Here is a 56442-nt window from a genome sequence, read left to right on the forward strand (position 1 = left end):
GCGAGCGCCGTCGCGTTCGCCCGAAGAACGCTCGGGCGTATCGACGCCCGAGCCGGCGGGCCTAGAGGCCGAGCCAGCGGGCCGTGCCGTCGATGTCGGCCAGCACGGTCGCGGTCGCGGCGGTGAGCGCGAAGGCGCCGGCGATGTCGCGCAGCGTCGGCCGGTCGGTCCGTCGGGGCGGACCGGAGGCGCGATCGGCGACCGCCAACGCACCGGCCATCACGACGGCGAGCAGCGCGAAGGCCGACATCACGATGCCGGTCGGCAAGACCCAAGCGAACAGGGCGAGCGGCACCGTGACGGCCGCCGACAACGCGGCGAGCGGCAGGGCCGAACGCGGCAAACCGAGGGCCGGCTCGTGCCAGTCCGGTGCCGTCTTCACAGGAGCCATCTGAGTCTCCGCGACCCGGCCATGATCCGGCGTCTCCGGAGGTCGCCCGCTGCTCGGCGGGGTGGCGAAAGCAAAGTACGGCCCCGGACAGACGCGAAGACTATGGCGCTAGGTCTTTCCATTTAACGAGGATTGTTCCTCGGGGGCAGATCATCCTACCGCGCCCCTGCGACATCCTGTAGCCGTGATGATCGGGGGGTATTTCTACGGTAATGCCGCAGCAGCCCGATCCCGCCGTAAAGCACGCTTGACGCTGGGGTTTCGATCGGGACGCGCCGGGCAGAGAGACCTTGATGCAGTGCAACAAGGTATGGCTCTGCGTAAAGATCGGACTACACATGCGATTTCGAAGTACATCCCCATCGGGCTATGTCGCTTTAAACTTGCGTCGGCCTCGGATCTGTCGTTATCTGGTCGTGGCAATCGGTTTTTGGCCGTTCCGGCCGCGCAGCGTCGAATGACGTCAACGATTCGGATCTCCCCAAAAATCCAGGTTGTTACGTGAAGGCCGGCGACCCCTCGTCGGCATTCGCGTCCATCGCGACGTCAGACTTTGATCAGGAGACCGACGATGCAAAAAGGCACCGTCAAATGGTTCAACCCCACGAAGGGCTATGGGTTCATCCGGCCGTCGACCGGCGATAAGGACGTGTTCGTCCATATCTCGGCTGTCGAGCGGGCCGGCCTCAGCACCCTGAATGAAGGTCAGGTGATCGAGTACGAACTCGTCACCAACCGCGGCAAGACCTCCGCGGAGAACCTCAAGGTCGCGTAAGCGGCCCGGCCGGCTTCGTCCGGCTTGCGGGTGCGTCCCGTAGCCCCCGGTTCTCACCGGGGGTTTTTTTATGCCCGCGGGCGGCCGTCCGGGCTCGCCGCCGGAGGATGCGCGTGGCATGTGGCTTGCGTATCATCTCCGTAGGAATGCGTAGTCCCTCAGGATGGGGCTGCGCCCGAGCGGAGACCCCCGAATGACCCCCGTGAGCTCCTTCCGTCCGACCCGTCGCGGTCTTCTCACGATGCTGGCCGGCGCCGCGGCGCTGCCCTTAGCCGCGCCGCTCGCGCAGGCGACGGGCGTGCCGCCGGGATTCCCGCAACGGCCCATGACGCTCGTCGTGCCGTTCAGCCCCGGCGGCCCTGTCGATGTGCTCGGCCGGCTGCTCGCCGACACCTTCCAGGCCCGCTCCGGCCACGCCGCCATGGTCGAGAATCGCACCGGCGGGGCCGGCAATATCGGCATCGACATGGTGCGCAAGGCGGCCCCCGACGGGGCGACGCTGCTGCTGATCCCGGCCGGCAACCTGACCATCAACCCGACCCTGATGCCGAACCTGCCGTTCAGCGTCGAGAAGGACTTCTCGCCCGTCACGCTGCTCGCCAGCGCGCCGAACATCATCGTCGCCGCGCCGGGGCTCGGCGTGTCGACGATCGCCGATCTGATCGCCAAGGCGAGGACCGAGCGGATCAGCTACGGCTCGCCGGGCGTCGGCAGCCAGCTCCACCTCGCCATGGAGTTGTTCAACGACACGGCCGGCGTCGCGCTCGCCCATGTGCCGTATCGCGGCTCGTCGCAGGCGCTCACCGACGTGATCGGGAATCACATCGGGCTCGTCGCCACCAATCTGACGGCGGCGCTGCCGGCCATCCAGGCGAAGCGCGTCGTGCCGCTGGCGATGACGACCGCGCGCCGCAGCCCGCTCGTCCCCGACGTGCCGACGCTCGCCGAGGCCGGCGTCGCCGGCATCGACGTGACGTCGTGGTACGGCATGCTCGCGCCCAAGGCGGTCCCGGACGCGACCCGCGATGCGCTCGCCGCCGTCACGGCGGACGTGCTGCAGTCGCCGGCCGTGCAGGACAAGCTCGCGGCCCAGGGCGTGACCGTGACGGTCGAGGGGCCGGGCGTCTTCGCGGCAAGAATCCGCCGCGAGACCGCCGTGTGGGCCGAGGTGATCAGGGCGCACCGGATCGTCAGCCAGTAGGGCAAGATTCGACGCCGAGTCATTCCGGGGCGGCGCGCAGCGCCGAACCCGGAGTCCAGCCCGGAACGCCGTGTCTGCGACTGGATTCCGGGTTCGCGAGCCTTCGGCTCGCGCCCCGGAATGACCGGGCTTCGAGGTCAGCTCGTCGCGCCGCCGGTCAGCTCCGGATAGTCGGGGAAATAGCGCTGCGCCATGCGGGCCACGTAGGCCGCGAGGTTGGGGCGGCGCTCCGCCGCGGTGCGCAGCGGCGTGATGAACTGGCGGCACAGCGCGCCGGCCATGAACGGGAACACGGTCGCGTCGACGCTGGTCGGCTGGTCGCCCATGAAGAACGGCTTGTCGCCCAGATGGTCGGCGACCGCGTCGATCGAGCGGGTGCCGATGCGCAGCATGTCCTCGGGCGAATGCCGCGACATCCCTTGCGCGTGCAGGTCGCGGCGCACGCTGCGGCGGACCATGGCGATGACGAGGCCGCGCATCGGGGCCGGGACGGCGCCGAAGAACTGCCGCGCGCCGCGGTCGAAATTGGCGTCGTCCACCCAGCGGGCGTGGAGGAAGGCCCAGTAGAGGTGCTCCTCGATCATCTTCTCGAACGCCCAGGCGACGGCGCGCCGCGCGTCGTCGAGATCCTTGTCGAGGGCGAGGCCATACTTCGTCTCGAGATGCCAGCGGATCAGCGTCGAGTCGGCGATCACGGCGCCGTCGTCGTCGATATAGGGCAGCTTGCCCTTCGGCGCCTTGCGCAGGTTGCCGGTCACGGCCCGGTAGGGCACGGACGCCATCTTCAGGAGCGTCTCGGCCTTGGTGACGAACGGGCTCGGGTCGGGCAGCCCGAAAGCGGGGCCGAAGCCGTACAGCGTGATCATGGAGCTCCTCGGGGGATTCTTGCCGAATGCCATGATGCGGCCGGCTGTGGCGGCCCTGTGACGCCGCGGCTCGAACCGTATCCGCTTGGCCCCGTCGATGGTCATTCCGGGGCGCGCTGAAAGCGCGAACCCGGAATCCAGCCAAGACCGAAGAGTTTGCCGCTGGATTCCGGGTTCGCAGCTCGCTGCGCCCCGGAACGACCGAGGTCGGATCGGCCCGAATCCGTATCACACAGACGGCGCGATCATCGCCCCCTCGGGCGCCGCCGCGCCGGCGATGCGGCAGCGGCCGGCCGCGACCGTGATCCGGCCTTCGGCGAGCCAGCGCAGCGCCAGCGGGTAGATGCGATGCTCGACCGCGAGCACGCGCGCGGCGAGGCTCGCCTCGGTGTCGTCGTCGCCCACCGGAACGGCGCCCTGCACGATGATCGGCCCCGAATCCATCTCCGGCACGACGAGATGCACGGTGGCGCCGTGCAGCCGCACGCCGGCCGCGAGCGCGCGGGCATGCGTGTCGAGCCCCTTGAACGACGGCAGCAGGGCCGGGTGGACGTTGATCATCCGCCCCTCCCAGGCGCCAACAAACCATGGCGTCAGCAGCCGCATGAAGCCGGCGAGGCAGACGATCTCGATGCCGTGGTCGCGCAGCACCGCGTCCATGGCCCGATCGAACGCCTCGCGGTCCTTGCCGAACGGCTTGTGGTCGACGACCTCGGTCGGTATGCCCGCCGCGGCGGCGCGCAGGAGCCCGGCGGCGTCGGGGCGGTTGGAGAGGACGAGCGCGATCTCGGCCGGGAAGGTCGGGTCGGCGGCCGCCTCGATCAGCGCCGCCATGTTGGAGCCGCGCCCCGAGATCAGGATCGCCACTCTTGCGCGGCCCGCCGCGGCGCGATGCGCCCCGGTGCGCGTCTCGTCGGCGCTCGTCATCGGGTGTCGCTTCCGGTCAGGCGTCGAGCGAGAGGCGGCCCGTATAGGTCACCCGCGGCGCGTCCGGCGCGGCGTCGACCACGGTGCCGATGCGGGCGACGCTCTCGCCGGCCCGGGTCAGCGCCGCCGCGACCGCGTCGGCCTCCTCGGGGGCCGTGACGGCGATCATGCCGACGCCGCAGTTGAAGGTGCGCAGCATCTCCAGCATCTCGACCCCGCCCGTCTTCGCGAGCCAGCCGAACACCGGCGGCACCGGCACGGCGTCGAGGTCGATGCGCACGCCCTGGCCCTTGCCGAGCACGCGCGGGATGTTGTCCGGGAAGCCGCCGCCCGTGATGTGGGCGAAGGCCTTGACGGCGCGGGTCTCGCGCATCGCGGCCAGGCACCCTGCGACATAGATGCGGGTGGGCGCGAGCAGCGCCTCGCCGAGCGAGCGGGCCGGGTCGAACGGGGCGGGTGCGTCGAAGGCGAGGCCGGAGCGCGCGACGATCCGGCGCACCAGCGAGTAGCCGTTCGAATGCACGCCCGAGGACGCGAGGCCGAGCACCACGTCACCGGCGGCGACCGGCCGCGGCAGCAGGCCGTCGCGCTCGGCGGCGCCGACCGCGAAGCCCGCGAGGTCGTAGTCGTCGCCCTGGTAGACGCCCGGCATCTCGGCCGTCTCGCCGCCGATCAGGGCGCAGCCGGCCTGCCGGCAGCCCTCGGCGATGCCGCCGACGATCGCGGCCGCGCGCTCCGGGTCGAGCCGGCCGCAGGCGAAATAGTCGAGGAAGAAGAGGGGCTCGGCGCCCTGTACGACGAGGTCGTTGACCGACATGGCGACGAGGTCGATGCCGATGGTGGCATGCCGGCCGGTCTCCACCGCGATCTTCAGCTTGGTGCCGACCCCGTCGGTCGCGGCGACCAGGACCGGGTCCTTGAACCCGGCCGGCTTGAGGTCGAACACCGCCCCGAAGCCGCCGATCTCGGCGTCGGCGCCGGCGCGACGGGTGGCCCGCACCAGCGGCTTGATGAGGTCGACCAGGCGGTTGCCGGCGTCGATGTCGACACCCGCGTCGGCATAGGTCAGGCCCGGTCGGCTAGTCTCGCTCATGATTCGGGCCTCGCAGGTCGGGTGCGTCGAAGATGCCGGGTGGTACGGCGGAATCGGGTCTGGCGCAACGCTGCCGATCACAATAAGAAATTCAGGTTCGCCAAAGGAATAATCGAGGACATCTGTGTGCCGGACCGGGGCCGGGTCCGGGTGAGCCGGGGTCGAGCGTGAATTTTCCGAGCGTCGTTAACAATCTCCCGAATATCGTGACCATCGTCCGCATCCTGATGGTACCGGTGCTGGTGTGGGCGATCGCCGCGGGCGAGATGCGGCTGGCCTTCCTCCTGTTCGTCGCCGCCGGAGTCTCCGACGCGGTCGACGGGTTCCTGGCCAAGCGCTTCGGGATGACCACCGACTTCGGCGCTCACCTCGATCCGCTCGCCGACAAGATGCTGATCGTCGCGATCTTCGTCGGGCTCGGCTGGTTCGGCCGCATCCCGCTGTGGCTGGTCATCCTTGTGGTGTCGCGCGACATCCTCATCGTCGGCGCCGTGACGCTGACGCTGCTGCTCGGCAAGCCGATCAAGGTGCGGCCGCTGGCGATCTCCAAGGTCAACACGGTGGTGCAGATCGTCTTCGCGTCGCTGGTGCTCGGCGCGCTCGGCTTCGGCTTCGACGCGGAGCCGGTGCAGTCGATCATCATGTACATGGTGGCGGCCACGACGCTCCTCTCGATCGGCTTCTACACGCGCGAATGGGTCCGCCATCTGGCGGCCGAGAGCGAGCCCGGCTGATGGCGGTCCGCCCCACCGATCCGGGGCAGCTCGCGCTCGGTCTGGAGCATCCCGAGAGCTTCTCCCGCGACGACTTCCTGGAGAGTCCGTCGAACGCCGCCGCGCTCGGCCTCGTCGACCGCTGGCCCGACTGGCCGGCCCGCGGCCTGGTGGTCGCCGGCCCGGTCGGGACCGGCAAGAGCCATCTCGCGGCGATCTGGGCCGAGCGGGCCGGCGCCCGCGTGCTGCCGGCCGCCGCCCTGACCGAGGCCGGCGTGCCCGAGGCGCTGTCCGCCGGGGCTCTGGCGCTCGACGACGTCGCGCCCGGCGTCGACGAGGTGGCGCTGTTCCACCTCCTCAACCTCGCCCGCGCCCAGGGCACCTTCCTGGTCCTCACCGCCGAGACTCCGCCGGCCGGCTGGACGCTGCGGCTGCCCGACCTGCATTCGCGGCTGCGCGCCATGCCGGTGGTCCAGATCGAGGCGCCGGATGCGACGCTGCTGCGCGCCGTCCTGGTGAAGCTGTTCGCCGACCGCCAGCTCGTCGTCGACGAGGGGCTGCTCACCTATGTGGAGCGCCGGATCGAACGCTCGCTCGCCGCCGCCCGCGCCGTGGTGGCGGCGCTCGACCAGGAAGGGTTGCGCCGCAAGCGACCGGTCACCCGGGCGCTCGCCATCGAGGTTCTGGGCCGGGGCGAAGAAGCCGGCGAGGGCGGCTGGGACGACGAGGACGGCGCCGGCGCGCCGGCAGGGCCGGGCGCCGCCGGCGCCTGAACGTCTGCGTCACCATGCTACCGGATGCCGCCACGGCTCGGGCTGGCCTTGCCGCGCGCGGACGCCCATAGTCGTGACTCGGACGGCGCAACCGGCCGGTTGCGGGACGCCCGGCTGCCGGATGAAACCGGTCGGCCGGAACGGCCCGAACAGGACAGCACGGCCCAGGACAGCATGGCCCAGGACAGCATGGCCCAGGACAGCATGGCCCAGGACAGCATGGCCCAGGACATCGCGGCCCGAAGCAGCATCGAGGCCCAAAACAGCATGGTCGACCAGCAAGACATCGATCCGACGGTCGTGGTTCCCGGCGCGTCGGGGATCGCGCCGGTCGCCCCCAAGCCCGCCAAGCGCAAGCGGCCGCACGACCCGACCCGCTACATCAATCGCGAGCTGTCCTGGCTCCAGTTCAACCGGCGTGTGCTGGAGGAGTCGGCGAACCCCAATCATCCGCTGCTGGAGCGGGTGCGCTTCCTGTCGATCTCGGCCAACAACCTGGACGAGTTCTTCATGGTCCGGGTCGCCGGCCTCAAGGGCCAGGTGCGCGAGGGCATCGCCACCAAGAGCCCGGACGGCCTCACCCCGAGCGAGCAGCTCGCCCGCATCAACGAGAGCGTCCAGACGCTCGGCGAGGAGCAGCAGCGGCTGTGGCGCGCGCTGAAGATCGAGCTCGCCGCGCAGAGGATCGTGTTCGTCGAGGCCGCCGAGCTCCACAAGGGCGAGCGCGCCTGGCTGGAGGATCACTTCCTCACCCACATCTTCCCGATCCTCACGCCGCTCGCCATCGACCCGGCGCATCCGTTCCCGTTCATCCCGAACTTCGGCTTTTCGCTCGCGCTGCAGCTCTCGCGCAGCCGCGACGGGCGCGCCATGAACGCGCTGATCCGGGTGCCGCCCAAGATCGAGCGATTCATCCGGCTCGTCGGCGGCGAGGAGGGCGCGATCCGGCTGATCACGCTGGAGCACGCCATCGCGCTGTTCATCCCGCGGCTGTTCCCGGGCTATGCGCTGAAAGGGCAGGCGGGCTTCCGGGTGCTGCGCGACTCGGAGGTGGAGATCGAGGAGGAGGCCGAGGATCTGGTTCTCCTCTACGAGACGGCGCTCAAGCGCCGCCGCCGCGGCTCGGTGATCCGGCTCGAGCTCGACGCGGCGATGCCGCCCGAGCTGCAGCGTTTCGTCCAGCGGGCGCTCGCCGTCGCCGACGACGAGGTGTTCCGCATCGACGGCGTGCTCGCTTTGTCGGAGTGGTCGCAGCTCACGTCGCTCGACCGACCCGACCTCGAATTCGTGCCCTACAATCCGCGCTTCCCCGAGCGCATCCGCGACCACGCCGGCGACTGCTTCGCGGCGATCCGGCAGAAGGATCTGATCGTCCACCACCCCTACGAGTCGTTCGACGTCGTCGTGCAGTTCCTCGAGCAGGCGGCGCGCGATCCGGACGTCCTCGCGATCAAGCAGACGCTTTATCGCACCTCCAAGGACTCACCGATCGTGCGGGCGCTCGCCGAGGCGGCCGAGCTCGGCAAATCGGTGACGGCCGTCGTCGAGCTGAAGGCACGCTTCGACGAGGAGGCGAACATCCGCTGGGCCCGCGACCTCGAGCGCGCCGGCGCCCAGGTGGTCTACGGCTTCATCGAGCTGAAGACGCACGCCAAGCTGTCGCTGGTGATCCGCCGCGAGAACGGCCAGCCGGTCTCCTACGTGCACACCGGCACCGGCAACTATCATCCGCAGACGGCGCGCATCTACACCGACCTCTCGTACTTCACGGCCGATCCGGCGGTCGCCCGCGACGTCGCGCGGGTGTTCAACTTCATCACCGGCTACGCCGAGCCGGCCGGGCTCGAGCGGCTGGCGGTGTCGCCGCTCGACCTGCGCGAGCGCATGCTGCGCCACATCGGCGAGGAGACCGACAATGCCCGCGCCGGCAAGCCGGCCGCCATCTGGCTGAAGATGAACTCGCTCGTCGATCCCGGCATCATCGACGCGCTCTACGACGCCTCGCAGGCCGGCGTGAAGATCGACCTCGTGGTGCGCGGCATCTGCTGTCTGCGCCCCGGCATCGCCGGCCTCTCCGACAACATCAAGGTGAAGTCGATCATCGGCCGGTTCCTGGAGCACGGCCGCATCTACTGCTTCGGCAACGGCGCCGCGCTGCCGAACCCGAAGGCGCATGTCTACATCTCGTCGGCCGACATGATGCCGCGCAATCTCGATCGCCGCGTCGAGGTGCTGTGCCCGATCCTCAACGCGACCGTGCACGAGCAGGTGCTCGATCAGATCATGATGGCGAACCTGAAAGACAACGAGCAGAGCTGGACGCTCTTGCCCGACGGAAGCTCGACGCGTATCAAGGCGGCATCCGGCGAAGAGCCCTTCAACGCGCATAAATACTTCATGACAAATCCGAGTCTGTCCGGCCGCGGCAAGTCCGTGAAGGAGTCTTCCCCGCGCAGCTTCACCCGGCGGGGAGACCGTGCTTAAGCGCACCAAGACGGCGCCCGCCGTCGCCCCGGGCCGGCTCGACGTCGGGCCGCCCGTCGCGGTCATCGACATCGGCTCCAACTCGATCCGTCTCGTCGCCTACGAAGGCCTCTGCCGGAACCCGACCCCGATCTTCAACGAGAAGGTGCTGGCCGGGCTCGGCCGCGAGGTGCTCACGACCGGCCTCTTGGCGCCCGACGCGGTAGGGCGCGCACTCGCCGCGCTGAAGCGCTTCCGCATGCTGTGCGACGTGATGGGTGTCGAGCGGCTGTGGGTGATCGCCACGGCCGCCTGCCGCGAGGCGAAGAACGGACCGCAGTTCATCCGCGAGGCGAAGGCGGTCTGCGGCGTCGAGATCGACGTGCTGTCGGGCAAGCGCGAGGCGACGCTCTCGGCGCTCGGCGTCGTCTCCGGCATCCACAAGCCGGACGGCATCGTCGGCGATCTCGGCGGCGGCTCGCTGGAGCTCGTCGACGTGAAGGGCACCCGGCTCGCCGGCGGCGCCTCGCTGCCGCTCGGCGGCCTCGCGCTGCAGGATCTCTCGGCGCGCTCGCTCAAGAAGGCCGACAAGATCGTCGACGAGGCGTTGCGCGGCGTGAAGTTCCTCAAGGCCGGGCAGGGGCGCGCCTTCTACGCGGTCGGCGGCACCTGGCGTGCGCTCACCCGCCTGCACATGCGCCAGACCGGCTATCCGCTGCACGTGATGCAGAACTACGTGATCCCGGCCCGGGAGGCGCTGGAGTTCGCCCGGCTGGTGCGGCGCGTCAACGCCGACACGCTGTCGCAGATCGAATCGGTCAACGAGTTCCGCCGGCCGCTGCTCGGCTACGCCGCCGTCGTGCTGGAGCACATCATCCGGGCCGCGAAGCCGCGCGAGATCGTCGTCTCGGCCGCCGGCGTGCGCGAGGGCCTGCTGTTCTCGGCGCTGCCCGAGCGCGAGCGCAAGCGCGACCCGCTGATCGACGCCGCCCAGGAGCTCAACGTGCTGCGGTCGCGCTCGCCCGAGCACGGGCTCGAGCTGATCGATTGGACCGATCGGTTCATGGCGTCGACCGGCATCGAGGAGACGGCCGACGAGAAGCGACTGCGTCATGTCGCCTGCCTGCTCGGCGACATCGCCTGGCGGGCGCATCCGGACTATCGCGGCGAGCAGTCGCTCAACGTGATCTCGCACGCCAATCTGCTCGGCGTCGATCACCCGGGCCGGACCTTCGTGGCGCTTGCCGTCTACTTCCGCCATGTCGGGCTGTTCGAGGGCGAGCTGGGGCCGGGCGTGCGCGAGCTCGTCACCACCCGGATGATCGACCGCGCGCGTATTCTCGGCGGCGCCATGCGGGTCGCCTATCTGCTCTCCGCCGCGATGCCGAACCTGCTGCCGACCGTGCCCCTGGTGGTGCGCCGCGGCCAGCTCCAGCTCGTGCTCGGCGAGGCGCATGCGACGCTCGGCGGCGAGCGCGTCGCCAACCGCCTGCGCCAGCTCGCCCGCCTGATCGGCCGCGAGGCGCTGATCGTCTAGGAGGATGACGGGGGCGCTCCGCCCCTCACATCGCCCGCACGCGGACCAGGAAGTCGTCGACCCGCGAGGCGAGCTCGCCGGCCCGCTCCTGCAGCGACTGCGAGCCGCCCAGCACGTGCGTCGACGAGCGACCCGTCTCCTCGGCCGCCTGCTTGACGCCCGAGATGTTGGCCGAGACCTCGCGGGTCGCGGCCGATTGCTCCTCGACCGCGCCGGAGATCGAGGTGTTGACCTCGCTGATGCGCGAAATCACCCGCGCGAACTCCTGGATGGTCGCCGCCGTGGTCTTGGTCGAGTCCTGGATGCCGCGGATCTGATTCTCGATCTCCTCGGTCGCCTTGCCGGTCTGGCTGGCCAGCGTCTTCACCTCGGAGGCGACGACGCTGAAGCCCTTGCCGGCCTCGCCGGCGCGCGCCGCCTCGATCGTCGCGTTGAGCGCCAGCAGATTGGTCTGCGCGGCGATCTGGGCGATCATCTTGGTCACCTCGCCGACCTTGTCGGCGGCCTGCACCAGCTCGGTCACCAGCTTGTCGGACTTCTGCGCCTCCGTCACGGCGAAGTCGATCATCCGGGTCGCCTCGGTGAGCTGGCGCGCGATCTCGCCGGCCGAGGCGGAAAGCTCCTCGGAGGCCACCGCCATGGTGGTCGACTGGTTGGTGGTCTGCTCGGCCGCGGCGGCGAGCGACTGCGCCTCGTGCTGCATGTCGCCGGCTGCCGACGCGACGGTGCCGACCAGCGACTTGACGGTCTGCTCGAACGTGTCGGCGAGCGCCGCGTTCTCGGCCTTGCGCTTCGACAGGTCGGTTGCGAACTTCACCACCTTGTAGACGCGGCCGTTCATGTCGAAGATCGGGTTGTAGGAGGCCTCGATCCAGACCTCCTTGCCGCCCTTGCCGATGCGGCGATATTGGCGGGCCTGGAACTCGCCGCGATTGAGCGCCTCCCAGAACCGCTTGTACTCGCCGCTCTCCCGCTCGGCCGGATCGACGAACATGCCATGCTTCTTGCCCTGGATCTCGGCGAGCGTGTAGCCGAGCACCGCGAGGAAGTTCTCGTTCGCCGTGATGATGGTGCCGTCGAGTTCGAACTCGATGATGGCTTGCGAGCGGCCGATCGCGTTCACCTTGCCGAGCAGGTCGGCATGTTCGAGCTTCTGCGCCGTGATGTCGGTGGCGTACTTCACCACCTTGAACGGCTTGCCGCGCGCGTCGAGCACCGGATTGTAGGAGGCCTCGATCCAAACCTCCTTGCCGCCCTTGCCGAACCGCTTGAATTGCGCCCGCTCGAACGCGCCGCGGTTCAGCTTCGCCCAGAACTCCCGATAGGCCGAGCTGTCGGCGTACTGCGGCTCGACGAACACGCGGTGATGCTTGCCGCGGATCTCGTCGAGCGAGTAGCCCATCGCGTCGAGAAAGTTCTTGTTGGCCGTGATGATGGTGCCGTCCATGTGGAACTCGATGACGGCCTGGGACCGGTCGAGGGCGGCGAGCGTGGCGGCGGGCGAACGCAAGGACAAGAAGCGGCGCATATGCAGGGGCTCCGGCGGGGCGAGGTCAAGGCGCCGGAGATTGACGGTGCGAACTTACTAAACTTTGAAACAATGTCGCTGTTTTCGGAGCTTTCGCCGATAAATCCGCCAGGTCGGGACGGCGTTCACGCTGGTGTGACTACGAATTGACCTCACTTAGTCCCTAAGGACTAGGCCTTTTCATCCGGAACACTGGCTTTTGCTCTCGGATCGGGCGACCTCACACGCATCGGAGGCGCAACCGAAGCGCGTTCGCGCACGATTCACGCGAGCTCGCTCGCGCTCGGTCTCATTCGCGCTCGATCGCCACCACGCGGCCGCGCTCGACGGCGAGCGACAGCCGGCCGTGCTTGAGGGCGAGCGCCTTCTCGCCGAACAGCTCGCGCCGCCAGCCTTTGAGGGCGCGCACGTCGGCCTCGTCGTCGGCCGCGATGTGCTCGAGGTCGTCGACCGTGGCGATCACCTTGGCTGCGACGCCGTGGCGCTCCGCCGTCATCCGCAGCAGCACCTTCAGAAGCTCCACCGTGGCGCTGCCGTTCGTCATCGGACGATGGCGCTCGATCGGCGGCAGCGTCTTCGGATCGCGGGCGACGCCGGCCTTGATGGCTTCGAGGATGTCCTGGCCCCAGCGCGAGCGCTCGAAGCCCTTCGGCAGCGAGCGCAGCGAGGCGAGCCGCTCGGCCGTCGTCGGTGCCTGCAGGGCGATCTCGCCGATGACGTCGTCCTTGAGCACGCGGCCGCGCGGCACGTCGCGGGCCTGCGCCTCGCGCTCGCGCCAGGCCGCGACCTCGATCAGGACGGCGAGCTCCTTGGGCTTTCGCACCCGGCTCTTCAGCCGCTCCCACGCGGTCTCGGGGTCGGACCTGTAGGTCGACGGCGAGGTGAGGATCTCCATCTCCTCGTCGACCCAGTTGGTCCGGCCGCGCTTGGCGAGGTCGTCCGACAGCGCCAGGTAGACGTCGCGCAGATGAGTGACGTCGGACACGGCGTAGTAGGCCTGGGCGGGTGTCAGGGGGCGCCGCGACCAGTCGGTGAAGCGGTGCGACTTGTCGAGATTGTCGCCGGTGATGCGCTGCACGAGCTGGTCGTAGGAGATCGCGTCGCCGTATCCGAGCACCATGGCGGCGACCTGGGTGTCGAAGATCGGGGTCGGGATCAGCGACGCCTGGTGCCAGACGATCTCGATGTCCTGGCGGGCGGCGTGGAAGACCTTGAGCACCCGGTCGTTCGCCATCAGGGCCCAGAACGGCGCGAGATCGATGCCCTCGGCGAGCGTGTCGATCACCACGGCCTCGTCGCGGCTCGCCATCTGGGCGACGCACAGCAGCGGGTAGTAGGTGCTCTCGCGCAGGAACTCGGTGTCGACCGTCACGAAGGGATGCGCCGCCATGCGGTCGCAAACGGCGGCCAGCGCCTCGGTGGTGGTGATCGGCTCGACGGCCGGAAGGTCGACGGGCTCGGCGGCGGCCCGGACGGTTCGCGTACGCAACGGATCCTCGATCAGCATCGAACGGGGCGGAATCGGACGGCACCATGTCGGACAGGACTGCGTCTGACGCAGGGGCCGCGGCCGCCGAATAGGCGATGAAACAGAAGGGTCATGGGCTGAATGCCATTTTGGCGAATCTTAGCGTGCCACGGCGCGCAGGTCGAGCCGGCACCGGCCGACCCGTCGGAATATCAAGGATTTCTCTCCGCCGGCGGTATCTCGGCCCGGTCCTCCGGACGGGTTATCCACTGCGCCGGGTCCGGTTTGCGACTCAGGCCGCGACGGCATGCTCGTAGATGTCCTCCTCCTGGGCGTTGTGGATGCGCACCAGCGCCTCGATCGATTCGATGACCCGCTGGGCGTCGCGCACCAGGTAGCGGTCGACGTCCGCGGGCGCGAGGCCGTCGGCGAGGCGGGAGAGCAGGCGGGCGAGGTGCTGGATCTCGCGGTGCGCCCGGCTCATTGCCGAGAGGCCGTGGCTGTCGGCGAGGTAGCGGGTGAGGGACGGGTAGACCTCGGTCTCGTCGTCGCGCTCGTGCGCCACCACCTCGGCGGCGACCAGCCGGTCGGCCTCGCGGACCAGCCGCACCGCTTCCTCCGGATCGGCGTCGTCGAGCGCGTCGGCGATGCCGCGCAGCGTGTCGAGGCTGCGCTCCAGCCGGGCGTGGTCCTCGCGCAAATCCTGTGCCGCGCTGGACGACATGGTGCGCTGACCCCGGGCGGCGCCGCGTCCGGGGCCGAGCGCCCGCAGGGCGTTGAGGATCACGGCGACGTCGATGGCCTCCTGGGTCAGGGCGCCGGCGACCGGGGTGAGATAGCCGAAGGCGGCCGCCACCATCGCGACGCCCGACAGCGCCATCCCGACAACGATGCTCTGAACCGCGATCTTGCGGGCGCGGCGCGCCACCCTGACGGCCTGGGCGACGCGATCGAGCCGGTCGACCAGGATCACCACGTCGGCGGCCTCGGAGGAGGCCGAGGCGCCGCGTGCGCCCATGGCGATGCCGACTCCGGCGGCGGCGAGCGCGGGGGCGTCGTTGATGCCGTCGCCGACCATCAGGGTGGGGGCGAGGCGCTGCTCGGTCTTCACCGCGTCGACCTTGTCGGAGGGCGAGCGGTCGGCCAGCACGGCGTCGAGGTCGAGCGCCGCCCCGATCGTCTCGGCGGCGTCGGCGCGGTCGCCCGTCACCATCATGATGCGGCGGATGCCGGCGCCGCGCAGGAGCTGGATGGCGCGCGGCGTCTCCTTGCGCAGCTCGTCGGCGAGCAGGAGCGCGCCCGCCGGCTTGCCGTCGACCGTGACGAACACGGCCAGCGCCGAGCGCCAGGAGGCGCGACGCAGCGCCCGCGTCGCCCAGTCGGGCAGCCGGGTGGTGCCGAACGTCAGCGACGGTGCGCCGACCCGGACGAGCCGGCCGTCGAGCCGCCCTTCGAGGCCCGTGCCCATCGCCTCGCGCACCTCGCTCGGCATCGTGAGCGCGAGACCCTGGGCATTGGCGGCGGCCACGATGGCGCCGGCGACGACGTGGTGCGACGCCTGCTCCAGCGAGGCGGCGAGCCGCAGCACGTCGCCGGCGCTCTCGCCCGGTGCGGTCTCGATCGCCACCAACCGGGCGCCCCCCACCGTCAGCGTGCCGGTCTTGTCGAACAACACCGTCGTCGTCGCGGCCAGCGCCTCCAGGGCGCCGCCGCCTTTGACGAGCACGCCGTGGCGGGCCGCCTGCGACACGCCGGCGATGAAGGCGACCGGGGCGGCGAGGATCAGCGGGCAGGGGGTGGAGGCGACCAGCACGGCGAGCGCCCGGATCGGGTCGCCGGACAGCGCCCAGGCGAGCCCGGCGAGCGCCAGCGTCGCCGGCAGGAGCAGGAGCGCGTAGCGGTCGGCGATGCGGATGAACGGCGCCTTGGCGGTCTGCGCCGCCGTCACGAGGCGGACGATCCCGGCATAGGTGCTCTCGCCGGCGGTCGCCCGGGCCCGCATCTCGAAGGTCTCGCCGACATTGACGGTGCCGCTGCGGACCTCCTCGCCGGCCCGGCGAGTCACGGGGAGCGCCTCGCCGGTCAGCGCGGACTCGTCGATCGAGGCCGCGGCGCCCGTCACGGTGCCGTCGACCGGCACCACCTCGCCGGCCCGCACCACGAGCACGTCGCCGATCGCCACCGCGTCGACCGGCACGTCCTCGACCGTGTCGCCGGCGCGGCGATGGGCGAGGCGCGGAGCGCGGTCGACCAGGGCGCGAAGGTCGCGCTCGGCGCGCGCCACGGCGATGTCCTCCAGCACGTTGCCGCCCGTGTACATGATCGCGACGACGACGCCGGCGAGCGGCTCGCCGAAGACGAGGGCGGCGCTCATCGACACGAAGGCGACGGCGTCCACTCCCATGCGCCCGGCGGCGAGCGCCCGCACGATCGAGATCGCCAGCGCGACCACGACGGGCAGGGTTCCGGCGAACCACGACCAATGGGCGACGTCGGGCGCGCCGGCCGCCCAGGCCGCGAGGCCGACGACGAGCCCGGTCAGGGCGATCGCCACCAGCCCGTATCGTTCGATAGTCTCGCGCATGCGGTCCTCGGCGACGTATCCGGCGTTGGTGTCGGCTTCGCCGAATCCGCTAGCATCGCATGGAAGTATTTGGAAGTACGGTCTTTTCCGGGCTTCGCCCGCGACTGCGAGGCATTCGCGGCGAAGCCGTCAGCCCGCCTCGGACGGGTCCGTGGCGACGTCCGGCGCGCTCGCCTCGCCGGCGGCGAGGCAGCGCGCGACCAGCGCCTTGAGCGCCTTGAGGTCCAGCGGCTTGCGCAACCCCGCCGCGGCGCCGAGGGCGACCGCCATCTCCAGGAAGTCGGGCGAGGGCACGCCGGGCCGCGAGCGCCGCTCCGCCGAGATCGCCACCACGGGCAGGTCGGGCGCGCGGTCCTTCACGGCGCGCAGCGTCTCGAACCCGTCCATGTCGGGCATGAACACGTCGCAGATCACGAGGTCGTAGCGGCCGGTGCCGAGGCTCGCCACCGCGTCGCGGCCGCCGGCGACCGCCGAGACGGTGTGGCCGGCCTCTTCCAGGGCGCGACCGAGCACGACCCGGAGAAGCTCGTCGTCGTCGACCACCAGGATGTGTGCCATGGCGAGGGAGCCTCGCTGGGTCATACCGGTCGTGCAGAGAGTGCCGGATCTGTGGTACACGGCGCGGTGTATACAGTCGGTCAAAATAAAGCCCTGCCCGATGGCGACAAGCTCGCGTCTTTCCGTATGTCCGCGCTAAGACAAGCCCGATGAAGTCCTTCGGCCCACACCATCCCGCCCCGCCGGCGCCGCGCAAGGCGGGGAGCACCCCGCTCGACGGCCTGCTGGCCGACGGGCCCGCCCACGCGCGCGACGCACTGCTGCGCTTGTGCATCGAGGCGGCGCCGGTCGGCATCGCGATGTTCGATCGCGAGATGCGCTGCCTGGCCGCCAGCCGCCGGTTCCAGGAGGACCACGGCGTCGCCGGCGAGGTGCTGGTCGGCCGGTCGCATTACGAGGTCTTCCCGAGCATCCCGCAGCGCTGGCGCGACGTCCATGCGCGCTGCCTCGCCGGCGCCAGCGAGCGCTGCGACGCCGACCGCTACGAGGTGCCGGGGCGTCCGCCCATCTGGGTCCGTTGGGAGATCCGGCCATGGCACGAGCCGGGCGGCGCCATCGGCGGCATCGTGCTGTTCACCGAGGACGTCACCGAGACGGTCATTCGCGAGGCCGAGCTGCGGCGCTGGGCCGACACCTTCGAGAACGCCGCCTTCGGCATCACGGTGACGGACGCGACGACCAACACGATCGCCTTCGCCAACAAGGCCCGCGCCGCGATGGTCGGTCTCGATGTCGCCGAGGTGTGCGGCTCGAACGTGCTCGACGGCTATCCGCAGGAGGAGCGCGCCCGCATCGCCGCCCTGCTGGCCGAGGGCGACCGCACCGGGCGGGTGATCTTCGACACGGTGTTCCTGCGCCGCGACGGGTCGTCGCTGCCGGTCCAGCTCGACATCACCAGCGTGCGCAACGCCGACGGCAGCGTGCGCTACCGCATCGCCACCGCGCTCGACATCACCGACCGGCAGCTCGCCGAGCGCGCCCGCAAGGAGAGCGAGGCGGAGGCGCGTCGCTACGGCGACCTCCTGCGCACCATGATCGACACGATGGCGGAAGCCGTCCTGATGATCGACGCCGAGGGGCGCACCTTGTTCGCCAACACGGCGTGCCGGGCGATGTTCGGCAACCGCGACGAAATCGGCTCCGCCGCCTGGCAGCGGGTCTATATCCGCTTCCGGCCCGACGGCACGACGCCCTATCCGGCCGACGAGACGCCGATCGCCCGCGCCCGCCGCGGCGAGAGCTTCGACGATCTCGAGATCATCTGCCGGCGGGCGACCGGCCAGAGCGACCTGCACATCGTGGCGAGCGGCCGCTCGATCCGCAACGAGGCCGGCCGGCACGAGGCGGCCGTGATCGTCTACCGCGACGTCTCCGAGCTGTTCGAGAAGACGGTCGCGGCGCAGCGCAGCGCCGAGCTGTTCGAGAAGACCATCGCGTCGATCCCCGACGCCTTCCTGGTCACCGACGAGAACCGCAACTTCCTGCACCTCAACCCGGCCTGCAAGACGCTGCTCGGCATTGACGGGACGCAGTCGCTCGACGCCTGGGAGCAGTCCTACGCGATCTTCCAGGCCGACGGCACGACCGAGGTGCCGCACAACGAGCGGCCGCTGCGGCGGGTGCTGCGCGGCGAGCCGATCGATGCGACCGAGCTGGTGCTGCGCCAGGTGGCGACCGGCCGCGACCTCGCGCTGTCGCTGACGGCGCGCCCGATCCTCGACGGCGACGGCGCGGTGCGCGGCGCCGTGCTGCTCTATCACGACCTGTCGAAGTCGAAGCACATCGAGCGGCAGCTTCGCCAGGGCCAGAAGATGGACGCCATCGGCCAGCTCACCGGCGGCGTCGCGCACGACTTCAACAACATCCTCACGGCCATCACCTGCACGATCGAGATCCTCGCCAAGGGCGTCGCCGACCGGCCGCATCTCGCCACCATCGCGCGGATCATCGACCAGGCGGCGCGGCGCGGCGCCGATCTCACCCGCCAGCTCCTCGCCTTCGCGCGCCGGCAGCCGCTCGACCCGCGGCCGACCGACATCAACGGCCTGATGTCCGACACGGCGCGCCTGCTGCGCCCGACGCTCGGCGAGCACATCGAGCTCGCCACCGCGCTCTCCGACGGGCTGTGGCCCGCCATGGTCGATGCCTCGCAGCTCTCCACCGCGGTGATCAACCTCGCCGTCAACGCGCGCGACGCCATGCCGGACGGCGGCAAGCTCACGGTCGAGACCGCCAATGTCAGGCTCGACGAGACCTATGCCGAGACCAACCCGGACGCGCGCCCCGGCGACTTCGTGATGATCGCCGTCTCCGACACCGGCTCGGGCATCCCCAAGGCGATCCGCGACAAGGTGTTCGAGCCGTTCTTCACCACCAAGGATGTCGGCCGTGGAACCGGGCTGGGCCTGAGCATGGTGTACGGCTTCATCCGCCAGTCGGGCGGCCACGTGAAGCTCTACAGCGAGGAGGGGCAGGGCACCTCGATCAAGCTCTATCTGCCGCGCATCGTCGAAAGCGAGGAGGGCGACGAGGACGCCCCGGCGATCGACACCATGACGGGCGGCGACGAGACCATCCTGGTGGTTGAGGACGACGACCTCGTCCGCCGCAACGTGATCACGCTGCTGGAGGATCTCGGCTACACGGCGTTCGCGGCGAGCAGCGGGCCGGAGGCGCTGAAGCTGCTCGACGACGGCACGGTGTTTCAGCTCCTGTTCACCGACGTGATCATGCCGGGCGGCATCAACGGCCGCGAGCTCGCCGCCGAGGTGTTGCGCCGGCGGCCGGACGTCAAGGTGCTGTACACGTCCGGCTACGCCGAGGACGCGATCGTCCACCACGGCCGGCTCGATCCCGACGTGACGCTGCTCAACAAGCCGTACCGCAAGGCCGACCTCGCCCGAAAGGTGCGCGAGGCGCTCGCCGGCCCGGCCGCCCCGGGCGCCGCCGCCCGCAAGAAGCGCCGCCGTACCACCAACGAGCCGCCGGCCGAGTAGGCGCTCTTGCCTCTCGTCTGAATCTCGGGGGATCGGTCTGGTCGTCATTCCGGGGCGGCGCACAGCGCCGAACCCGGAATCCAGCCGCGCGTTTGGTGCTCGCCGCTGGATTCCGGGTTCGCGCCTTCGGCGCGCCCCGGAATGACGGAGTTTGAAACTACCGCCCGCGCACCTTCGGCAGGAAGATGAACGGCCACGGCGACGGCATCGGGCCGACCGGGACCTCGATCACGGTCGGGATGTCGCGCCGGGCGAAGCCGCGCTTCAGCGCGGCGGAAAGCTCCTCCGGCGTGCGGGCGCGCTCGGCCGCGGCGCCGAACGACTCGGCGAACTTGACGAAATCCGGATTGGCGAGGTCGCAGGCGATCAGCCGATTGCCGTAGCTCTCCTCCTGGATGCGCCGGACATTGCCGAAGGCGCCGTCGGCGAACACCACGGCGACCAGCGGGATGCGGTGCCGCATCGCGGTGGCGAGCTCGTTCGCCGTGTACATGAAGCCGCCGTCGCCGTTGATCGACAGCACCGCCCGGTCGCGGCAGGCGTCGGCCGCGCCGAGCGCCGTGGCGAAGCCCCAGCCGAGATTGTCCTGGTAGCCGGGCGAGAGAAACGTGCGCGGCGCGTAGACCGGCATGGCGATCCGGGCCGCGAAGCCGATCTGCGTCACCTCGTCGACGAAGATGCCGTCGTCCGGCAGCGCCGCGCGGATCGCCTCGAGATAGGCGAGCTGCGGCTGCAGCACCGAGAGCTTTTCGCGCAGCCTCGCCTGACGCTCCTCCATCTCGGCGCGCCGCGACGGGCGGGCGCGGTTGTGGCCCGGAACGAGGTCGATCAGCCGGCGCAGGATCGCCGCCGCGTCGCCGACGAGCGCGACGGCGGGGTCGGTGTGGCGGGTGGTCTCGGCCGCCTCGGCGTTGACGTGGATGATCTTGAGATCCTCGTCGACGCCCCAGTCGCGGACCGGGAAGAACAGCCGCGTGCCGACCGCCAGCACCACGTCGGCCTCGGCCCACAGCGCATGGGCGAGCGGGTGCGTGACGCTGAGCGGATCGCGGCTCGTGAGGATGCCGCGGCCGCGGCGGAAGCCGGACCCGACCGGCGCCTGCAGCATCGCCGAGAGCGCCGCGACCTCCGCGGCCGCGCCGTGGGCGCCGCCGCCCACCATGATCAGCGGGTTCTTCGCCGCGCCGAGCAGCTTCGCCGCTGCGCGCAGCGCGTCCTCGTCGAGCTCCGGTTCCGGAAGGGCCGCGGGCGGCGCGACCGGGGGCAGGGCGGCGCGGCGGCCCCAGACGTCCATGGCGCATTCGAGCAGCACCGGGCCGGGGCGCCCGGTCGCCATCGCCCGGATCGCCGCGGCGACGAAGGGGGCCGCCTCCTCGGGCGCGCGCATGCGGGCCGTATGGTCGGCGAGGCGGGCGACGATGCCGCTCTGATCGCGAATCTCGTGCAGATGCCCACGGCAAAGGCCGATCTCGGCCTCGGGGATCTGGCCGATCAGGCCGAGCACCGGCGCGTTCATCGCGTAGGCGGTCAAGATCGCGGCGCCGGCGTTGAGGAGGCCCGGCCCCGGCACCACGGCGAAGGTCTGCGGCCGGCCGGTCGCGAGGGCGGCACCGAGCGCCATGTAGGCGGCGGCCTGCTCGTGGCGGGCATGCACGGTGCGGATGCGCTCGGCGTTGCGGAAGAGGGCGTCGAACAACGGGTCGTTGTGCACGCCGGGCACCGCATAGAGCGTGTCGATGCCGTGCGCCAGCAGCGTCGCGACGGCCGCGTCGGCCGTGGTCGAAAGGTCCATGGTCGCCTCGATGCTCGCGTCCCGGGGATGGCGGCCGTATAGCCGAAGCCGGCGAGGCTGTCGCGGGGCGCGAACGGCGTCGCGCGAGGGCCGGTTTCCGCGGGCGGGCGGGCCACCCCCGCGGCTTGACAAGGCCGCGCGACGCATGCGCTTGTGCGGCCCGAATTCACCGGGCCGGGCGCCTCGCGCCGGCCGTATGCTTCGATGGACCGCCATGCATCGCTATCGGACTCACACCTGCGGCGCGCTGCGCGCCGGCGACGTCGGCGCCACGGCCCGCCTGTCGGGCTGGTGTCACCGCATTCGCGACCACGGCGGCGTGCTGTTCATCGACCTGCGCGATCATTACGGCCTCACCCAGGTGGTGGTCGACCCCGACTCGCCGGGCTTCGCCACGGCCGAGAAGGTGCGCTCCGAATGGGTGATCCGGGTCGACGGACTGGTGCGCAACCGCCCGGCCGGCACCGAGAACCCGGATCTCCCCACCGGCGCCGTCGAGGTCTATGCCCGCGAGATCGAGGTCTTGGGGCCCGCCGCCGAGCTGCCGATGCCGGTGTTCGGCGATCAGGAGTATCCGGAGGACATCCGGCTGCGCTATCGCTTCCTCGATCTGCGCCGCGAGCGGCTGCACGCCAACATCATGCTGCGCGGGCAGATCATCGACTCGCTGCGCCGCCGCATGAAGGAGCAGGGCTTCTTCGAGTTCCAGACGCCGATCCTTACGGCGTCGAGCCCCGAGGGCGCGCGCGACTTCCTGGTGCCGTCCCGTATCCATCCGGGCAAGTTCTACGCGCTCCCGCAGGCGCCGCAGCAGTTCAAGCAGCTCATCATGGTGTCGGGCTTCGATCGCTACTTCCAGATCGCGCCCTGCTTCCGTGATGAGGACGCGCGCGCCGACCGCTCTCCCGGCGAGTTCTACCAGCTCGACCTCGAGATGAGCTTCGTCACCCAGCAGGACGTGTTCGACGCGGTCGAGCCGGTGCTGCGCGGCGTGTTCGAGGAGTTCGGCAAGGGCAAGCGCGTCACCCAAAAGTTCCCGCTGATCCCGTTCGCCGAGGCGATGCGGAAGTACGGCTCCGACAAGCCGGACCTGCGCAACCCGATCGAGATGGCCGACGTCTCCGAGCATTTCCGCGGCTCGGGCTTCAAGGTGTTCGCCAACATCCTGGCGAACGACCCGACCGCCCAGGTGTGGGCGATCCCGGCGCCGACCGGCGGCAACCGCGCCTTCTGCGACCGCATGAACGACTGGGCCAAGGGCGAGGGCCAGCCGGGCCTCGGCTACATTTTTTGGCGCGAGGGTGAGGAGGGCGGCGCCGGTCCGCTCGCCAAGAACATCGGCGTCGAGCGCACCACCGCGATCCGCGACCAGCTCGGCCTGAAGGTCGGCGACGCCGTGTTCTTCGTCGCCGGCAAGCCGAAGGACTTCGCCAAGTTCGCCGGCCTCGCGCGCACCAAGGCGGGCGAGGATCTCGGGCTCGTCGACAAGGACCAGTTCGCCCTGTGCTGGATCGTCGACTTCCCGATGTACGAGTGGAACGAGGAGGAGAAGAAGATCGACTTCTCCCACAACCCGTTCTCGATGCCGAACATGCCCGTGGACGAGTTCCTGGCGCTCGAGCCGGGCGACAGTGACAAAATCCTCGGCATGAAGGCGATCCAGTACGACATCGTGTGCAACGGCATCGAGCTGTCGTCGGGCGCGATCCGGAACCACCGGCCGGACGTGATGAAGAAGGCCTTCGCCATCGCCGGCTACGGCGAGGACGTGCTGGAGGCGAAGTTCGGCGGCATGCTGCGCGCGCTGTCGCTCGGCGCCCCGCCGCACGGCGGCATCGCGCCGGGCGTCGACCGCATCGTCATGCTGCTCGCCGGCGAGGAGAACCTGCGCGAGGTCGTCCTCTTCCCGATGAACCAGCGGGCCGAGGACCTCCTGATGGGCGCCCCCTCCGAGGTGACGCCGAAGCAGCTCCGCGAGCTGCACATCCGGCTGAACCTGCCGCAGAAGTGATGTCTTCACCTCTCCCCGCTGCGCGGGGAGAGGTCGACGTTCGCGCGATCAGCGCGGACGTCGGGTGAGGGGGCGCCGCCGCGAGTCTCGGCGATGCGGAAGCGCCCCCTCACCCGACGCGCCGCTTCGCGTCGCGCCACCCTCTCCCCGCGCAGCGGGGAGAGGGGACAACGGCCCGCCGCCCGTCATCCCGAAAAATCCCTTGATCCCCGGGGGCGGGGTGCTTATGTCACCCCCATGCCGCTGACCCTGGTCCGAGCGACCGATCGGCGGCTTTCGTTTGTTCGCAATCTGCTTGCCCCGCGCCGTTGCGGCGTCAGCGTGCAGCATTTCCCCAAAACACCGTCGAACCCGGGAGGACGACATGCGTCACAGCGCCCTCTTGCGATCGGGGACGGGCCTGGAGCGTCCAGGTGCGGTCCGCGACGTCGCCCAGCACGAGATCCCGACCGCGCCCGCGGCCGACGAGGATCGGGGCAACGCCGCGCGACTCGACCATTTCGTCGTGCGCCACGGCGTGCGCTGCGCCGGCGCCCACCTGATCATCGACATCTACGACGGCGAGCGGCTCGACGAGATCGAGCACATCGAGCACACGCTGCGGCGCTGCATCGACGCCGCCGGGGCGACGCTCCTGCACATCCACCTGCACCACTTCCAGCCGAACGGGGTGTCGGGCGTCGCCGTGCTGGCCGAGAGCCACATCTCGATCCACACCTGGCCGGAGGCCGGCTACGCCGCGCTCGACGTGTTCATGTGCGGCGAGGCGGTGCCCGAGGCCTGCGTGCCGATCCTGCGCGAGGCCTTTTCGGCGAAGCGCGTCGCCGTGAGCGAGCTGTTGCGCGGGCAGGGCGTGTAGCCACCGAGCCGTGAGTTAGCACCGAGCCGTGAGTTAGCACCGAACCGTCATGGCCGGGCTCGTCCCGGCCATCCACGCCGCGCCGCGGCGCAAAGACGTGGATGCCCGGCCCGAGGCCGGGCATGACGACGGAGAGGCCGTCCGTGCCGCGACGGCCGCGGAGCCATTCGACATGTCCGACAAGCGCTGGATCCCCGAGACGCTGTTCGACGATCTCGGCTTCCGCATGACCTACGCGGCCGAGCGGGTGCTGTTCGAGGAGCGCACCGCGCATCAGGATCTCGTGCTGTTCGAGCACAAGACCTTCGGCAAGATGCTGATGCTCGACGGGGCGACGCAGGTCACCACCCGGGACGAGTTCGTCTACCACGAGATGATGAGCCACGTGCCGATCCTGGCGCACGGCGCGGCGACGCGGGTGCTGATCGTCGGCGGCGGCGACTGCGGCATCGCCGAGGAGGTCCTCAAGCACGAGGGCGTCGCGCGGCTCGTCCAGGTCGAGATCGACGCCTCGGTGGTGGAGTTCGCGAAGACCCATTTCCCCGAGTTCACCGGGCCGGTGCTCGCCGACCCGCGCTTCCATCTGGTCATCGCCGACGGCATGAACTTCGTCGCCACCAGCGCGGAGCGCTTCGACGTGATCATCGTCGATTCGACCGACCCGCAGGGTCCGGGCGCCGTCCTGTTCACCCGCGACTTCTACGCCGGCTGCCGGCGCGTGATGACGCCGGGCGCCGTGATGGTGACGCAGAACGGCGTGCCGTTCTTCCAGCCCGAGGAGCTGAAAACCTCGGTCGGCCATTTCCGGTCGCTGTTCGCGGACGGCACCTGCTACGTCGCCGCGATCCCGACCTATGTGGGCGGCCACATGGCCATGGGCTTCGCCACCGACGACCTCGCGCTGCGGCAGACCGAGCCGGCCGAGCTGGAGCGGCGCTGGATCGCGGCGGGGCGGTTCGCCACGCGCTACTGGACCCCGGAGGTGCAGCGCGCCGCCTTCGCGCTGCCCCGCTTCATCGCCGACGTCGTCGCCGCCGCCTGAGCGCCGGACTGGTCGTCGGCGGCCGCGGTTCCGCCGCGTCGATTCCAAAAAAGCCACAAAGATCCGTAGACCACGGAGCACGGGAACCCTCAGGAGGAATGGCGATGCTCAAGACCCTCGGTGCCGCTGCTCTCGTCGCGCTCACGCTCGCTCCGTCCGGCCCGGCGGCCGCGCAGGACGCGCTCACGGGCGGCCTCCTGGGCGGCGCGGCCGGTGCCATCATCGGTGGCGCGGCGACGGGGCGGGCCGGCGGCGCCATCGCCGGCGGCCTGATCGGCGGTGCCGCGGGCGCCATCATCGGCGCGCAGGCCGAGCAGCGCCGCGGCGGCTTCTACTGGTACGAGGGCCGCTGCTACCAGGCGGTGCCGGGCGGCTATCAGCGCGTCCAGCGCCAGTACTGCTACTGATCCTGCTTCTATAGAGTGGCGGCGCGGGCGATCAGAATGGCCCGCGCCGCGATCGCTTGACCGGCACCGGCGAGGTGAGCACCGCGCCGGCGCGCGATTGCACCTCGGCCGGCACCGCGTAGTCGCGGACCAGGGCGCGCGCGTCGCGCAGCCCGCAGGCCTCCCGCTGCACCATCAGCATCCACAAGGCATGCGCGGCCGCGTCGACCAGCACGGCGCGGCTCTGCCGTGTGTCGCCCGCGCCTGCGCCGCCCGGCGCCGCGTCGTGCGCGCGCAGCGCCGCCAGCGCCTGCTCCAGCCCGCGTCCGAGCCGGCCGAGCGCCGAGGCCTTCTCGGCCATCAGCTCGTCGCCGAGCAGGTCGGCCGGAGTCTGGTCGCGCGGTGCCTTCGCCATGCCGTCGATCTGCACTCCGCCGGTGGCGCGAATGCGGCAATGGTCGCTCGCAGGGTCGGCGTGTCCGCCCGCCGTCGGCGATGGGGGATGATAGTCTTCGGTGGCGAATGGTCGGCAGATCGGCAGTATCCGGCAGCAGAGAAGGGACGATGCGAGCGGAAAACACCGTCTGCGGAGTTTCGACAAGGGCATTCTGCATCGTCTGGGCGGCGGGACTGTTAGGGGCTGCCGCCGTGGTTCCCTATGCTTTCACGTTACAGGGTGAGGTGCTCAAAAATGCGCCCTTGCCCCCTCTGTGGCTGGCTTCGATCTCGCTTGCTCAGAACGCTGTCTCGCTCGCGATCGCGACATTCGTCGGCCTCAGACTTCTCCGACCGGCCGGCTACGAACTGGTTCCCACCAAGCCTTATGCGTGGTCCTCCGTCCTCCTCGGGGTCGGCACTGCCGGCGCGATCGTCGCGGCAGAAGCCGCGTTCGTTCACTTCTCGTCATACAGCGGGCTCTCCGACCTCGTGGTGCCGCCCTTGGGGCAAAGGCTTCTCGCATCGCTCTACGGCGGGATCACCGAAGAAGTCCTTTTGAGATTGTTCGTCATGACGCTGCTCGCGTGGGCCATCGGTCGTCTTTTCGGGCGATCCGCCCGCTCGGCACCCGTCGCCGTGGCCGCCATCGTCGTCTCGGCCGTGCTTTTCGGGGTCGGCCATCTGCCGGCGCTGGCGCAATCGGGGGCACTCACCACGATCGTGATCGTCCGCACGATCGCCCTCAATGCCATGGGAGGCGTGGTCTTCGGATGGCTCTACTGGCGGCGCGGATTGGCGGCTGCCATGCTCGCGCATCTGACGGCCGATCTAGTCCTGCACGTCGTCGTGCCGACGGTCGTAAGCCACCTGGAGAGCCGCTAGGAGAACTCGCTTGCGGTGCCGACGGGGCCGCATGGACCCTCTCGTCCGTCCCGACGTTAGCACGCAGGACCCGAGGGCAAGAAGGAGCGCAGGATGGACGAGGCGGGTGGAGTGTTGTGGCTGCTGATGAATGTCGGCTTCGTCGTGGTGCTGGCCGCGGCGCTCATCTGGGGCACGATGCGCTGGCGGCGGCGCCGCACCGACCGCGCCGCCGAGGTCGAGCGCGATCGGGCGACGCTGAAGAGCTATCGCGAGAGCGATCAGAACACCGCCAGGTAGCGCAGCAGCGACAGCACGCCGATGATGATGACGACGATGCGGGCGATCTGCTTCGCCCGGCCGTCGATCGGCAGCATGCCGATCAAGTAGAGCACCAGAAGAATGACCACGAAGGTGATGAGGACGCTGATCAGGGTGGCCATCGGGGCTCCGGCTCGTGCGACGGTTGCGGTCTCGACCGGGCGGGTGCCCGGCACGCGGTGACGCCGCGGGTGCGGCGGCGAGGCGCGGGGCGTCCCGCTCTCGTTACCTCAACGGCGTGCCGGGACGGTAAGTTCCCGGCCCCGAGCGGTCCGGTCCTCCGCACCCGCGCTCGGCCGTGCTCGCCGGGTTGCCGCCGCGATACCGTCTGCTAGAACCTCGGAAAATCCGGGCGGGGCGCGACTCACGGCGCACGACCGCTTCCGGCTGCCGAGGAGCTTCCATGTCGGTCGACGCCGCGACGGTCCGTCGCATCGCCCATCTCGCCCGCATCGCTGTCGAGGACGCCGAGGTCGAGCACCTCCAGGGCGAGCTCAACGCCATCCTGGCCTTCGTCGAGCAGCTCTCCGAGGTCGACGTCGACGGCGTCGCGCCGATGACCTCGGTCACCCCCATGGTGATGAAGAAGCGCGAGGACGTCGTCACCGATGGCGACATCCCCGATCTCGTGGTCAGGAACGCGCCGGAGACGCAGGACCACTTCTTCCTGGTCCCCAAGGTGGTGGAGTGAGCGAGATGACGTCGGCGCACCCCAACACCCTGTCGCTCACCGAAGCCCGCGACGCCCTGAAGCGGCGCGAGATCTCCGCCGTCGAGCTGACGCAGGCGCATCTCGACGCGATCGAGAAGGCGCGCGTCCTCAACGCCTATGTGCTGGAGACGCCCGACAAGGCGCTCGCCATGGCGAAGGCCTCCGACGAGAAGCTCGCCAAGGGCGAGGGCGGGCCGCTCGAGGGCTTGCCGCTCGGCATCAAGGACATGTTCGCCACGAAGGACGTGCGCACCACGGCCTGCGCCGCGATCCTGGAAAACTTCGTGCCGGTCTACGAGTCGACCGTGACGTCGCACCTGTGGCGCGACGGCGCCGTGATGCTCGGCAAGCTCAACAACGACGAGTTCGCCATGGGCTCGTCGAACGAGACCTCGCATTTCGGCCCGGTGATCTCGCCATGGCGGCGCACCGGCTCGGACGCCAGGATCGTGCCCGGCGGCTCGTCGGGCGGCTCGGCGTCGGCGGTCGCGGCGAGCCTGTGCCTCGGCGCCACCGGCACCGACACGGGCGGCTCGATCCGCCAGCCGGCGGCCTTCGCCGGCATCGTCGGCGTGAAGCCGACCTACGGGCGCTGCTCGCGCTGGGGCATCGTCGCCTTCGCCTCGTCGCTCGACCAAGCCGGCCCCTTCGCCCGCACCGTGAAGGACACGGCCGTGCTGCTGCGCTCGATGGCGGGCCACGACCCGAAGGACACCACCTCGGTCGATCTGCCGGTGCCTGACTACGAGGCGGCGGTCGGCCGCTCCGTGAAGGGCATGAAGATCGGTATCCCGAAGGAGTACCGGGTCGCCGGCATGCCGGACGAGATCGAGGCGCTCTGGCGCAAGGGCGCCGAGTGGCTGAAGGCGGCCGGCGCCGAGATCGTCGAGGTGTCGCTGCCGCACACCAAATACGCGCTGCCCGCCTACTACATCGTGGCGCCGGCCGAGGCCTCGTCGAACCTCGCCCGCTACGACGGCGTGCGCTACGGCGTGCGGGTGCCGGGCAACGACATCGTCGACATGTACGAGAAGACCCGCGCGGCCGGCTTCGGCCCGGAGGTGCGGCGCCGGATCATGATCGGCACCTACGTGCTCTCGGCCGGGTACTACGACGCCTATTACCGCCGGGCCCAGCAGGTCCGTACCCTCATCAAGAGGGACTTCGAGGACTGCTTCGCGCAGGGGGTGTCGGCGATCCTGACGCCGGCGACGCCGTCGGCGGCCTTCGGCATCGGCGAGAAGGTGTCGGGCGACCCGGTCGAGATGTACCTGAACGACATCTTCACCGTCACGGTGAACATGGCGGGCCTGCCCGGCATCGCCGTGCCGGCCGGCCTCGACGCGCAAGGGCTGCCGCTCGGCCTGCAGCTCATCGGCCGCCCGTTCGACGAGGAGACGCTGTTCTCCCTCGCCGGCGTGATCGAGCAGGACGCCGGCCGCTTCACGCCGCAGCCGTGGTGGTGAGGGTCGTGGCGCTGTCCGGTGCCGCTGGTCTGGACCGGGTGGGCCGGCGCTGCGCGCCGCGCCGACTTTACGACTTCGTCTCGCGATAGAGGTCGCCGAGTGGGATCGCGAGATCGAAGGCGAGCAGGATGATCTCGGCGTCGCGGCCGAGCAGCCGTTGCGGCTCTGTCGGAAACGCGCCGGCTTCGTCGCGCCGGTACAGCCACGCGACCGGCTCGTCCTGCGACAGCACCAGACAATAGAGCAGGCTCGGCAGGCTGGTGTACTCGCGGAGCTTCGGCCCACTGTCCACCATCATGGTCGACGGCGACAGGACCTCGGCGATCAACAGCGGCCCAATCGCAGCCAGCCCGCTTGCGTCGTCGCTCTGCTGGTCGACGACGACGTCCGGGTAGCGCACCGACCCGCCGACACGGACCGCCAGTTCCGATATCGCGACATGGTATCGGTGTCGGTCCAGGGCACGGAGCAGGATCGCGAACAGCTCCCCCGCCACCTCTCGGTGCGCCTTCGACGCTCCGGTCATCATCACGACACGGCCCTCGCTCAGCTCGCAGCGCTCCCCCTGCAGGTCGGGGTGCCGCAGGAATTCCTCGGGGGTGAGCGGGGGCAGGGTGCGGATGGTCATGGGTGCCTCGTTGGCGCCACTCTAGCAGAAGATGCGGGGCGTCGGCAGGGCGGCGGGACAGGGCGTCGCGGCATGTCGGCCGGGAGAAGACTCGCCGATAGGCGTGAGGCGAAGCTCAATGCTCCGCTCATGCCCGCGCAGGCAGGCATCCAGGGGCGTCTCGTCGTGGCGCCCCTGGGTCCCCCGCCTGCGGGGGGACGAGCGGAAGAGAGGCCCGGCGAGCGGGCTGGTCACATCGTCGACAGCGCCGTCTACTTCGCCTCGTGCACGACCTTGCCGCCCACCATGGTCATCACCGGCTTCAGATCCTTGATCTCGGCGGCCGGCACGGTGAGGTAGTCGCGGTCGAGGACGACGAGGTCGGCGTACTTGCCGGGGGCGAGCGAGCCGAGGTTCCCGTCCTGGAACAGGAAGGCAGCATTGGAGCGGGTGTGGGCGATCAGCGCCTCCTCGCGCGTGATCGTCTCCTTGAGGATCTTGCGGCCGCCGACCATCTCGCCCGTCACGGCCCAGTGCAGGGTGGTGAACGGGCTGGTCGGCGTCACCGCGGTGGCGTCGGAGCCGAGCCCCCACGGGATGCCGCTGTCCTGGACGAGCCGCAGCGGCGGCATCGCATAGGTGCGGTCCCCGTGCACCTTCAGCATCAGGGCGCCCTGGACGGTCGGCCGGCTGTGGAGCTGGACGTGCATGCCGAGCCGCTTCATGCGGGCGATGTCCTGCGGCTCGAGCTGGTCGCCGTGCGACATGGTCCAGCGCAGCCCCTTCACCGGCTTGACCGCGTTGATCGCCTCGATCTCGGTCAGGAACGCCTCGATGGTGCCGCGGAGCTGGGCGTGGACGTTGAGGTGCATGCCCTTGTCGGCGACCGCCTGGGCGATGCGGCGCCACTGCGCCATGTTCTCCGGCGTCGGCGAGGCGCCGCGGGCGAGCAGATTGTCGTGCAGGGGGAAGTAGACGGTCTCGCCGTAGCCGGTGTGGTCGAGCCAGTCGTCGCCCTGGAACGGCTTCAGGCCGGCGATGACGGCGAGCGCCTTGTCGACGCCCTCGGCCGAGGTCGGCTCCTGCCAGATGTTGTAGAAGGCCCGCACCGTCATCTGCTTGCGTTCCCACACGGTGCGGAACGCCTCGAGGTGCCCGGCGTTGAAGGCGCGGCCGCCCATCTCCTGGTAGGCCGTGATGCCCATCCGGTTGAGGTCGCGCATCAGGGCGCGGGCGTTCTCGACGCTTCTCTCTTTAGAGACCTCGCCGAGCCGGCCGAGCGTCCAAGCGACGGCGCCGCCGCCGTTGAGCACGCCGGTCGGCTGGCCGCTGGCGTCCTTCTCGATCTTGCCGTTGCGCGGGTCGGGCGTGTCGCCGGTGATGCCGAGCGCCTTCAGGGCCGCCGAGTTGGCGTAGATGCGGAAGTAGATGACCTGGAGGACCACCGGGTTGTTCGGCGCCGCTTCGTCGAGCTCCGCCTTGGTGAAGCCGCCGGGCTGATCGGTGAACTGCTCCTCCGACCAGCCGCCGAGCGACAGCACCAGCTCGCCCGGCTTCGACGCCTTCGCCTTGGCGGCGATCATCGCCAAGGCTTCCTTGCGCGACGTGATCCCGTCGAGCCGCACCTCGCGGTCCCAGTACTCGGCCGCCCGCATATAATGAGCATGGTTGTCGATCAGGCCGGGGATGACGGTTTTGCCGCCGAGGTCGATGACCCGGGTCTGGGGCGTCTTCAGCGCCTCGATGTCCGCCGCGCTGCCGGCCGCGACGATGCGCTCGCCGGCGATCGCCAGCGCCGGCACGATGGTGAAGCGGTCGTCGACCGTGACGATCTTGCCGTTGGTGAGGATCGTGTCGGCCGTGCGGGCGGCGGCCGAAGCCGGCGCCGCGCTCGGCACTGCGCCCGGCGATGACGCGCCGGGTGTGGCGGTCTGGGCGATCGCCGGGGCGGCGAGCGCGGCGGTTCCGGCCAACAGGCCGGCGGCGAGCACACGGGTAGCGTGACGGGGGTGCATTCGGACGTCCTCCACGATGTTGAACTTTCTTGTTGGGACGGACGATAGCGAGCGCGACCGGGCGCGACAATCCGAACCGCCGCGCGCGACCGGCATGCCTCGGCCGCGTGCGCTGCGGTCGCGATGCTCCGCCGAGCCTTGAAGGGGGCGCCGACACTCTGTAACCGAAAGAGACATCGACCACGCGCCGTCTTCTCGGGCGCGGGGACACCGGGCGGCGCCCGGCCGGGATCCCGGCCGGGCCGCTCCGGCCAGACAGACGAGGCGGACATGAACGCACCGGTGAAGACGACGAAGCTGATCAAGGGCGCCACCGGCGACTTCGAGGTGATCGTCGGCATGGAGGTCCATGCCCAGGTGACCTCGAACGCCAAGCTGTTCTCCGGCGCCTCGGCGGCCTTCGGCGGCGCACCCAACAGCCATGTCTCGCTGGTCGACGCGGCGATGCCCGGCATGCTGCCGGTGATCAACGAGGAGTGCGTCCGCCAGGCGATCCGCACCGGCCTCGGGCTCAAGGCGCAGATCAATCTCGAGTCCGTCTTCGACCGGAAGAACTACTTCTACCCGGACCTCCCGCAGGGCTACCAGATCAGCCAGTACAAGTCGCCGATCGTCGGCGAGGGCGAGGTCGTGGTCGACATGCCGGACGGCGAGACCGTGCGGGTCGGCATCGAGCGGCTGCACCTCGAGCAGGACGCCGGCAAGTCGCTGCACGACCAGCACCCGACCATGTCGTTCGTCGACCTCAACCGCTCCGGCGTCGCCCTGATGGAGATCGTCTCGCGGCCCGACATCCGCTCCGCCGAGGAGGCCAAGGCGTTCGTCGCCAAGCTGCGCACCATCATGCGCTATCTCGGCACCTGCGACGGCAATATGGAGGAGGGGAGCCTGCGCGCCGACGTCAACGTCTCGGTGCGCCGCCCCGGCGAGCCGCTCGGCACCCGCTGCGAGATCAAGAACGTCAACTCGCTGCGCTTCATCGGCCAGGCCATCGAGGTCGAGGCGCGCCGCCAGATCGAGATCATCGAGGACGGCGGCGCGATCGTGCAGGAGACCCGGCTGTTCGATCCCGGTCGCGGCGAGACCCGGTCGATGCGCAACAAGGAGGAGGCGCACGACTATCGGTATTTCCCCGATCCGGATCTGCTGCCGCTCGTCTTCGACCAGGCCTATGTCGACGCGCTCGCCGCCGCGCTGCCGGAGCTGCCCGACGCCAAGAAGGCGCGCTTCATGGCGGACTACGGCCTGTCGGCCTACGACGCCGACGTGCTGGTCGCCGAGCGCGAGACCGCCGCCTTCTTCGAGAGCGTGGTGGAGCGGGGCGCCGGCGCGCGTCGCGATCCGAAACTCGCCGCCAACTGGGTGATCAACGAGCTCGCCGGCCGCCTCAACAAGGAGGGCCACGGCATCGCGGAGTCGCCGGTGTCGGCCGACCAGCTCGGCGCCGTGCTCGACCTGATCGCCGACGGCACCATCTCGGGCAAGATCGCCAAGGACCTGTTCGAGATCGTTTGGAGCGAGGGCGGCGATCCGAAGGCGATCGTCGAGGCGCGCGGCATGAAGCAGGTCACCGACACGGGCGCGATCTCCGCCGCGATCGACGAGGTGATCGCCAAGAACCCCGACAAGGCCGCGCAGGCGAAGGAGAAGCCGGCGATGGTCGGCTGGTTCGTCGGCCAGGTGATGAAGGCCTCGGGCGGCAAGGCCAACCCGCAGGCCGTCAACGCGCTCCTCAAGAGCAAGCTCGGCATCGAGTAGCCGCACCGCGCGAGCCGAGGCCGCGCCGCGCGCCCCTGCGGCACGGCCTCCGCCGCGCCGTCCACGGCGCGGCGTCGCGTCGCCCGCCGCGGTCGTCGCATCTCCTCCTGACTCCTCCTCGTCGCCTCTTCGCCGTCGTCTCGCCGCATCGTCGCCGCTCGCGAACGTCCGCCGACCGTCTTCCGTGCGACGCACGACCGGCGACGACGCTCCCTCTCAGCTCCGGCCGCGATGCTCTCGACGGGTCGTTCCTCGTCCCTCGCGAGGTGTCCGAACGCCCTGTGCGGCAGGCGTTCCGGGACCTCGTCGAATCGGTCGCTGCTCGATTCGAAGCGCGTGACGCGACGCGATGCGGTCCTCGGCGCGCCGTCGCGGAGGAAATCCGCAGAATTTTTTTCGACGTGAACGAAGCGTTAGCGCGCCGTGCCGCGACTGTTCGGCGCTCGCGTGCCGTCGCGCCGACGGACCCGCAGGCGCTCACGAGGACGTGCGAGAAACGCCCATTTCATCGGCACAACTTTCATCGCCATCGGATCCTGCGAACGCATGCTCGCGACGGTGCGCGGCGATGCGAGACGTCGCGCACGCCGTGACGATGCGCGCTGAACACCTGTATCGATCGTCGCGATCGACACGGAACGCCAAGCGGAGCCGCTGATTTTTCCGTTGTGCTGTAGTAATCGAAGTGTAGTGCCCTCGATTCGCGTGGGCACGTTTCTGATAGCCATCCCACCACGGCTAGGAGGGCAGCATGCCGAAGAAAGCGACGACCGCGAAGCCGGCCGCCAAGAAGACGACGACGGCGAAGAAGACCACGACCGCCGCCGCGAAGAAGACCACGACGAAGGCCGCCGCGAAGCCGGCCGCCAAGAAGACGGCGACCGCGAAGAAGACCACCACTGCGGCGAAGAAGCCGGCGGCCAAGAAGGCTCCCGCGAAGAAGAAGTGAAACCGCGGCCTCTCGGAGCCACACGCTCCGGGCAAGCCGTGGCGTTCGTCGGGGACCGGCGACAGCGGCGCGAACGAGCTTCCATCCGACGTCGGCTTCCACCGAAGCTCTCTCAGATGCGAAGCGCGCTTTCCGACCGCCGCCGGTCACGAACGACGAAAGAGGGCGTCGGCGAGACCGAGCCCGGCATCCACTCCACCGGCCGCGATGGCCGGACCGCGGTGGACCGTCGGGTGGACCGTGCAAAGGTCTCGCTCTGCTTCACGAGCGGCTGATCGCCGCCGGAGCAGCCCGATCATCGGACCTCTCGCCGACGCCCCCCTCATCGTGCGACGGCCCGCAGGCCTCGAGGCCGTCGCCGGGTGATCACGGGATCACCCAAAGCTCGGAGCCCACGATCGCGTGGGCGGCCTGACGCGGCGCAGTGCTGCGGTTCCCGTTCCCCGTCTCGACCCGACGTTTGCGTCCGGCGTGCTCGCTCCGGCGTTCGCTTCGCTGGCTTCGAAGCGTCGTCTACGAGGCGTCGTCGTCCAGTCGTTGTCGTCGTCCCGGCGCCGCAGCGATCGACCGACACGGGGCCACGTCCGCGCCCGCTCGATCGACGGCGCGACAAGTCGCGTCTGCGATGCGCCGACCTCGACGCCGATCGCGGCGCCGGCCGCGGCGCCGACAACGCCGCCGGGATCGGGCGCGCGCTCAGCCCTTCAGGCAGCCGCTCATGAAGGTGCGATAGGCGTCGCGGCCTTTGACGTTCTTGGCCGCCTTCTCGTCCTTCCACTTCCCGGCGCAGTCCTTCATGCGCTGCTGCTGCGCGCTCGTCTTCTTCGCGGTCGTGGGCGTCCCGGCCGCCGGTGTCCCGGCCGACGACGTCTCGGCGGCCGGCTTCGCGGCGGCCTTGTCGGCGGCGGGCTTCGCGTCCTGTGCGGTGACCGGCAGCGCGGCGAGCGCGAGCCACCCGGCCGCCAGCACGGCCGTCCAACCACGCTCGGTCCAGCAGCCCTTCGTCATCACGAACCTGCTCATGGTGTCGTCTCCGGTGGAAGCGGAGTGTCAGGATACAAGTGGCTCCGCGGCAGCGCCATCAGGTCGCGCGATCATCTCGACCAGAGACGGCCTTCGCGCTCGCGCGGATCAGATGAGAGAACTGTCGGCGGTCGCCGCATTCGTGCCTTGCGCCGGCGCCCCGCCGACGACATCTCGATCAGGCGTTTCGTCCGACGATCCGATCCGTTCACGACAGGAGAGAACGATGGCCCGAACCCCCGCGAAACAATCCGGCAAGGCGACGCCGCGAAAAGCCGCGGCCGGCAAGCGCGCGTCCGGCAAGAGCGCGTCCGGCAAGAGCGCGTCCGGCAAGAGCGCGTCGGCACCGCGCAAGACCGTGACGGCGACGTCGGCGCCGAAGGCGGCACCCGCGCGGACCGCGACGCGTTCGTCGTCGGCGGCGAAGCCGGCCGCGAAGGGCAGGGCGACTGCCCCGGCACGCAGCGGAGCGCGCGGCGGAGCGAAGCCGGCGCCGATCGAGCTCTTCTACTGGTCGACGCCGAACGGCTGGAAGATCTCCATCATGCTGGAGGAGTGCCGGCTGCCCTACACGGTGCGGCCGATCAACATCGGCAAAGGCGAGCAGTTCGATCCGTCCTTCCTGGCCGTCGCCCCCAACAACCGCATCCCGGCGATCGTCGATCCGGACGGGCCGGGCGGCCGGCCGATCTCGATCTTCGAGTCCGGCGCCATCCTCCAGTATCTCGGCCGCAAGACCGGCAAGCTCTATCCGGCCGACGAGCGCAAGCGCGTCGAGGTCGACCAGTGGCTGATGTGGCAGATGGGCGGGCTCGGGCCGATGGCCGGCCAGGCGCATCACTTCCGGCAGTACGCGCGCGAGGAGGTGCCCTACGCGATCAAGCGCTACACCGACGAGGTGAACCGACTCTACGGCGTGATGAACCGGCGGCTCGCTGACCGGCCGTTCCTGGCCGGCAAGTATTCGATCGCCGATATCGCCTGCGTCGGCTGGACGAGCCGGCACGCGCGCCAGGGCCAGGACCTCGCCGACTTCCCGCACGTGAAGCGTTGGCTCGACACGCTGCTGGCGCGGCCCGCGGTGGCGCGCGGCATGGCGCTCGCCGCCGAGGCGGCGACCGGCGTCGACATGAAGGACCCGGCCGTCCAGGCGCTGCTGTTCGGCCAGCGCGCCCGCTGACCTTTCGCTCCGGATCCGGCGCGGCTCTGCCGCGTCGGATCGTCCGACGAGACCGCCGGTCGGCGACCCATATTACCAAAACCCTATTTCGCGCGGCTTTCCGGCGTGGTGAACACGGGCTTGCGCGATGTGGTTACCGGGATTCCTCGCAATTTCGGAAAGTGCCTGGAAATCCGAGGGTTCCGCGTTGTCGGGCCAGCGATTCCGCGGGCCTGCCGCGGCGCCGTTAAGGGGGGATTCATCGCACCTTTTAAGTGCACTTTCAGACGCCTCCCGGAAGATCGGGGTGTTCGGACGGCGACGATCCGGACGCTGCGATCAAGCAAACGGCCGGCACAGCGGCCACGGCCTGGGGAGGCCAGACATGGGACGGTTCGACACAGCGGCATTGGAGACGGCGGCCCTCGGTGCGGCCACCACGGACGCCGACATGTTCTTCCAGCTCGGCATGATGTACTCGACCGGCGCGAGCGTGGAGGCCGACTACGTGTCGGCGCACAAGTGGTTCAATCTCGCCGCCCTGAACGGCAATCGCGACGCCATAAGGCTGCGCCGCGAGGTCGCCGAGATGATGAGCGAGGTCGAGATCGCGACGGCGCAGCGCGCCGCCCGCGCCTGGCTCGGCCGCTGAGGGCAGGGGACTCCGCCGGGTCGCCGTTCGCTGTTCGCCGTTCATGCGCGGCGCCGCAGAGCGCCGCCGGCGCCGGCGGACCGAAGCGGTCGACGGACCATCGCGCCGGGGCGCCGGCTTGACCGTCCTGACCGAACCGCCTACGACAAACCGCGTCGGAGCTGTGGCCGAGTGGCTGAAGGCGGCGGTTTGCTAAACCGTTATACGGCCTTAAAGCCGTATCGAGGGTTCGAATCCCTCCGGCTCCGCCAGCCCTGCCCGCCCAGATCATCCGCTGTATCTATCGCGCTCGCCGTCTCGCGACAGGTCAACGGCGCTTGACGCCGATGGCTCGGCTGGGATTTCTGCGCGTCGGAGCCGGGCGAAGGTCCCGGCCGTGGCGTCAGAGGGCATCCGTCTCATGGCTCGTTCCGTCGATGACACGTTCCGGCGCGCCGTCGACGCGCTGCAGGCGGGCCGGGTAAGCGATGCCGAGCGTGCCTTCCGGAAAGTCCTGGAGGCGGCGCCCCGCCATCCGGGCGCGCTCAATCTCTTCACGGTGCTGCTGATGCGGCTCGGGCGCTGGGCCGAGGCGGAACCCTATGCCCGCCGGGCGGCGCGCGAGACTGCGGGCTCGGACGTCACGCTCTACAATTTCGGCCTGATCCTGAAGCAGGTCGGCAAGCCGGCCGAGGCGCTGGAGCCGCTCGGTCGCGCGCTCGCCCTGAATCCGCGGGTGCCCGACACGCTGATCACCCGGGCCGGGGTGCTGCGCGATCTCGGCCGGTACGACGAGGCGCTGGCCGACGCCGACGCGGCGCTCGCTCTCGCTCCCGCGAGCATCGATCCGCTCGTCGTTCGGGCCTCGGTCCTCGGCGCGCTGCGCCGTTTCGACGAGGCGCTCGCGGCTTACGAGAAGGCGGCCGCCCAGGCGCCCGACCGTCCCGAGCCATGGCTCGGCTGCGGCAAGACGCTGGCCTCGCTAAATCGTCAGGATGCGGCGCTCGCCGCCTTCGACCGCGCCCTGGCGTTACGGCCCGACTCGGCTGAGGCGCTGCAGGGGCGGGGCATGACGCTCGCCGCCCTCGGCCGCTTCGCCGAGGCGCTCGCCGCCTACGACGAGGTGCTGGCGCGGAACCCGGCGCTGCCCGACGCGTGGATCGGTCTGGGCGATGTCTTCTTCCGGCAGGGCCGGCACGACCGCGCCGTCGCGGCCTACGACCGCGCCATCGCGCTCGACGCGACCGCGGCGCGGGCGTTGCTGCACCGCGCCAAGGCCCGCATGGTGCTCGACCGCCTCGCCGAGGCGGAGGCCGACTGCGCACGCGCCCGGGCCCTGGCGCCGACCGCGGAGGCGTGGCAGCTCGCCGCCGAAATCGCCTATTATCTTAAGCGATACGACGAGAGCCTCAGATTCTACGACAACGCGCTCGCGGCCGGTGCCGGCCCCGATTATCTGGCCGGCGGCCGGCTGCACACCAAGCTGCAGGTGTGCGACTGGGCCGGCCTCGACGAGGACGTCGAGCGGCTGCGCGCCGCCGTCGGCCGCGGCGAGCCGGTGGTGCAGCCCTTCGTCGGGCTGTTCCTGCCGTTCTCGGCGGACGAGCAGCTTCGCTGTGCCGGCATCTTCGTGTCCCGGCTCGAGGCGCCGCGGCTGCCGCCGGTCGATCCGGCGACGCGGCGGCACGACCGCATCCGGCTTGCCTACTTCTCGGCGGATCTGCGCGAGCATCCGACCGCGCATCTGATCTCCGGGCTGTTCGAGCACCACGACCGCACCCGCTTCGAGACGACCGTGATCGTCTGGGGCGAGCGCGCCGGCTCGGCCTTCGCCGCGCGCATCGATGCGGCCGTCGATCACGTCGTCGACGTCTCGGCGATGAGCGACGCCGAGGTTGCCGATCTCGTCCGCGCCCGCGAGATCGACATTCTGGTGGACCTGATGGGGCTCACCCGGAACTGCCGATTCCCGGTGCTGGCGCGGCGGCCGGCACCGATCCAGGTTAACTATCTCGGCTATCCCGGCACCGTCGGCTCGGACTGCGTCGACTACATCCTGGCGGACGGCGTCACGGTGCCGGATGCGCTGCGCGGCGGCTTCGCCGAGCACGTCGTGCGGCTGCCGCACTCCTACCAGGTGAACGACGACCGCCGCGCGGTCGCGGCCGAGGTCCCGACTCGCGCCGCCTGCGGGCTGCCCGACGACGCCTTCGTGTTCTGCTGCTTCAACAACAGCTTCAAGATCCAGCCGGCGGACTTCGCGGTGTGGATGCAGCTGCTCGGGCAGGTGGAGGGCAGCGTCCTCTGGCTGCTCGACGAGAACCCGCTCGCCCGCGCCAATCTCCGGCGCGAGGCACAGGTCCGGGGAATCGATCCCGACCGGCTGGTTTTCGCGCCGCGCTGCCCGCTGCCGGAGCATCTCGCCCGTCACCGGTTGGCCGACCTGTTCGTCGACACGCTGCCCTACAACGCCCACACGACCGCGAGCGATGCCCTCTGGGGAGGCCTGCCGGTGGTCACCTGCGAGGGGGAGACCTTCGCCGGCCGCGTATGTGCCAGCCTCCTGCGGGCGGTCGGGCTGCCCGAGCTGGTGACCGGCTCCCTCGCCGACTACGAGGCGACCGCGCTGGCGCTCGCCCACGACCCGGCGCGGCTGGCCGCGCTGCGGGCGAGACTCGCCGAGAATCGGACGACGGCGCCTCTGTTCGACACCGCACGCTTTGCCCGGGACGTCGAGACGGCCTTCGCGGTGATGTGGCGGCGCTGGAAAGCCGGTGAGAAACCGGCGGAATTTTCAGTAGACGACAATAGACCCGCTGATTGAGGCGGCAGGCGGTGCCACCTGGCCGACGCGGCCGGCGCCGTCCCGCCATCCCGGCCCGGAGCCGAAATCGACTCGATTCGACGGCTTTTCCGCCCCGAGGGCGGCTCAGGCGGCACCGTGGCAGGCGTGCAGCGCCGGTCCGGCGCGAGCCACGGTCGCTCGCGACAAGTCTCTGCGTTCGTTAACGTAATTTCCCTGACCAAACCCCTCGGGTAGGCCCCGATTTCGTGTCCTTTGAGCAACACCGCCCCGGATTCAGAGGCTCGGAGGCGGTTCGGCGGCGGTTCTTTATTGCCTGCAGGGGGCTCTCAGCTAATCTGACCTCGCGACGCAGGGGGGCATTCCCGGGGTCGCCCCGTCTAGGGTTCCAAGTCGGATCGGTGACACGAACGGCTCGGAATACTGGGTGGATCGTCGGGAGTAAGGGGACCTTCCAGGGTGCATGCCACCCGCCGGAGACGGAACCCTCCCAAGGCAAACGAATGGAGGTTTCAGATGAAGATGGTGAAAACCCTTCTCCTCGGCTCCGCGGCTGGTCTCGTGGCGATCGCCGGCGCTCAGGCGGCCGATCTGCCGGTGAAGGCGAAGCCCGTCGAGTACGTGAAGGTCTGCTCGCTGTACGGCGCCGGCTTCTACTACATCCCGGGCACCGACACCTGCGTGAAGATCGGCGGCTACGTCCGCGCCCAGTACTACTATGGCAACGGCTCGCAGGTTGCGGCTGGCGTGATGTTCGGCGCCACCAACGGAGAGCAGAGCCGCTCTTCGCCGGCCGATGCCGTGCTCCGCACCCGCGCCGTCATGACCATGGACTCGCGGACGCAGACCGAGTGGGGCACGCTCCGCACCTACTACCTGCTCGGCTTCACCGACGACAACGGTTCGACCTCGCTCTACGCGACCCGCGGGTTCATCCAGTTCGCCGGCTTCACCTTCGGTAAGGCGCAGTCGTTCTACGACATCTTCTCCAACCCGGCCGTGTCGTACTTCGGTTTCGCCTCGTCGGACACCGGCGACGCCGGCACCAACCTCGCCGCCTACACGGCGCAGCTCGGCAATGGCGTGTCGGCGACGATCGCCGCCGAGGGACCTCGCACCGTCGGCATCTTCAACACCAGCACGCAACTGTCGAACGCCATCACGCTCGGCAACAACCTTGCTAACGATAGCGTTAACGTTCGTTTCCCGGATGTCGTGGCCAACATCCGCGTCGACCAGGCCTGGGGCTCCTTCCAAGTGATGGGTGCTCTGCACGACGCGTCGGCTGCGTACAACTTCCAGGAGATCGGGGCTCTTGGGCTTCCGGCGGGAGCGGGTAATTCGTACTACACGGTCCCCACGTCTGTTCCTCGGACCCTTCAGGGTAACGGTGACGATGCGCTCGGTTGGGCAGTCGGCGTTGGCGCTCGCGTGAAGACCGACTTCATTTCGCGCGGTGATAGCTTCCAGTTCCAGGTGAACTACACCGAGGGGGCCACGCGCTATGCTGTGACTACTCAGCCGAGTGCTGGCTCGCCGCTTCGGTTTAGCGGGAACAGCATTGGGGCCGGTTGGTTCACTGACGGCATCTACACCGATGGCGGCTCCGTTGAACTCGTGAAGGTTCTCGGCATCAATGCGTCGTATGAGCACGTGTGGACTCCGGCCCTGAAGACCTCGGTCTACGGCGCCTACATCGACGTTGATTACGGGAATGCTGCCAATACGGCGGTGTGCAACTATCTGTCCGCTGGCACAACGAACAATCTGCCCCTTGCTGCTGGGTCGCCCTGCGATATGGACTTCTCATTCTGGCAGTTGGGTTCGCGCACTCAGTGGAACGTTCGTCCGGACTTCTACATGGGCGTCGACGTACTCTATACTCGTCTGAATACGGCACTCGAGGGTGCCAATGTTATCGCGGGCGTTAATGGTCCGGGTAGTGCGGTTGGCTCGCAGTCTCCTCGGACTGGCAATATCTTCGGCGATCAGGACGCGCTGGCCGTCACGTTCCGCGTGCATCGCGACATCGTTCCGTGATCGTCTGATCACTGCGATTGTCTGACCCCTCTTCGGGTCGAAGCCCCCGGCGGTCTCCGCCGGGGGTTTTTCGTCGTGGAAAGGGGCCGCGTCGCGCGCCTCGTCATGGCCGGGCTCGTCCCGATCCACATGACGTCAAAGGTGAAGGCACGGCCCCTCGATGGTCGTCGTCCGCGCAGGCGGACGACCCAGTATCCCACCGACCTGCTTTGTTTTGGTCGAGAGACTGCGGAGCACTGGGTGCTCCGCCTTTGCGAGGGCTTTGCAGAATTGGTCATTCCGGGGCGCGCCGAAGGCGCGAACCCGGAATCCAGCGGCAAGCTCGGCATTCTGGGTTGGATTCCGGGTTCGGCGCTGCGCGCCGCCCCGGAATGACTGGCTAATGCAAAGCCCTCGCCTTTGCGGAGCACGACGAAGGAGAGGTGCGAGCGTGGCTTTGCCGGGTGGGGGAGCCGCCGATGTCCGGCCTGCCTCGTCGATCTCAGCCCCGCGCCGCGACGCAGCGCGTCACGAAGTCGGCGATGCGGGCGATGACGTCGTCGCTGGCGAGGTCGGGGGCGTGGCCCTGGCGCGGCACCTCGATCGCCTCGAGGCCGGGATGGTGCTCGCGCATCCTCTCGACCGTCGCGGCCGACAGGAGATCCGACAGGCCGCCGCGGATCACCATCACGGGGACGTTCGCCAGCGCATCGAACTGCGGCCACAGCTCGGGCAGGGGCTTCGAGATGTCGAAGGCGGCGAGCGCCCGCGCGATCGCCTGGTCGTAGGTCGGCACCAGATGGCCGTTCTCCTGCCGCCAGGTCCGGTGCGCCATGGCGAGCCAGTCCTCGTCGGTCCAGTCGGGGAACTCGCCCGCGAACTTGGCCCTGAGGGCGGCGGCGCCCTCGGCGAATCCGGCGGGCGAGCCGGCCCGGCCCACATAGGTCTTGATGCGGGCGATGCCGTCGATCTCGATCACCGGGCCGATGTCGTTGAGCACCGCACCGGAAATCGCGTCCGGCTTTACGGCCGCTATGGCCATCGTGATCAGCCCGCCGCGCGAGGTACCGACGATCACGGCTGGCACGGCGTTCAGGGCGGTCATCACGGTCAGCACGTCGCCGAGCTCGACCGCGACCGAATAGTTGTCGGGATTCGGGTCGTAGTCGGAGAGGCCGCGGCCGCGATAATCGAGCGCGAGCACCCGGCGCGGGTGGAGGGGATCGCGCGCCAGCGCGCTCGCGAGCGGATGGAAGTCGGCCGCCGTGCGGGTCAGCCCCGGCAGGCAGACGACCGGCGGCCCGGGGAGTCTCGGGTCGCCGTACTCGCGGGCATGCAGCTTCAGCCCGTCCGTCGCGGTGACGAAGTGGCTCCGGAATCCGTCGTCGGTCATGGTGTCGCCCCAGCCTTGTTCGCCCGGATTGTTCGGGGGCGGCGCAGCGGGGTCAAGGCGGGAGGGGGACGAACCGCGAGTCGGGGGAGGGCGAGGGGCTCACCCGAATCTCGGCCGCGTGGTCCGGGTGCTGCGTGCCCCGGACAAGGTGCATCGGGCCGCAGGCCGGATGCGCCGCAGATCCGGGGTCCAGGGGCCACGCCGGAATCCCTCGCGGTGTATGTCTCGTTCGAATCGATCCGTGGAGTCGCCCCTGGGTCCCGGCTCGCCGAGCATCGCTCCGCGCTGCCCGGCGTCCGGGACACGGACGCCGTACTATTTCAGTTCACGCTGCCGCCGCGCTTGAGGTCGGCCTCGATCAGCAGGCGCGTGCCGCCGCCGAAGCGGACCCGGTAGGCCTGCACGTTCTCCATGATGCGCTGGACATAGTTGCGCGTCTCGGAGAACGGGATGCGCTCGACCCAGTCGACCGCGTCGACGTTCGGGTCGCGCGGATCGCCGAACCGCTCGATCCACTCCTTCACCCGGCCGCGGCCGGCGTTATAGGCGGCGAAGGCGAGGATATAGGAGCCGTTGTAGGCCGCGATGTTGCCGCCCAGCTCGGCGGCGCCCATCTGCACATTGTAGACCTTGTCGTGCAGCAGCCGCTTTTGATCGAACGGCACGCCGTGCGTCTTGGCGATGAAGCGGCCGGCCGCCGGCGTCACCTGCATCAGGCCGAGCGCGTTGGCGGTCGACACGGTCTTCGGGTTGAAGGCGCTCTCCTGGCGGGCGATCGCGTAGACGATCGCCGGCTCGACCTCCGGGCCGATCGGCGCGTAGCGCGGCAGCCCGATGGTCGGGAAGGCGGCGTGATCGAGCGGCAGGCCGTTGCCGAGCGCGGTCTTGCCGGTGAGCAGCACGGCGCGGGCGTCGTCGTTCCTGGCGGCGATCTCGGCGATCAAGCTGAGGGCGGCGGCGTCGCTCGTGCGGTCGGCGAGGTCGGCGACGAACGGAATCACGAGGTCGCGCTCGCCGATGGCGTAGAGGATCTCGACCGCGCGGACGACCTCGAGCCGCGCCACCGCGGCGCGCTTGTCGGCCGAGAGGGCGGGCGGGTTGCGCAGCGCGATCTCGCCGAGGCCGAGGCGGGCGCGGGCGAGCTGGCCGTAATAGGCCGTGCTCCAGCGCGCCGCCTGCTCGTAATGGGCGCGTGCCTCGGACCGACGGCCGGCCGCCTCGGCGGCGCGGCCGAGCCAGTAGCCGGCGCGCGACAGCGAGATCGGATTCTGCACGCCGGTCGCCGGAATGCGGGCGAAGTGCTTCGAGGCGGTCGCCGGATCGTTGAGGAATCGCAGCGCGATCCAGCCGGCCATGAACTCGTGCTCGACCTGGTAGTTCTCCTTGCCGGGCGGGGTCGCGTCGCGGCACACGATGTAGGCCGACTTGGCATCGCCGAGCTCGATCAGCTTGCGGGCCAGCAGGCGGCGCTCGATCCACCACTCGTCGGCATCGTGCGCGTCGTCGAGCTGGCGCGGGACCGCCAGCATGATGCGCGCCGCCTCCTGATAATGCTCGGCGCGGCGCAGCCACTGGATGCGGCTGAAGGCGAGGCCGATGTCGTTCCTCGCGCCGAGCCCGTCGAGCAGCGCCTTGGCGTTGCCGGCCTTCTGGTTGACGGCGTGGCGCGCCTTGGCGATCGCAGGCTCCGACCCGCCGAGCCGGTTGGCCGCCCGCATGGCGACCTCGAGGTCGTCCGCCTCGTAGAGCCGGCGGTCCATGCGCGCCTTGTCGTCGGCGCGCGTGATCATGCCCGGGAAGGTCTCCTGGATCTCCTCTTCGAGATCGCGGCCGAACGAGTCGGTGCGCCACACCGAGCGGACATAAGCTGCGGCCTTGGCGCGGTCGCCGGCGGCCAGCAAAGCGCGGGCGTAGACGAGCTTGCCGCGGGTGCCGAGCGGCTCGCGGCCGGAGAAGAAGGCCTTGACCGTCGCCGGGTCGGCCTTCTCGGCCCACAGCATGTTCTCGGCGCGCCGGCGCAGCATGCCGTTGCTCGGCCAGGTCGGGTTCGCCTCGACGAAGCGGGCGTAGCGGGCGGACGAGACGCCGTTGTCGTTGGCGCGCAGGATCATCCACTCGACCAGCTTCTGGGCGAGCGGATCGGCAAGGCTCGCTTGCAGCTCGGTCGCGTCGCTGGTGCGGCCGCGCCGCGCGGCGGCGAGCGCCTGCTTGACGATCGACAGATCGCCGCTCGAGGTCGAGCGGGTCGGCGCATAGGCCAGCGGCTCGCCGGCGCTCGGGGCGGGCGTGTAGGAGACGGGCGTGTAGGCGGCGGTCGCGGCCGTCGTCTCGGGCGCCTCGGTCGCGCCGGCGCCGTGCAGCGCCATCGGCGCACTCGGGTCGGCCGAGGCGGCGCGGCTCGGCGGCGCGAGCGGGCGGGGCGGGGCGCCTGGACCCGCGGCGGGCTTGGCACTTGTCTGGGTCTTCGGCGGCGACGTCTTGGCGTCCTTTTTCGCGTCCGGCTTCTTGACGTCTTTTTTGGCCTCGACCTTCTTGCTGTCGGGCTTCTTCGGATTCGGCTTCTTGGCGTCGGCCTTCTTCGTGTCCGCCTTCTTGGCGTCGGCCTTCTTGGCGTCGGCCTTCTTGTCCATCGGCTTGGCCGTGGACGTCGTGTCCTTGCCGGTCTTGCTCTTGTCCGCGGGCTTCGCGGTCGACTGCGCCACCGGCTTGGCGGACTTGTCGGTCGAGCTCTTGTCGGAGGATGGCGCGGCGTGCGCGGGACCGGCCGCGCCGAGCGCGACAGCTCCGACGGCGCCGCCGCCGATCAGCGCGGCGATCGCCAGCGCCGAAACGGTCTGTCGGAGCCCCATCAGCCGGAAACGATGTAAAGCGACCACGGACCATCCCCCCTGGTCAGCACCAGACCCGCCCCCGGCGACCTTCCGGCCGCTCTCGTTAACAAGTCCCTAATCGGGGTCGAACATGGCCATGTTTCGGCGCAATCACGGCGCGAGCATGGATCGGCCTCGCGTTTCGCGTCCGCCGGCCGACCGTGCTCCGTCCGTCGATGTCGATCCGACGACAGGGCTTTCATCGGCCGATCCGACCCGATAACAATGCGGCTTGGTCGCCGCGCCGATCCGGGGCGAAGCCGCGACGCAGGAGTGATTTCCAATGGCCGCCAAGAGCAATTTCCGAGGATCCTTCACGGCGCTGGTGACACCGTTCAAGAACGGCGGGGTCGACGAGGCGGCGTTCCGGGCGCTGGTCGACTGGCAGATCGCCGAAGGCACCAACGGCCTGGTGCCGGTCGGCACCACGGGCGAGAGCCCGACCCTGTCGCACGAGGAGCATCATCGCGTCGTCGAGTGGTGCATCGACCAGGCCAAGGGCCGCGTGCCCGTGATAGCCGGCGCCGGCTCGAACTCCACCGCCGAAGCGGTGGCGCTGTCGCGGCATGCCGAGAAGGCCGGCGCCTCGGGCGTCCTCGTGGTCACGCCCTACTACAACAAGCCGACCCAGGAAGGCCTCTACCAGCACTTCAAGGCCGTCAACGACGCCATCGGCATCCCGATCATCATCTACAACATCCCGGCCCGCTCCGTGATCGACATGTCGGTCGACACGATGAAGCGCCTGTTCGAGCTCCCGAACATCGCCGGCGTGAAGGACGCGACCGCCAACGTGCTGCGCGTCTCGCAGCAGCGCGCCGTGATCGGCGAGGACTTCAACCAGCTCTCCGGCGAGGACGGCACCGCGCTCGGCTTCATGGCGCATGGCGGCCACGGCTGCATCTCGGTGACCTCGAACGTCGCCCCGCGGCTGTGCGCCGCGTTCCAGGCCGCCTGCCTGAAGGGCGACTACGCCACCGCGCTGACCCTCCAGGACAAGCTGCTGCCGCTCCACCAGGCGCTGTTCATCGAGACCAACCCGTCGCCGATCAAGTACGCCGTCTCGGTGCTCGGCCGCTGCGCCGACACGGTGCGGCTGCCGATGGTGCCGTGCTCGGACAAGACCAAGCAGGCGGTGCGCGACGCCATGGTGCATGCCGGCCTGATCAACTGAGGCCGGCAGGAACACGGACTCCGGTCCGGCCGTTGCCGGGGGCACGCAGTACCACCATATTGGCGGAGCCCCCACCATGCCGATCCTCGAGGAGTTCAAGAAGTTCGCCGTCCGCGGCAATGTCGTCGACCTCGCGGTCGGCGTGGTGATCGGTGCGGCCTTCGGCAACATCGTCCAGTCGCTGGTCGCCGACGTGTTCATGCCGATCGTCGGCGCGATCACCGGTGGTCTGGACTTCTCGAACTACTTCCTGCCGCTCTCCTCCAAGGTCACGGCCGATACGTTGGCCGAGGCCAAGAAGCAGGGAGCCGTGTTGGCTTGGGGTAGCTTTCTGACCCTGTGCATCAACTTCGTGATCGTCGCCTGGGTGCTCTTCCTCGTGGTCAAGGCGATGAACCGGCTGCGGCAGGCCGATCCGCCCAAGCCGGCGACCCCGCCACGCCAGGAAGAGCTCCTGACCGAGATCCGCGACCTCCTGAAAGAGGGCGCCCGCGCTTCGTGAACCGAGATCATGGCTGACAACAAGGACAGGGAAAAAGCGCGTAAGATCGTCGCGGACAACCGCAGGGCGCGCTTCAACTACGAGATCGGCGAGACCTTCGAGGCCGGCATCGCGCTGCTCGGATCCGAGGTGAAGTCATTGCGTCAAGGCCGTGCTACGATTGCGGAATCCTACGCCGAGGCGAAGGGCGGGGAGATCTGGCTCGTCAACGCCAATATCCCCGAATACCTGCAGGCCGGGCCGTTCTTCAACCACGAGCCGAAGCGGCGGCGGAAGCTGCTGCTGCACAAGCGCCAGATCGCTCGGCTCGCCCAGGGCATCGACCGCGAGGGCATGACCATCGTGCCGCTGCGGATGTACTTCAACGAGCGCGGCCGGGCCAAGATCGAGCTGGCGATCGCGCGCGGCAAGAAGCTGCACGACAAGCGCGAGACCGAGAAGAAGCGCGACTGGGACCGCGAGAAGGGCCGCCTGCTGCGCGCCAGCGTGAAAGGCTGAACCGCCGTTCGGGATTGGGTCGGAATCGGGTCGGAACGTTCAGAGCTTCGGGGGCGCGTCGGCGAGGTGCGCCCGCACCTTGGAGAACACGGCCCGGAACATGTCCGGCGTCAGCACGCCCGTGTTGGTGTTGTAGCGGGAGCAGTGATAGCTGTCGAAGACGGCGGCGCCGCCGCTCGGCCCTGCGTGGACGGCGCCGTGGCCGAACGGGTGGGCCGACTTCTTCCAGCCGAGCGTCCCCATCAGCGTGTCGTGGGCGATGCGGCCGAGCGCCACGATGGCGGCGAGGTTCGGCATCTCGGCCATGGTCGCGACCAGGAACGGCCGGCAGGTGGTGATCTCCGGACCGGTCGGCTTGTTCTCGGGCGGCACGCAGCGCACCGCATTGGTGATGCGGGCATCGATCAGCGTGAGCCCGTCGTCGGGCCGCGCCTCGTATGTGCCGCGGGCGAAGCCGAACTCCTTCAGGGTCGCATAGAGGAGGTCGCCGGCGTAGTCGCCGGTGAACGGCCGGCCGGTGCGGTTCGCGCCCTGCAGGCCAGGGGCCAGCCCGACGATCAGGAGGCGGGCTGCGGCCGGGCCGAAGGACGGCACCGGCGCGTTCTCCCAGTCGGGCTTCTTGGCCCGCCAGGTCTCACGGAAGTCGACGAGGCGGGGGCAGCGCGGGCAGTCGCGGCCGGGCTCCGCGCCGAGCCAGACGCCAAGGCCGGGCCGAGCGCAGGCTCGGCCCGCCGGGATGCGGCGGCGGACGGACGCGGCACGATCGACCGTCAGTCTTCGTCGAAGGTGTCGCCGGTGGCCGGCGCCGGGGCCGGGGTCGACGACCGCGGGGTGGTGCCGCGGGTGAGGAACTGCGGCGTGTGGCGCGGCTCGCGGGCGGCCCGCTCGGCGCGCTCGCCCGGATCGCGACCGATCTTCGGCTGCAGCTCGACGATGTCGAGGAACACGTCGGCCTGGCGGCGGAGCTCGTCGGCCACCATCGGGGGCTGCGTCGAGATGGTCGACACCACGGTCACGCGAACGCCGCGCCGCTGCACGGCCTCGACCAGCGAGCGGAAATCGCCGTCGCCGGAGAACAAAACCATGTGATCGATGTTGCCGGCGATCTCCATGGCATCGACCGCGAGCTCGATGTCCATGTTGCCTTTGACCTTTCGCCGGCCGGTCTGGTCGACGAACTCCTTGGTGGCCTTCGTCACCACCGTGTAACCATTGTAGTCCAGCCAGTCGATCAGGGGGCGAATCGACGAGTATTCTTGATCTTCGACAACCGCCGTATAATAGAAGGCGCGCAGAAGATATCCTCGGCCCTGGAACTCGCGCAGTAATCGCTTGTAATCGATGTCAAATCCGAGCGACTTTGCGGTCGCGTAGAGATTTGCTCCATCGATGAACAGAGCGATTTTCTCACTTGGCACTGCCATGGGTCTCTCGTTATTTGGTATCTTAGTATAGCGGATGCATGCCATGAATGGCCGCGCATCCGGGCTCGCTGCGTCGACGCTCTGTGTACGGACTGTTCGGATGGTCGCGACCGAAAATGGGTCGTCACGTGCTTGCCACGCAGAAGCAAGGGCTGCATCCAAAATCCGTGTCAGTCAATCACATATCCGGTCTGCGCTCCTTGTTCTAGTCAATTCACGATCGAAATACCTCATAAAAAATTGCAATGCGGCCCGTCGACCGTTGCACTTTGACACGGGGACGATTACGAGAGAGCAAACCCCACAGGAATTCGATCCAGGAGTCCGCCCTCGCATGGCACGCGTCACCGTCGAAGACTGCATCGACAAGGTCAGCAACCGGTTCGAGCTGGTTCTCCTGGCCGGCCACCGGGCCCGCATGATCTCGTCCGGCGCCCAGATCACGGTCGACCGTGACAACGACAAGAACCCGGTGGTCGCGCTGCGCGAGATCGCCGACGAGACGATTTCGCCCGAGGACCTCAAGGAGGAGCTCGTCCACTCCCTCCAGAAGTATGTCGAGGTCGACGAGCCCGAGCCCGAGTCGATCCCGCTGATCGGCGCCGGCGGCGAGGGCGTCGACGCCGACGACACCGAGGTGGTGCTGGAGCGGATGACCGAGGAGGAGCTGCTCAAGGGGCTCGAAGGGCTGGCGCCGCCCGAGGAGCGACCCGAGCCGGTCGAGGCCGACGACGAGGAGTGATCGCGTCGGCGGTGCCGGGCGCCTTCGTGGCGCACGCTCCGCCGATGATCCGGTCCGCCGGTGATCCGTTATCGTGATCGTGAGTCAGACCGGCGGCGCCCTCGGCCCGCCGGTTTTTCGTTTCTGAATTCGGTTCTCCATGGTTCCGGTTTTTTGCGTCACGACGTTGTTGTTGCGGTAGGAACTCGGCGCCATGTTATCCTGAACAATGGTTCGCGACGCGCCGGATCGGCGCGCCGCGTCCTGTGACACACGAGCGGCCACGGCGCGGCGGCGCGCCGCGGCGCAAGAAGCAAGAAGACTGACACGAATCGCCGGCCGAGGCCGGCCGAGGAGGCGAGGGTGGGTCCCCCGGTGACGAACTTGCCGCGGATGCAGGTGCAGGCGCCGATCCAGGCGCCGCGCGGCGCCGTGCCCCCCGGGATCGCGCCCGCGCCCGCGCCGCCGCCCGCAAAGCGGATGATGCGGCAGTACGAACTGGTCGAGCGGGTCCGCAAGTACAACCCGAACACCAACGAGGACCTGCTCAACCGCGCCTATGTCTACGCCATGAAGGCGCATGGCGAGCAGATGCGCGCCTCGGGCGATCCCTATTTCTCGCATCCGCTCGAGGTTGCGGCGATCCTCACCGACCTCAAGCTCGACGACGCCACGATCGTGGCGGCGCTGCTGCACGACACGATCGAGGACACCGACGCCACCCGAACCGACATCGACCAGATCTTCGGCGCCGACATCGGCCATCTGGTCGAGGGCCTGACCAAGCTGAAGAAGCTCGAGCTGGTCTCGCGCGAGGCCAAGCAGGCCGAGAACCTGCGCAAGCTCCTGCTCGCCATCGCCGAGGACGTGCGGGTGCTGCTGGTCAAGCTCGCCGACCGCCTGCACAACATGCGCACCCTCGTCTACATGCCGGTCGAGAAGCGCGGCCGCATCGCCGAGGAGACGATCGACATCTATGCGCCGCTCGCCGGCCGCATGGGCATGCACGAGATGCGCAGCGAGCTCGAGGACCTGGCGTTCCGCGAGCTGCATCCGGACGCCTTCAAGGTGATCGACGCGCGGCTGGAGCGGCTCGCCGCCCGCAACAGCGACCTGATCGCCGAGATCGAGCAGCAGCTCACCGTCAAGCTCGCCGCCCGCGGCATCCAGGCCGAGGTGTTCGGCCGCCGCAAGCACGCCTATTCGGTGTGGCGCAAGATGGAGCGCAAGGCGCTCGGCTTCGAGCAGCTCTCCGACATCTACGCGTTCCGGGCGATCGTCGGCTCGCTCGCCGACTGCTACCAGGCGCTCGGCGTCGTCCACACCACCTGGCCGGTGGTGCCGGGCCGCTTCAAGGACTACATCTCGACCCCCAAGCAGAACGACTACCGGTCGATCCACACGACCGTGATCGGGCCGCGCAACCAGCGCGTCGAGCTGCAGATCCGCACCCACGAGATGGACGAGATCGCCGAATACGGCATCGCGGCACACGCCCTCTACAAGGACGATCTCGGCACCCCCAACGAGACGCTGACGCGCGAGTCGAACGCCTATGCGTGGCTGCGCCGCACGATCGAGCTGCTCGCGGTCGGCTCCAACCCGGAGGAGTTCCTCGAGCACACCAAGCTCGAGCTGTTCCACGACCAGGTGTTCTGCTTCACGCCCAAGGGCAAGCTGATCGCGCTGCCGCGCAGCGCGACGCCGATCGACTTCGCCTATGCGGTCCACACCGACGTCGGCAACCGCGCGGTCGGCTGCAAGGTCAACGGCAAGATCGCGCCGCTGATTTCCGAGCTGCACAACGGCGACGAGGTCGAGATCCTCACCGCCCGCGGGCCGAACGCGCTGCCGGCGGCGTGGGAGTCGGTCGTCGTCACCGGCAAGGCGCGCGCCGCCATCCGGCGCGCCACGCGGGTCGCCGTGCGCAACCAGTACGCCGAGCTCGGCAAGCGCATCGTCGAGCGCATGTGCCAGCGGGCGAAGCGCGAATACTCGAACGAGAAGCTCGCCGGCGCGCTGCCGCGCCTCGCTCGCGCCACCATCGAGGACGTGTTCGCCGCGGTCGGCCGCAGCGAGATCAAGGCGTCCGACGTCGTGCGCGCCATGTATCCGGACTACAAGGAGGAGCGGGCGACCGCCGTCCCCAAGCCCGACAAGAGCTGGTTCGGGCTGAAGACCGGGCAGTCGGTGAAGTTCAAGGTGCCGGGCGCGACCGACGACGCGATCCCGATCCGCGGCATCAACTCCGATCTCCCGGTGCGCTTCGCCCCCGAGGGCGGCGCCGTGCCGGGCGACCGCATCGTCGGCATCCTCACGCCCGGCGAGGGCATCACCATCTACCCGATCCAGTCGCCGGCCCTCACCGCCTTCGAGGACCAGCCGGAGCGCTGGCTCGACGTGCGCTGGGACATCGACGAGAAGACGCCGCAGCGCTTTCCGGCCCGCGTCTTCGTGCAGTCGGTCAACGAGCCCGGATCGCTCGCCCAGGTCTGCCAGGTGATCGCCGACCACGACGGCAACATCGACAACCTGCGGATGAGCCGCGACGCGCCCGACTTCAGCCAGCTCACCATCGACCTCGAGGTCTACGACCTCAAGCACCTCACCGCGATCATCTCCCAGCTCCGCGCCAAGACGGTCGTCGCCAAGGCCGACCGGGTGGTCGGGTAGGGCGGCTCGCTTCTTACCTCTCCCCGCCTGCGGGGAGAGGTCGGATTTCGCGCCGAAGGGCGAAATCCGGGTGAGGGGGCGTCGCCGCGAGTTTGAGCGCTTCTGAAACGCCCCTTCATCCGACTCGCCGCTGCGCCGCGAGCCACCTTCTCCCCGCGGGCGGGGAGAAGGACAGCCGAGGCCCGCGCGTGTGGGATGAGGAGCGCCGGCACCGTGCCGCGCAACCCTTGAGTCCGCGAAAATTCTGCTGCACACCGGCGGCCTCGTATTCGTGCTCTGGAGCCCGCCCGTGACCGCTCCCAAGATCCGCCTCGGCGTCAATGTCGACCACGTCGCCACGTTGCGGAACGCCCGCGGCGGCCGGCATCCCGATCCGCTGCGCGCCGCCGAGATCGCCGTCGCGGCCGGCGCCGACGGCATCACGGCGCATCTGCGCGAGGATCGCCGCCACATCCGCGACGACGACATGGCGCGGCTGAAGGCGCAGCTGACCGTGCCGCTCAACATGGAGATGGCGGCGACGCCCGAGATGGTGGAGATCGCGCTGCGGCTGAAGCCGCACGCCGCCTGCCTGGTGCCCGAGCGGCGCGAGGAGCGCACCACGGAAGGCGGCCTCGACGCCGCGGGCCAGCTCGCCGAGCTGACCCCGCGGGTAAAGGCGCTCGGTGCCGCCGGCATCCGCGTGTCGCTGTTCATTGCGCCCGACCCGCTGCAGCTCGACGCCGCCGTGGCGGCCGGCGCCCCGGTGGTCGAGCTGCACACCGGCACCTGGTGCGAAGCCGTCGCGGCCGGCGAGCGCCTTCACGCCCAGGCGGAGTTCGAGCGCATCGTCCGCGCCGCCCGCGACGCGAAGGTGCGCGGCCTCGAGGTCCATGCCGGGCATGGCCTCGACCCGGTGACGGCCGAGGCGATCTCGGCGCTGCCCGAGGTGGTCGAGCTCAATATCGGCCACTGGCTGGTGGCCGAGGCGGTGTTCGACGGGCTCGACGGGGCGATCCGCCGTATGCGCGCCGCCGTGCAGCGGGGCCGCCAGGCGGCCGGCCGCGAGGCGGCCGGGCGCTGAGCCCCGAGGAGCGGCGCATGATCATCGGCATCGGCACCGACCTGTGCGACATCCGCCGCATCGAGAAGACGCTCGAGCGGCACGGCGAGCGCTTCGTCGCGCGCTGCTTCACCCCGATCGAGCGGGCGCTCGCCGAGCGCCGCAAGAACCGGGCGGAGACCTATGCGAAGCGGTTCGCCGCCAAGGAGGCCTGCGCCAAGGCGCTCGGAACCGGCTTCCGCCGCGGCGTGTTCTTCCGCGATCTGGGGGTTGTGAACCTGCCGTCCGGCAAGCCGACGCTGCAGCTGACCGGCGCCGCGGCCGAGCGTCTCGCCGCCCTGACGCCGGCCGGCTGCGAGGCGAGGATCGACCTCGCGCTCACCGACGAGTACCCGCTCGCCCAGGCCTTCGTGGTGATCTCGGCGGTACCGCGTTCCGTCGGGGACGCGGCGAGCGCGTCAATTGCGCCGGTCCCGCCGAGCCGCTAGAACCAGGACGCCGCTGCGCCGATTTCGTTCGTCGCCGGATGTCCCGCCATGCTCGCGCGGGTCCGTCGCGACGGTTCTCCGCCGAGCCCCCAGTCCCGGTCCGACCGTCGGGGCGACGACCGGTCCGGCCCGCCGCTTCGGCACGGCACCGCGTGCAGGCGGCACTCCGCGTGCAGGCGAGCCGCATGCAGACAAGGCGTGTGCAGACGAAGCGTGTGCAGGCGACCCGCCGACGATCCGGGCAGGTGATCCGGACAGGCGAACAACGAGAGGCCGATGAGCGTGTACGACAGCCAGGAGAAGCCGCAGGAGAAGAAGAAGGAAGGTGGGCTTCTCGAGACCGCCCGCGTCATCTTTCACGCGCTGATCATCGCGCTCGTCATCCGGACCTTCCTGTTCCAGCCGTTCAACATCCCGTCCGGCTCGATGATGGCGACGCTGCTGATCGGCGACTACCTGTTCGTCTCCAAGTACTCCTACGGCTACAGCCGCTACTCCTTCCCGCTGTCGCTGCCGCTGTTCAACGGCCGCATCATGGGCTCGGAGCCGCAGCGCGGCGACGTCGTCGTGTTCCGCCTGCCCAAGGACGACTCGACCGACTACATCAAGCGGGTGATCGGCCTGCCCGGCGACCGCGTCCAGATGGTCGGCGGCCTCCTGCACATCAACGGCCAGCCGGTGAAGCGCGAGCGCGTCTCCGACTATGTCGACGAGGAGGGCGGCCGCACCGTGCGGGTCCGGCGCTGGAAGGAGACCCTGCCGAACGGCGTCTCCTACGAGACCCTCGACCTGCAGGACAACGGCTTCCTCGACAACACCCCGGTCTACGAGGTGCCGCCCGGCAACTTCTTCATGATGGGCGACAACCGCGACAACTCGACCGACAGCCGGGTGCTGAGCCAGGTCGGCTACGTGCCGCTCGACAACATCAT

The 56442-nt window shown here is 69.7% G+C and carries 48 protein-coding genes and 1 tRNA gene (1 of these 49 only partly in view); 31 read left to right on the forward strand and 18 right to left on the reverse strand.

Annotated features, from left to right (window positions below):
* Positions 1-61: 61 nt before the first annotated feature.
* Positions 62-391 carry a hypothetical protein gene (locus ABTU92_RS00005; RefSeq protein ID WP_408086409.1) on the reverse strand — a complete coding sequence of 110 codons (330 nt, stop codon included), beginning with the start codon at positions 389-391 and terminating at the stop codon, positions 62-64.
* Positions 392-962: 571 nt separating this feature from the next.
* Here ABTU92_RS00005 and ABTU92_RS00010 point away from each other — a divergent pair.
* Positions 963-1166: a cold-shock protein gene (locus tag ABTU92_RS00010; protein ID WP_111360442.1), complete on the forward strand. Its 204-nt coding sequence runs from the start codon at positions 963-965 to the stop codon at positions 1164-1166.
* A gap of 193 nt (positions 1167-1359) precedes the next feature.
* Positions 1360-2367, forward strand: coding sequence for a tripartite tricarboxylate transporter substrate binding protein (locus ABTU92_RS00015; RefSeq protein ID WP_408086411.1), 1008 nt, complete (start codon positions 1360-1362; stop codon positions 2365-2367).
* 137 nt (positions 2368-2504) lie between these two features.
* Here the strand turns inward: ABTU92_RS00015 and ABTU92_RS00020 are convergent, their stop codons facing one another.
* The 3 genes from ABTU92_RS00020 to purM all read right to left on the reverse strand — a co-directional run bounded on the left by ABTU92_RS00020 (position 2505) and on the right by purM (position 5253).
* The gene (locus ABTU92_RS00020) at positions 2505-3233 is read right to left on the reverse strand and encodes a glutathione S-transferase family protein (RefSeq protein ID WP_408086413.1); all 729 of its coding nucleotides are present in this window, start codon (positions 3231-3233) and stop codon (positions 2505-2507) included.
* A gap of 228 nt (positions 3234-3461) precedes the next feature.
* On the reverse strand, positions 3462-4160 hold the full coding sequence (gene purN / locus ABTU92_RS00025; protein WP_408086415.1) for a phosphoribosylglycinamide formyltransferase: 699 nt from the start codon (positions 4158-4160) through the stop codon (positions 3462-3464).
* Between the two features lie 16 nt (positions 4161-4176).
* On the reverse strand, positions 4177-5253 hold the full coding sequence (gene purM / locus ABTU92_RS00030; RefSeq protein WP_408086417.1) for a phosphoribosylformylglycinamidine cyclo-ligase: 1077 nt from the start codon (positions 5251-5253) through the stop codon (positions 4177-4179).
* 167 nt (positions 5254-5420) lie between these two features.
* Here purM and ABTU92_RS00035 point away from each other — a divergent pair, with 167 nt between their 5' ends.
* The 4 genes from ABTU92_RS00035 to ppx all read left to right on the forward strand — a co-directional run bounded on the left by ABTU92_RS00035 (position 5421) and on the right by ppx (position 10739).
* Positions 5421-5987, forward strand: a complete 567-nt coding sequence (locus tag ABTU92_RS00035; protein ID WP_408086419.1) for a CDP-alcohol phosphatidyltransferase family protein — start codon at positions 5421-5423, stop codon at positions 5985-5987.
* A complete protein-coding gene (locus ABTU92_RS00040; RefSeq protein WP_408086421.1) occupies positions 5987-6739 on the forward strand; it encodes a chromosomal replication initiator DnaA in 753 nt (250 codons plus the stop codon). Before ABTU92_RS00035 ends, ABTU92_RS00040 begins: the two co-directional genes overlap by 1 nt.
* 267 nt (positions 6740-7006) lie before the next feature.
* Positions 7007-9223 (forward strand): RNA degradosome polyphosphate kinase, encoded by a 2217-nt coding sequence (locus ABTU92_RS00045; RefSeq protein WP_408086511.1) that lies wholly within the window; start codon positions 7007-7009, stop codon positions 9221-9223.
* Positions 9216-10739, forward strand: coding sequence for an exopolyphosphatase (gene ppx / locus ABTU92_RS00050; protein ID WP_408086423.1), 1524 nt, complete (start codon positions 9216-9218; stop codon positions 10737-10739). The genes ABTU92_RS00045 and ppx overlap by 8 nt, the downstream gene beginning before the upstream one ends.
* 25 nt (positions 10740-10764) lie before the next feature.
* Here ppx and ABTU92_RS00055 read toward each other — a convergent pair whose 3' ends face one another.
* From ABTU92_RS00055 to ABTU92_RS00070, 4 genes are all read right to left on the reverse strand, one after another.
* On the reverse strand, positions 10765-12267 hold the full coding sequence (locus ABTU92_RS00055; RefSeq protein ID WP_408086425.1) for a PAS domain-containing protein: 1503 nt from the start codon (positions 12265-12267) through the stop codon (positions 10765-10767).
* A gap of 289 nt (positions 12268-12556) precedes the next feature.
* The gene (rnd, locus tag ABTU92_RS00060) at positions 12557-13756 is read right to left on the reverse strand and encodes a ribonuclease D (RefSeq protein ID WP_408086427.1); all 1200 of its coding nucleotides are present in this window, start codon (positions 13754-13756) and stop codon (positions 12557-12559) included.
* Positions 13757-14027: 271 nt separating this feature from the next.
* A complete protein-coding gene (locus ABTU92_RS00065; protein ID WP_408086429.1) occupies positions 14028-16319 on the reverse strand; it encodes a heavy metal translocating P-type ATPase in 2292 nt (763 codons plus the stop codon).
* A gap of 129 nt (positions 16320-16448) precedes the next feature.
* Positions 16449-16877, reverse strand: a complete 429-nt coding sequence (locus tag ABTU92_RS00070; protein WP_408086431.1) for a response regulator — start codon at positions 16875-16877, stop codon at positions 16449-16451.
* 149 nt (positions 16878-17026) lie between these two features.
* Here ABTU92_RS00070 and ABTU92_RS00075 point away from each other — a divergent pair, with 149 nt between their 5' ends.
* Positions 17027-19873 (forward strand): PAS domain S-box protein, encoded by a 2847-nt coding sequence (locus ABTU92_RS00075; RefSeq protein ID WP_408086433.1) that lies wholly within the window; start codon positions 17027-17029, stop codon positions 19871-19873.
* A gap of 157 nt (positions 19874-20030) precedes the next feature.
* Here the strand turns inward: ABTU92_RS00075 and ABTU92_RS00080 are convergent, their stop codons facing one another.
* A complete protein-coding gene (locus tag ABTU92_RS00080) occupies positions 20031-21665 on the reverse strand; it encodes a thiamine pyrophosphate-dependent enzyme (RefSeq protein WP_408086435.1) in 1635 nt (544 codons plus the stop codon).
* A 214-nt stretch (positions 21666-21879) separates the two neighbouring features.
* Between ABTU92_RS00080 and aspS the strand changes: the two genes are divergently transcribed.
* The 4 genes from aspS to ABTU92_RS00100 all read left to right on the forward strand — a co-directional run bounded on the left by aspS (position 21880) and on the right by ABTU92_RS00100 (position 25984).
* Positions 21880-23676 carry an aspartate--tRNA ligase gene (aspS, locus tag ABTU92_RS00085; RefSeq protein ID WP_408086437.1) on the forward strand — a complete coding sequence of 599 codons (1797 nt, stop codon included), beginning with the start codon at positions 21880-21882 and terminating at the stop codon, positions 23674-23676.
* Between the two features lie 364 nt (positions 23677-24040).
* Positions 24041-24535 carry an adenosylmethionine decarboxylase gene (gene speD, locus ABTU92_RS00090; protein WP_408086439.1) on the forward strand — a complete coding sequence of 165 codons (495 nt, stop codon included), beginning with the start codon at positions 24041-24043 and terminating at the stop codon, positions 24533-24535.
* Between the two features lie 172 nt (positions 24536-24707).
* Entirely contained in the window at positions 24708-25577 is an 870-nt protein-coding gene (gene speE / locus ABTU92_RS00095) for a polyamine aminopropyltransferase (protein WP_408086441.1), read from the forward strand.
* A 104-nt stretch (positions 25578-25681) separates the two neighbouring features.
* On the forward strand, positions 25682-25984 hold the full coding sequence (locus ABTU92_RS00100; protein ID WP_244670729.1) for a glycine zipper domain-containing protein: 303 nt from the start codon (positions 25682-25684) through the stop codon (positions 25982-25984).
* A gap of 31 nt (positions 25985-26015) precedes the next feature.
* Here ABTU92_RS00100 and ABTU92_RS00105 read toward each other — a convergent pair whose 3' ends face one another.
* Positions 26016-26378 carry a DUF6665 family protein gene (locus tag ABTU92_RS00105; protein ID WP_408086443.1) on the reverse strand — a complete coding sequence of 121 codons (363 nt, stop codon included), beginning with the start codon at positions 26376-26378 and terminating at the stop codon, positions 26016-26018.
* 233 nt (positions 26379-26611) lie between these two features.
* On the opposite strand from ABTU92_RS00105, the gene ABTU92_RS00110 reads away from it, so the two are divergent.
* Together ABTU92_RS00110 and ABTU92_RS00115 are read left to right on the forward strand one after the other, a co-directional pair.
* Positions 26612-27283, forward strand: coding sequence for a CPBP family intramembrane glutamic endopeptidase (locus ABTU92_RS00110; protein WP_408086445.1), 672 nt, complete (start codon positions 26612-26614; stop codon positions 27281-27283).
* Between the two features lie 93 nt (positions 27284-27376).
* Positions 27377-27562 (forward strand): hypothetical protein, encoded by a 186-nt coding sequence (locus tag ABTU92_RS00115; RefSeq protein WP_408086447.1) that lies wholly within the window; start codon positions 27377-27379, stop codon positions 27560-27562.
* On the opposite strand, the gene ABTU92_RS00120 is transcribed toward ABTU92_RS00115, so the two are convergent.
* The gene (locus ABTU92_RS00120) at positions 27544-27705 is read right to left on the reverse strand and encodes a Thivi_2564 family membrane protein (RefSeq protein ID WP_170145767.1); all 162 of its coding nucleotides are present in this window, start codon (positions 27703-27705) and stop codon (positions 27544-27546) included. The two genes, ABTU92_RS00115 and ABTU92_RS00120, sit on opposite strands and share 19 nt — an antisense overlap.
* Positions 27706-27986: 281 nt before the next feature.
* On the opposite strand from ABTU92_RS00120, the gene gatC reads away from it, so the two are divergent.
* Together gatC and gatA are read left to right on the forward strand one after the other, a co-directional pair.
* Complete coding sequence (gene gatC, locus ABTU92_RS00125) at positions 27987-28274, forward strand: Asp-tRNA(Asn)/Glu-tRNA(Gln) amidotransferase subunit GatC (RefSeq protein ID WP_111356564.1); 288 nt, start codon at positions 27987-27989, stop codon at positions 28272-28274.
* Between the two features lie 5 nt (positions 28275-28279).
* Positions 28280-29761 carry an Asp-tRNA(Asn)/Glu-tRNA(Gln) amidotransferase subunit GatA gene (gene gatA / locus ABTU92_RS00130; RefSeq protein WP_408086449.1) on the forward strand — a complete coding sequence of 494 codons (1482 nt, stop codon included), beginning with the start codon at positions 28280-28282 and terminating at the stop codon, positions 29759-29761.
* Between the two features lie 67 nt (positions 29762-29828).
* On the opposite strand, the gene ABTU92_RS00135 is transcribed toward gatA, so the two are convergent.
* The gene (locus ABTU92_RS00135) at positions 29829-30389 is read right to left on the reverse strand and encodes a Uma2 family endonuclease (RefSeq protein WP_408086451.1); all 561 of its coding nucleotides are present in this window, start codon (positions 30387-30389) and stop codon (positions 29829-29831) included.
* 251 nt (positions 30390-30640) lie between these two features.
* On the reverse strand, positions 30641-32383 hold the full coding sequence (locus tag ABTU92_RS00140; RefSeq protein WP_408086453.1) for an amidohydrolase: 1743 nt from the start codon (positions 32381-32383) through the stop codon (positions 30641-30643).
* Between the two features lie 270 nt (positions 32384-32653).
* Here ABTU92_RS00140 and gatB point away from each other — a divergent pair, with 270 nt between their 5' ends.
* Positions 32654-34141: an Asp-tRNA(Asn)/Glu-tRNA(Gln) amidotransferase subunit GatB gene (gene gatB, locus ABTU92_RS00145; RefSeq protein WP_408086455.1), complete on the forward strand. Its 1488-nt coding sequence runs from the start codon at positions 32654-32656 to the stop codon at positions 34139-34141.
* A 751-nt stretch (positions 34142-34892) separates the two neighbouring features.
* Positions 34893-35090 carry a hypothetical protein gene (locus tag ABTU92_RS00150; RefSeq protein ID WP_201160112.1) on the forward strand — a complete coding sequence of 66 codons (198 nt, stop codon included), beginning with the start codon at positions 34893-34895 and terminating at the stop codon, positions 35088-35090.
* A 696-nt stretch (positions 35091-35786) separates the two neighbouring features.
* Here ABTU92_RS00150 and ABTU92_RS00155 read toward each other — a convergent pair.
* Positions 35787-36113, reverse strand: a complete 327-nt coding sequence (locus ABTU92_RS00155; RefSeq protein WP_408086457.1) for a PsiF family protein — start codon at positions 36111-36113, stop codon at positions 35787-35789.
* A gap of 496 nt (positions 36114-36609) precedes the next feature.
* On the opposite strand from ABTU92_RS00155, the gene ABTU92_RS00160 reads away from it, so the two are divergent.
* The 6 genes from ABTU92_RS00160 to ABTU92_RS00185 all read left to right on the forward strand — a co-directional run bounded on the left by ABTU92_RS00160 (position 36610) and on the right by ABTU92_RS00185 (position 43121).
* Entirely contained in the window at positions 36610-37293 is a 684-nt protein-coding gene (locus ABTU92_RS00160) for a glutathione S-transferase family protein (RefSeq protein ID WP_408086513.1), read from the forward strand.
* A gap of 364 nt (positions 37294-37657) precedes the next feature.
* Complete coding sequence (locus ABTU92_RS00165) at positions 37658-37924, forward strand: SEL1-like repeat protein (protein ID WP_378476152.1); 267 nt, start codon at positions 37658-37660, stop codon at positions 37922-37924.
* A 157-nt stretch (positions 37925-38081) separates the two neighbouring features.
* A tRNA-Ser gene (locus tag ABTU92_RS00170) sits at positions 38082-38175 on the forward strand.
* A 149-nt stretch (positions 38176-38324) separates the two neighbouring features.
* Entirely contained in the window at positions 38325-40727 is a 2403-nt protein-coding gene (locus ABTU92_RS00175) for a tetratricopeptide repeat protein (protein ID WP_408086459.1), read from the forward strand.
* 495 nt (positions 40728-41222) lie between these two features.
* The gene (locus ABTU92_RS00180) at positions 41223-42746 is read left to right on the forward strand and encodes a porin (RefSeq protein ID WP_408086461.1); all 1524 of its coding nucleotides are present in this window, start codon (positions 41223-41225) and stop codon (positions 42744-42746) included.
* Between the two features lie 105 nt (positions 42747-42851).
* Positions 42852-43121: a hypothetical protein gene (locus ABTU92_RS00185; RefSeq protein ID WP_408086463.1), complete on the forward strand. Its 270-nt coding sequence runs from the start codon at positions 42852-42854 to the stop codon at positions 43119-43121.
* 106 nt (positions 43122-43227) lie between these two features.
* Here ABTU92_RS00185 and ABTU92_RS00190 read toward each other — a convergent pair whose 3' ends face one another.
* Positions 43228-44118, reverse strand: coding sequence for an alpha/beta fold hydrolase (locus ABTU92_RS00190; protein ID WP_408086465.1), 891 nt, complete (start codon positions 44116-44118; stop codon positions 43228-43230).
* Positions 44119-44438: 320 nt separating this feature from the next.
* Positions 44439-46967 (reverse strand): transglycosylase SLT domain-containing protein, encoded by a 2529-nt coding sequence (locus ABTU92_RS00195; protein ID WP_408086467.1) that lies wholly within the window; start codon positions 46965-46967, stop codon positions 44439-44441.
* Positions 46968-47271: 304 nt separating this feature from the next.
* Between ABTU92_RS00195 and dapA the strand changes: the two genes are divergently transcribed.
* From dapA to smpB, 3 genes are all read left to right on the forward strand, one after another.
* Positions 47272-48162 (forward strand): 4-hydroxy-tetrahydrodipicolinate synthase, encoded by an 891-nt coding sequence (gene dapA, locus ABTU92_RS00200; RefSeq protein ID WP_408086469.1) that lies wholly within the window; start codon positions 47272-47274, stop codon positions 48160-48162.
* Positions 48163-48238: 76 nt separating this feature from the next.
* Entirely contained in the window at positions 48239-48664 is a 426-nt protein-coding gene (gene mscL / locus ABTU92_RS00205; protein ID WP_111358538.1) for a large conductance mechanosensitive channel protein MscL, read from the forward strand.
* 9 nt (positions 48665-48673) lie between these two features.
* A complete protein-coding gene (gene smpB / locus ABTU92_RS00210) occupies positions 48674-49162 on the forward strand; it encodes an SsrA-binding protein SmpB (protein WP_408086471.1) in 489 nt (162 codons plus the stop codon).
* Positions 49163-49201: 39 nt separating this feature from the next.
* On the opposite strand, the gene ABTU92_RS00215 is transcribed toward smpB, so the two are convergent.
* Positions 49202-49900 carry a uracil-DNA glycosylase gene (locus tag ABTU92_RS00215; RefSeq protein ID WP_408086515.1) on the reverse strand — a complete coding sequence of 233 codons (699 nt, stop codon included), beginning with the start codon at positions 49898-49900 and terminating at the stop codon, positions 49202-49204.
* A 32-nt stretch (positions 49901-49932) separates the two neighbouring features.
* On the reverse strand, positions 49933-50586 hold the full coding sequence (locus ABTU92_RS00220) for an NYN domain-containing protein (RefSeq protein ID WP_111358541.1): 654 nt from the start codon (positions 50584-50586) through the stop codon (positions 49933-49935).
* A gap of 334 nt (positions 50587-50920) precedes the next feature.
* Here ABTU92_RS00220 and rpoZ point away from each other — a divergent pair, with 334 nt between their 5' ends.
* The 5 genes from rpoZ to lepB form a co-directional block, all read left to right on the forward strand.
* Positions 50921-51328 carry a DNA-directed RNA polymerase subunit omega gene (gene rpoZ / locus ABTU92_RS00225; protein ID WP_408086473.1) on the forward strand — a complete coding sequence of 136 codons (408 nt, stop codon included), beginning with the start codon at positions 50921-50923 and terminating at the stop codon, positions 51326-51328.
* Positions 51329-51700: 372 nt separating this feature from the next.
* Positions 51701-53980: a RelA/SpoT family protein gene (locus tag ABTU92_RS00230; protein ID WP_408086517.1), complete on the forward strand. Its 2280-nt coding sequence runs from the start codon at positions 51701-51703 to the stop codon at positions 53978-53980.
* Between the two features lie 289 nt (positions 53981-54269).
* Positions 54270-55043 (forward strand): pyridoxine 5'-phosphate synthase, encoded by a 774-nt coding sequence (locus ABTU92_RS00235; RefSeq protein WP_408086475.1) that lies wholly within the window; start codon positions 54270-54272, stop codon positions 55041-55043.
* Positions 55044-55060: 17 nt separating this feature from the next.
* Positions 55061-55510 carry a holo-ACP synthase gene (acpS, locus tag ABTU92_RS00240; RefSeq protein ID WP_408086477.1) on the forward strand — a complete coding sequence of 150 codons (450 nt, stop codon included), beginning with the start codon at positions 55061-55063 and terminating at the stop codon, positions 55508-55510.
* 276 nt (positions 55511-55786) lie between these two features.
* Positions 55787-56442: the 5' portion of a signal peptidase I gene (gene lepB / locus ABTU92_RS00245; protein WP_408086479.1), read on the forward strand. Its footprint extends 112 nt past the window's final position; only the first 656 of its 768 coding nucleotides appear in the window; the start codon lies at positions 55787-55789; the stop codon falls past the right edge of the window.

This window comes from Rhodoplanes sp. SY1 (assembly GCF_046000175.1).
Classification (GTDB): Bacteria; Pseudomonadota; Alphaproteobacteria; order Rhizobiales; family Xanthobacteraceae; genus Rhodoplanes.

Excerpts from the sequence above, each read along its gene's own strand:
- ABTU92_RS00005 (WP_408086409.1), bottom strand. The coding sequence starts at position 391 with ATGGCTCCTGTGAAGACGGCACCGGACTGGCACGAGCCGGCCCTCGGT.
- ABTU92_RS00010 (WP_111360442.1), top strand. The coding sequence starts at position 963 with ATGCAAAAAGGCACCGTCAAATGGTTCAACCCCACGAAGGGCTATGGG.
- ABTU92_RS00015 (WP_408086411.1), top strand. The coding sequence starts at position 1,360 with ATGACCCCCGTGAGCTCCTTCCGTCCGACCCGTCGCGGTCTTCTCACG.
- ABTU92_RS00020 (WP_408086413.1), bottom strand. The coding sequence starts at position 3,233 with ATGATCACGCTGTACGGCTTCGGCCCCGCTTTCGGGCTGCCCGACCCG.
- purN (WP_408086415.1), bottom strand. The coding sequence starts at position 4,160 with ATGACGAGCGCCGACGAGACGCGCACCGGGGCGCATCGCGCCGCGGCG.
- purM (WP_408086417.1), bottom strand. The coding sequence starts at position 5,253 with ATGAGCGAGACTAGCCGACCGGGCCTGACCTATGCCGACGCGGGTGTC.
- ABTU92_RS00040 (WP_408086421.1), top strand. The coding sequence starts at position 5,987 with ATGGCGGTCCGCCCCACCGATCCGGGGCAGCTCGCGCTCGGTCTGGAG.
- ABTU92_RS00045 (WP_408086511.1), top strand. The coding sequence starts at position 7,007 with ATGGTCGACCAGCAAGACATCGATCCGACGGTCGTGGTTCCCGGCGCG.
- ABTU92_RS00055 (WP_408086425.1), bottom strand. The coding sequence starts at position 12,267 with ATGCGCCGCTTCTTGTCCTTGCGTTCGCCCGCCGCCACGCTCGCCGCC.
- ABTU92_RS00065 (WP_408086429.1), bottom strand. The coding sequence starts at position 16,319 with ATGCGCGAGACTATCGAACGATACGGGCTGGTGGCGATCGCCCTGACC.
- ABTU92_RS00070 (WP_408086431.1), bottom strand. The coding sequence starts at position 16,877 with ATGGCACACATCCTGGTGGTCGACGACGACGAGCTTCTCCGGGTCGTG.
- ABTU92_RS00075 (WP_408086433.1), top strand. The coding sequence starts at position 17,027 with ATGAAGTCCTTCGGCCCACACCATCCCGCCCCGCCGGCGCCGCGCAAG.
- ABTU92_RS00080 (WP_408086435.1), bottom strand. The coding sequence starts at position 21,665 with ATGGACCTTTCGACCACGGCCGACGCGGCCGTCGCGACGCTGCTGGCG.
- aspS (WP_408086437.1), top strand. The coding sequence starts at position 21,880 with ATGCATCGCTATCGGACTCACACCTGCGGCGCGCTGCGCGCCGGCGAC.
- speD (WP_408086439.1), top strand. The coding sequence starts at position 24,041 with ATGCGTCACAGCGCCCTCTTGCGATCGGGGACGGGCCTGGAGCGTCCA.
- speE (WP_408086441.1), top strand. The coding sequence starts at position 24,708 with ATGTCCGACAAGCGCTGGATCCCCGAGACGCTGTTCGACGATCTCGGC.
- ABTU92_RS00100 (WP_244670729.1), top strand. The coding sequence starts at position 25,682 with ATGCTCAAGACCCTCGGTGCCGCTGCTCTCGTCGCGCTCACGCTCGCT.
- ABTU92_RS00105 (WP_408086443.1), bottom strand. The coding sequence starts at position 26,378 with ATGGCGAAGGCACCGCGCGACCAGACTCCGGCCGACCTGCTCGGCGAC.
- ABTU92_RS00115 (WP_408086447.1), top strand. The coding sequence starts at position 27,377 with ATGGACGAGGCGGGTGGAGTGTTGTGGCTGCTGATGAATGTCGGCTTC.
- ABTU92_RS00120 (WP_170145767.1), bottom strand. The coding sequence starts at position 27,705 with ATGGCCACCCTGATCAGCGTCCTCATCACCTTCGTGGTCATTCTTCTG.
- gatC (WP_111356564.1), top strand. The coding sequence starts at position 27,987 with ATGTCGGTCGACGCCGCGACGGTCCGTCGCATCGCCCATCTCGCCCGC.
- gatA (WP_408086449.1), top strand. The coding sequence starts at position 28,280 with ATGACGTCGGCGCACCCCAACACCCTGTCGCTCACCGAAGCCCGCGAC.
- ABTU92_RS00135 (WP_408086451.1), bottom strand. The coding sequence starts at position 30,389 with ATGACCATCCGCACCCTGCCCCCGCTCACCCCCGAGGAATTCCTGCGG.
- ABTU92_RS00140 (WP_408086453.1), bottom strand. The coding sequence starts at position 32,383 with ATGCACCCCCGTCACGCTACCCGTGTGCTCGCCGCCGGCCTGTTGGCC.
- gatB (WP_408086455.1), top strand. The coding sequence starts at position 32,654 with ATGAACGCACCGGTGAAGACGACGAAGCTGATCAAGGGCGCCACCGGC.
- ABTU92_RS00150 (WP_201160112.1), top strand. The coding sequence starts at position 34,893 with ATGCCGAAGAAAGCGACGACCGCGAAGCCGGCCGCCAAGAAGACGACG.
- ABTU92_RS00155 (WP_408086457.1), bottom strand. The coding sequence starts at position 36,113 with ATGAGCAGGTTCGTGATGACGAAGGGCTGCTGGACCGAGCGTGGTTGG.
- ABTU92_RS00165 (WP_378476152.1), top strand. The coding sequence starts at position 37,658 with ATGGGACGGTTCGACACAGCGGCATTGGAGACGGCGGCCCTCGGTGCG.
- ABTU92_RS00175 (WP_408086459.1), top strand. The coding sequence starts at position 38,325 with ATGGCTCGTTCCGTCGATGACACGTTCCGGCGCGCCGTCGACGCGCTG.
- ABTU92_RS00180 (WP_408086461.1), top strand. The coding sequence starts at position 41,223 with ATGAAGATGGTGAAAACCCTTCTCCTCGGCTCCGCGGCTGGTCTCGTG.
- ABTU92_RS00185 (WP_408086463.1), top strand. The coding sequence starts at position 42,852 with ATGGCCGGGCTCGTCCCGATCCACATGACGTCAAAGGTGAAGGCACGG.
- ABTU92_RS00190 (WP_408086465.1), bottom strand. The coding sequence starts at position 44,118 with ATGACCGACGACGGATTCCGGAGCCACTTCGTCACCGCGACGGACGGG.
- ABTU92_RS00195 (WP_408086467.1), bottom strand. The coding sequence starts at position 46,967 with ATGGGGCTCCGACAGACCGTTTCGGCGCTGGCGATCGCCGCGCTGATC.
- dapA (WP_408086469.1), top strand. The coding sequence starts at position 47,272 with ATGGCCGCCAAGAGCAATTTCCGAGGATCCTTCACGGCGCTGGTGACA.
- mscL (WP_111358538.1), top strand. The coding sequence starts at position 48,239 with ATGCCGATCCTCGAGGAGTTCAAGAAGTTCGCCGTCCGCGGCAATGTC.
- smpB (WP_408086471.1), top strand. The coding sequence starts at position 48,674 with ATGGCTGACAACAAGGACAGGGAAAAAGCGCGTAAGATCGTCGCGGAC.
- ABTU92_RS00220 (WP_111358541.1), bottom strand. The coding sequence starts at position 50,586 with ATGGCAGTGCCAAGTGAGAAAATCGCTCTGTTCATCGATGGAGCAAAT.
- rpoZ (WP_408086473.1), top strand. The coding sequence starts at position 50,921 with ATGGCACGCGTCACCGTCGAAGACTGCATCGACAAGGTCAGCAACCGG.
- ABTU92_RS00230 (WP_408086517.1), top strand. The coding sequence starts at position 51,701 with ATGCAGGTGCAGGCGCCGATCCAGGCGCCGCGCGGCGCCGTGCCCCCC.
- acpS (WP_408086477.1), top strand. The coding sequence starts at position 55,061 with ATGATCATCGGCATCGGCACCGACCTGTGCGACATCCGCCGCATCGAG.